At 68.0% G+C, this 56439-nt stretch carries 48 protein-coding genes and 11 pseudogenes (2 of these 59 only partly in view); 33 read left to right on the top strand and 26 right to left on the bottom strand.

The genetic code is table 11. The features are described from left to right. The 4 genes from OG507_RS39495 to OG507_RS39480 form a co-directional block, all read left to right on the top strand. A protein-coding gene (locus OG507_RS39495) for a sensor histidine kinase (RefSeq protein WP_327365030.1) crosses the window boundary here: on the top strand, nucleotides 1-863 show its 3' portion. Its footprint begins 292 nt before the window's first position; the window shows 863 of its 1155 coding nt (coding positions 293-1155); its start codon lies beyond the left edge, outside the window; it ends in the stop codon at nucleotides 861-863. After that, a complete protein-coding gene (locus OG507_RS39490; RefSeq protein ID WP_327365031.1) occupies nucleotides 860-1504 on the top strand; it encodes a response regulator transcription factor in 645 nt (214 codons plus the stop codon). Before OG507_RS39495 ends, OG507_RS39490 begins: the two co-directional genes overlap by 4 nt. Nucleotides 1505-2538: 1034 nt before the next feature. Continuing rightward, nucleotides 2539-3477, top strand: coding sequence for an ABC transporter ATP-binding protein (locus OG507_RS39485; RefSeq protein ID WP_327371819.1), 939 nt, complete (start codon nucleotides 2539-2541; stop codon nucleotides 3475-3477). Next, a complete protein-coding gene (locus OG507_RS39480; RefSeq protein ID WP_327365032.1) occupies nucleotides 3474-4511 on the top strand; it encodes an ABC transporter in 1038 nt (345 codons plus the stop codon). The genes OG507_RS39485 and OG507_RS39480 overlap by 4 nt, the downstream gene beginning before the upstream one ends. 392 nt (nucleotides 4512-4903) lie before the next feature. Here the strand turns inward: OG507_RS39480 and OG507_RS39475 are convergent, their stop codons facing one another. The 8 genes and pseudogenes from OG507_RS39475 to OG507_RS39440 form a co-directional block, all read right to left on the bottom strand. After that, nucleotides 4904-6166 carry an IS701 family transposase gene (locus OG507_RS39475; RefSeq protein ID WP_442810906.1) on the bottom strand — a complete coding sequence of 421 codons (1263 nt, stop codon included), beginning with the start codon at nucleotides 6164-6166 and terminating at the stop codon, nucleotides 4904-4906. Nucleotides 6167-6292: 126 nt separating this feature from the next. After that, nucleotides 6293-7213: pseudogene (locus OG507_RS39470) on the bottom strand (transposase); the annotation flags it as partial. A 34-nt stretch (nucleotides 7214-7247) separates the two neighbouring features. Continuing rightward, the gene (locus OG507_RS39465; RefSeq protein ID WP_327365033.1) at nucleotides 7248-7568 is read right to left on the bottom strand and encodes an integrase core domain-containing protein; all 321 of its coding nucleotides are present in this window, start codon (nucleotides 7566-7568) and stop codon (nucleotides 7248-7250) included. Continuing rightward, nucleotides 7549-8707 (bottom strand): annotated as a pseudogene (locus tag OG507_RS39460) (IS30 family transposase). Before OG507_RS39460 ends, OG507_RS39465 begins: the two are co-directional and overlap by 20 nt. Beyond that, on the bottom strand, nucleotides 8632-9456 hold the full coding sequence (locus OG507_RS39455; RefSeq protein WP_327365034.1) for an IS3 family transposase: 825 nt from the start codon (nucleotides 9454-9456) through the stop codon (nucleotides 8632-8634). Before OG507_RS39455 ends, OG507_RS39460 begins: the two are co-directional and overlap by 76 nt. After that, a complete protein-coding gene (locus OG507_RS39450; RefSeq protein ID WP_327365035.1) occupies nucleotides 9453-9782 on the bottom strand; it encodes a transposase in 330 nt (109 codons plus the stop codon). The genes OG507_RS39455 and OG507_RS39450 overlap by 4 nt, the downstream gene beginning before the upstream one ends. Before the next feature lie 21 nt (nucleotides 9783-9803). Continuing rightward, nucleotides 9804-9998, bottom strand: a complete 195-nt coding sequence (locus OG507_RS39445) for a hypothetical protein (RefSeq protein ID WP_327365036.1) — start codon at nucleotides 9996-9998, stop codon at nucleotides 9804-9806. An 830-nt stretch (nucleotides 9999-10828) separates the two neighbouring features. After that, complete coding sequence (locus OG507_RS39440) at nucleotides 10829-11062, bottom strand: hypothetical protein (RefSeq protein ID WP_327365037.1); 234 nt, start codon at nucleotides 11060-11062, stop codon at nucleotides 10829-10831. A 114-nt stretch (nucleotides 11063-11176) separates the two neighbouring features. Between OG507_RS39440 and OG507_RS39435 the strand changes: the two are divergent. Beyond that, nucleotides 11177-11410, top strand: a pseudogene (locus OG507_RS39435) (helix-turn-helix domain-containing protein); the annotation flags it as partial. Between the two features lie 66 nt (nucleotides 11411-11476). Here OG507_RS39435 and OG507_RS39430 read toward each other — a convergent pair. After that, nucleotides 11477-12148, bottom strand: a complete 672-nt coding sequence (locus tag OG507_RS39430) for a hemerythrin domain-containing protein (protein ID WP_327365038.1) — start codon at nucleotides 12146-12148, stop codon at nucleotides 11477-11479. 101 nt (nucleotides 12149-12249) lie between these two features. Beyond that, complete coding sequence (wrbA, locus tag OG507_RS39425) at nucleotides 12250-12861, bottom strand: NAD(P)H:quinone oxidoreductase (protein WP_327365040.1); 612 nt, start codon at nucleotides 12859-12861, stop codon at nucleotides 12250-12252. Nucleotides 12862-13650: 789 nt separating this feature from the next. Here wrbA (OG507_RS39425) and OG507_RS40605 point away from each other — a divergent pair. The 3 genes and pseudogenes from OG507_RS40605 to OG507_RS39405 form a co-directional block, all read left to right on the top strand. Then, nucleotides 13651-14400: pseudogene (locus tag OG507_RS40605) on the top strand (winged helix-turn-helix domain-containing protein); the annotation flags it as partial. A 51-nt stretch (nucleotides 14401-14451) separates the two neighbouring features. After that, on the top strand, nucleotides 14452-14775 hold the full coding sequence (locus OG507_RS39410; RefSeq protein ID WP_327365042.1) for a transposase: 324 nt from the start codon (nucleotides 14452-14454) through the stop codon (nucleotides 14773-14775). Nucleotides 14776-14883: 108 nt separating this feature from the next. Beyond that, nucleotides 14884-16032, top strand: a complete 1149-nt coding sequence (locus OG507_RS39405) for an IS110 family transposase (protein WP_327365043.1) — start codon at nucleotides 14884-14886, stop codon at nucleotides 16030-16032. Nucleotides 16033-16078: 46 nt separating this feature from the next. Here OG507_RS39405 and OG507_RS39400 read toward each other — a convergent pair whose 3' ends face one another. Further along, nucleotides 16079-16684 (bottom strand): hypothetical protein, encoded by a 606-nt coding sequence (locus OG507_RS39400; RefSeq protein ID WP_327365044.1) that lies wholly within the window; start codon nucleotides 16682-16684, stop codon nucleotides 16079-16081. 247 nt (nucleotides 16685-16931) lie between these two features. Between OG507_RS39400 and OG507_RS39395 the strand changes: the two genes are divergently transcribed. Continuing rightward, on the top strand, nucleotides 16932-17384 hold the full coding sequence (locus OG507_RS39395) for a MarR family winged helix-turn-helix transcriptional regulator (RefSeq protein ID WP_327365045.1): 453 nt from the start codon (nucleotides 16932-16934) through the stop codon (nucleotides 17382-17384). Between the two features lie 22 nt (nucleotides 17385-17406). Here the strand turns inward: OG507_RS39395 and OG507_RS39390 are convergent, their stop codons facing one another. From OG507_RS39390 to OG507_RS39375, 5 genes and pseudogenes are all read right to left on the bottom strand, one after another. Continuing rightward, nucleotides 17407-18216, bottom strand: a complete 810-nt coding sequence (locus tag OG507_RS39390; RefSeq protein ID WP_327365046.1) for an IS701 family transposase — start codon at nucleotides 18214-18216, stop codon at nucleotides 17407-17409. A 289-nt stretch (nucleotides 18217-18505) separates the two neighbouring features. After that, a complete protein-coding gene (locus OG507_RS39385; protein ID WP_327365047.1) occupies nucleotides 18506-18772 on the bottom strand; it encodes a DDE-type integrase/transposase/recombinase in 267 nt (88 codons plus the stop codon). Between the two features lie 41 nt (nucleotides 18773-18813). Further along, nucleotides 18814-18891, bottom strand: a pseudogene (locus OG507_RS40600) (IS3 family transposase); the annotation flags it as partial. Nucleotides 18892-19040: 149 nt separating this feature from the next. Beyond that, complete coding sequence (locus OG507_RS39380) at nucleotides 19041-19358, bottom strand: transposase (RefSeq protein ID WP_327365048.1); 318 nt, start codon at nucleotides 19356-19358, stop codon at nucleotides 19041-19043. 144 nt (nucleotides 19359-19502) lie between these two features. Continuing rightward, nucleotides 19503-20366 (bottom strand): methionyl-tRNA formyltransferase, encoded by an 864-nt coding sequence (locus OG507_RS39375; RefSeq protein WP_327365049.1) that lies wholly within the window; start codon nucleotides 20364-20366, stop codon nucleotides 19503-19505. Between the two features lie 650 nt (nucleotides 20367-21016). Here OG507_RS39375 and OG507_RS39370 point away from each other — a divergent pair. The 4 genes and pseudogenes from OG507_RS39370 (at nucleotide 21017) to OG507_RS39355 (ending at nucleotide 23389) form a co-directional block, all read left to right on the top strand. Beyond that, nucleotides 21017-21322 (top strand): transposase, encoded by a 306-nt coding sequence (locus tag OG507_RS39370; RefSeq protein ID WP_327365050.1) that lies wholly within the window; start codon nucleotides 21017-21019, stop codon nucleotides 21320-21322. Between the two features lie 9 nt (nucleotides 21323-21331). After that, nucleotides 21332-22171: an IS3 family transposase gene (locus tag OG507_RS39365; protein ID WP_327365051.1), complete on the top strand. Its 840-nt coding sequence runs from the start codon at nucleotides 21332-21334 to the stop codon at nucleotides 22169-22171. A 38-nt stretch (nucleotides 22172-22209) separates the two neighbouring features. Further along, nucleotides 22210-22671 (top strand): annotated as a pseudogene (locus OG507_RS39360) (IS3 family transposase); the annotation flags it as partial. A gap of 151 nt (nucleotides 22672-22822) precedes the next feature. Further along, complete coding sequence (locus OG507_RS39355; RefSeq protein WP_327365053.1) at nucleotides 22823-23389, top strand: hypothetical protein; 567 nt, start codon at nucleotides 22823-22825, stop codon at nucleotides 23387-23389. On the opposite strand, the gene OG507_RS39350 is transcribed toward OG507_RS39355, so the two are convergent. The 5 genes and pseudogenes from OG507_RS39350 to OG507_RS39330 all read right to left on the bottom strand — a co-directional run bounded on the left by OG507_RS39350 (nucleotide 23307) and on the right by OG507_RS39330 (nucleotide 28335). Continuing rightward, nucleotides 23307-24137, bottom strand: a complete 831-nt coding sequence (locus OG507_RS39350; RefSeq protein ID WP_327365054.1) for an IS5 family transposase — start codon at nucleotides 24135-24137, stop codon at nucleotides 23307-23309. The genes OG507_RS39355 and OG507_RS39350 overlap by 83 nt on opposite strands. Nucleotides 24138-24601: 464 nt before the next feature. Beyond that, nucleotides 24602-25036 carry a hypothetical protein gene (locus tag OG507_RS39345; RefSeq protein WP_327365055.1) on the bottom strand — a complete coding sequence of 145 codons (435 nt, stop codon included), beginning with the start codon at nucleotides 25034-25036 and terminating at the stop codon, nucleotides 24602-24604. Nucleotides 25037-25149: 113 nt separating this feature from the next. Next, nucleotides 25150-26107: pseudogene (locus OG507_RS39340) on the bottom strand (ISAzo13 family transposase); the annotation flags it as partial. Between the two features lie 288 nt (nucleotides 26108-26395). Continuing rightward, nucleotides 26396-27145: a CE1759 family FMN reductase gene (locus OG507_RS39335; RefSeq protein WP_327365056.1), complete on the bottom strand. Its 750-nt coding sequence runs from the start codon at nucleotides 27143-27145 to the stop codon at nucleotides 26396-26398. A gap of 2 nt (nucleotides 27146-27147) precedes the next feature. After that, nucleotides 27148-28335, bottom strand: a complete 1188-nt coding sequence (locus tag OG507_RS39330; protein ID WP_327365057.1) for a CE1758 family FMN-dependent luciferase-like monooxygenase — start codon at nucleotides 28333-28335, stop codon at nucleotides 27148-27150. Nucleotides 28336-28710: 375 nt separating this feature from the next. Between OG507_RS39330 and OG507_RS39325 the strand changes: the two genes are divergently transcribed. Together OG507_RS39325 and OG507_RS39320 are read left to right on the top strand one after the other, a co-directional pair. Next, entirely contained in the window at nucleotides 28711-29721 is a 1011-nt protein-coding gene (locus OG507_RS39325) for a hypothetical protein (RefSeq protein WP_327365058.1), read from the top strand. A gap of 297 nt (nucleotides 29722-30018) precedes the next feature. Further along, a complete protein-coding gene (locus OG507_RS39320) occupies nucleotides 30019-30927 on the top strand; it encodes a TIGR03619 family F420-dependent LLM class oxidoreductase (protein ID WP_327365059.1) in 909 nt (302 codons plus the stop codon). Between the two features lie 462 nt (nucleotides 30928-31389). Here OG507_RS39320 and OG507_RS39315 read toward each other — a convergent pair whose 3' ends face one another. Next, on the bottom strand, nucleotides 31390-33804 hold the full coding sequence (locus OG507_RS39315; RefSeq protein WP_327365060.1) for a SpoIIE family protein phosphatase: 2415 nt from the start codon (nucleotides 33802-33804) through the stop codon (nucleotides 31390-31392). Nucleotides 33805-34601: 797 nt separating this feature from the next. Between OG507_RS39315 and wrbA (OG507_RS39310) the strand changes: the two genes are divergently transcribed. The 5 genes and pseudogenes from wrbA (OG507_RS39310) to OG507_RS39290 all read left to right on the top strand — a co-directional run. Next, a complete protein-coding gene (gene wrbA / locus OG507_RS39310) occupies nucleotides 34602-35222 on the top strand; it encodes an NAD(P)H:quinone oxidoreductase (protein ID WP_327365061.1) in 621 nt (206 codons plus the stop codon). Between the two features lie 96 nt (nucleotides 35223-35318). Next, a complete protein-coding gene (locus tag OG507_RS39305; protein WP_327365062.1) occupies nucleotides 35319-36068 on the top strand; it encodes an SDR family NAD(P)-dependent oxidoreductase in 750 nt (249 codons plus the stop codon). A gap of 141 nt (nucleotides 36069-36209) precedes the next feature. Next, a complete protein-coding gene (locus tag OG507_RS39300; protein WP_327365063.1) occupies nucleotides 36210-37301 on the top strand; it encodes a zinc-binding dehydrogenase in 1092 nt (363 codons plus the stop codon). Nucleotides 37302-37576: 275 nt separating this feature from the next. Beyond that, nucleotides 37577-37695: pseudogene (locus OG507_RS39295) on the top strand (transposase); the annotation flags it as partial. Nucleotides 37696-37926: 231 nt separating this feature from the next. Then, nucleotides 37927-38131: pseudogene (locus OG507_RS39290) on the top strand (hypothetical protein); the annotation flags it as partial. A 335-nt stretch (nucleotides 38132-38466) separates the two neighbouring features. On the opposite strand, the gene OG507_RS39285 reads toward OG507_RS39290, so the two are convergent. Continuing rightward, a complete protein-coding gene (locus OG507_RS39285; protein ID WP_327372240.1) occupies nucleotides 38467-39063 on the bottom strand; it encodes a TetR/AcrR family transcriptional regulator in 597 nt (198 codons plus the stop codon). A 686-nt stretch (nucleotides 39064-39749) separates the two neighbouring features. Here OG507_RS39285 and OG507_RS39280 point away from each other — a divergent pair. From OG507_RS39280 to OG507_RS40595, 5 genes and pseudogenes are all read left to right on the top strand, one after another. Then, on the top strand, nucleotides 39750-40250 hold the full coding sequence (locus OG507_RS39280) for a (2Fe-2S)-binding protein (RefSeq protein ID WP_327365065.1): 501 nt from the start codon (nucleotides 39750-39752) through the stop codon (nucleotides 40248-40250). Beyond that, complete coding sequence (locus OG507_RS39275) at nucleotides 40247-42391, top strand: xanthine dehydrogenase family protein molybdopterin-binding subunit (protein WP_327365066.1); 2145 nt, start codon at nucleotides 40247-40249, stop codon at nucleotides 42389-42391. The genes OG507_RS39280 and OG507_RS39275 overlap by 4 nt, the downstream gene beginning before the upstream one ends. 37 nt (nucleotides 42392-42428) lie before the next feature. Next, nucleotides 42429-43397 (top strand): amidohydrolase family protein, encoded by a 969-nt coding sequence (locus OG507_RS39270; protein WP_327365067.1) that lies wholly within the window; start codon nucleotides 42429-42431, stop codon nucleotides 43395-43397. 974 nt (nucleotides 43398-44371) lie between these two features. After that, nucleotides 44372-46828 carry an MFS transporter gene (locus tag OG507_RS39265; protein ID WP_442811080.1) on the top strand — a complete coding sequence of 819 codons (2457 nt, stop codon included), beginning with the start codon at nucleotides 44372-44374 and terminating at the stop codon, nucleotides 46826-46828. Between the two features lie 216 nt (nucleotides 46829-47044). Continuing rightward, nucleotides 47045-47143, top strand: a pseudogene (locus OG507_RS40595) (YceI family protein); the annotation flags it as partial. Here OG507_RS40595 and OG507_RS39260 read toward each other — a convergent pair. From OG507_RS39260 to OG507_RS39250, 3 genes are all read right to left on the bottom strand, one after another. Beyond that, on the bottom strand, nucleotides 47131-47883 hold the full coding sequence (locus OG507_RS39260) for a hypothetical protein (RefSeq protein ID WP_327365069.1): 753 nt from the start codon (nucleotides 47881-47883) through the stop codon (nucleotides 47131-47133). The pseudogene OG507_RS40595 and the gene OG507_RS39260 sit on opposite strands and share 13 nt — an antisense overlap. Continuing rightward, a complete protein-coding gene (locus tag OG507_RS39255) occupies nucleotides 47880-48305 on the bottom strand; it encodes an MFS transporter (protein ID WP_327365070.1) in 426 nt (141 codons plus the stop codon). Before OG507_RS39255 ends, OG507_RS39260 begins: the two co-directional genes overlap by 4 nt. Before the next feature lie 187 nt (nucleotides 48306-48492). After that, nucleotides 48493-49152 (bottom strand): hemerythrin domain-containing protein, encoded by a 660-nt coding sequence (locus OG507_RS39250; protein ID WP_327365071.1) that lies wholly within the window; start codon nucleotides 49150-49152, stop codon nucleotides 48493-48495. 1256 nt (nucleotides 49153-50408) lie between these two features. Between OG507_RS39250 and OG507_RS39245 the strand changes: the two genes are divergently transcribed. The 8 genes and pseudogenes from OG507_RS39245 to OG507_RS39210 all read left to right on the top strand — a co-directional run. Beyond that, complete coding sequence (locus OG507_RS39245) at nucleotides 50409-51122, top strand: GNAT family N-acetyltransferase (protein WP_327365072.1); 714 nt, start codon at nucleotides 50409-50411, stop codon at nucleotides 51120-51122. Between the two features lie 115 nt (nucleotides 51123-51237). After that, nucleotides 51238-51567 carry a transposase gene (locus OG507_RS39240; protein ID WP_327365073.1) on the top strand — a complete coding sequence of 110 codons (330 nt, stop codon included), beginning with the start codon at nucleotides 51238-51240 and terminating at the stop codon, nucleotides 51565-51567. Beyond that, nucleotides 51564-51911 (top strand): transposase, encoded by a 348-nt coding sequence (locus OG507_RS39235; RefSeq protein WP_442810911.1) that lies wholly within the window; start codon nucleotides 51564-51566, stop codon nucleotides 51909-51911. Before OG507_RS39240 ends, OG507_RS39235 begins: the two co-directional genes overlap by 4 nt. A gap of 106 nt (nucleotides 51912-52017) precedes the next feature. Next, nucleotides 52018-52482, top strand: a pseudogene (locus OG507_RS39230) (transposase); the annotation flags it as partial. A 335-nt stretch (nucleotides 52483-52817) separates the two neighbouring features. Next, nucleotides 52818-53180, top strand: a complete 363-nt coding sequence (locus OG507_RS39225) for a WXG100 family type VII secretion target (protein WP_327365074.1) — start codon at nucleotides 52818-52820, stop codon at nucleotides 53178-53180. An 85-nt stretch (nucleotides 53181-53265) separates the two neighbouring features. Beyond that, nucleotides 53266-53574, top strand: coding sequence for a WXG100 family type VII secretion target (locus OG507_RS39220; RefSeq protein ID WP_327365075.1), 309 nt, complete (start codon nucleotides 53266-53268; stop codon nucleotides 53572-53574). A gap of 48 nt (nucleotides 53575-53622) precedes the next feature. After that, nucleotides 53623-54981, top strand: coding sequence for a type VII secretion integral membrane protein EccD (gene eccD, locus OG507_RS39215; protein WP_327365076.1), 1359 nt, complete (start codon nucleotides 53623-53625; stop codon nucleotides 54979-54981). 28 nt (nucleotides 54982-55009) lie between these two features. After that, nucleotides 55010-56439, top strand: the 5' portion of a protein-coding gene (locus tag OG507_RS39210; RefSeq protein WP_327365077.1) for a right-handed parallel beta-helix repeat-containing protein. The gene runs 1273 nt beyond the window's last position; the window shows 1430 of its 2703 coding nt (coding positions 1-1430); it begins with the start codon at nucleotides 55010-55012; the stop codon falls past the right edge of the window.

Below are 56439 nucleotides of genomic sequence, written 5' to 3'. Positions count from 1 at the left end.
CCCTTCTGGTCATCGGGCTGACTGCGTGGCGGGCGGCGCCCAAGCCGACCGCGTTCGCGCTACCGCTCCTGCTGGCGGGGCTGGTGCTGCAGCCTTTGCGCCTGTCCTCCGACAAGATCTCACTGGTGGTATTCGCACTCGTCCTTGCGCTGGCCGGCGTCATCACCGCCAGCACCGGGCTCTGGGTGCGGACGATTCAGATCAGTCGTCGTCGTGGAGAGATGGCCAGGCAGTTGGCGCAGCGCACGAGCATCGCCTCCGATCTGCACGATTACGTCGCCCACCACGTCACCGGCATCGTGGTGCTTGCTCAGGCCGCCCAAAGTGTCGCGGCCCAGCAGCCTCAGGCGGTGCTCCCCGCGCTGCAGCGCATCGAGCAGGCCGGGGACGAAGCGATGACGGCCATCCGCCGCATGGTGACCCTGCTGCGCGAGGCTGGGGCCGAGGCCCGTCTCTCACCACTGGGCACGATCAGCGACATCGCCTCTCTCACCGATCACTTCAGCTCCGCCGACGACATGCGGGTACGGCTGCGCGTCGACGGGGATTTCGACGACGTACCGATCGATGTCCAGTCGGCCGTGCACCGGGTGGTGACCGAGGCCCTGACGAACGTCCGCAAGCACGCCGAGGGCGTACGGGAACTCGAGATCCTGGTCGGCCGCGACACCCGTCTCGACATGGTGACGGTGGAGGTGGCCAACGACGGCCGCAGCCGCGACGGCCACTCCTCAGAAGGGGGTTATGGACTGGCTGGTCTGCGGGAACGAGCTGAGACGCTCGGTGGCTCATTCGTCGCCGGTCCAAGGAGCGAGGGGGGCTGGCATGTGCAGGCCCGCATGCCGGCAGGAGGGGCACGATGACTATCCGCGTGCTGCTGGCGGACGATCAGGCCATGGTCCGGACCGGCTTCTCGCTGATCCTGGGCGTCGAGGAAGACATCGAGGTCGTGGGTGAAGCGAAGGACGGTGTCCAGGCGGTGGAGATGAGTCGCCGCCTCGACCCGGACGTCGTCCTCATGGACATCCGGATGCCGCGGATGGACGGGCTGCAAGCCCTGCGCGAACTCAACCGCCTCGGCCGCGGCTCCCCCAAGGTCGTGATCGTCACGACCTTCGACGACGACGCCTACGTTTACGAGGCACTGAACAACGGTGCCTGCGGCTTCCTCCTCAAGGACTCCGGGCCGAGACTGCTGACCGAAGCGGTGCGCGCGGCCCACTCCGGCGAGGCCCTGGTGAGTCCGGCGATCACGGTCCGGCTGCTGAGAGGCATTCATCCGTCGAAGACCTCCCCCACGGTCGTGTCGGTCTTGTCCTCACGCGAGACCGACGTCGTCCGCCTGGTGGCCGACGGCAAGACCAACGCCGAGATCGCGGCAGCCCTCTTCGTGTCCCTCGGCACGGTCAAGACGCATCTGGGCAACATCCAGTCCAAACTCGCCGTCCGCAACCGCGTCGAGATCGCACTCTGGGCGTGGCGTTCGGGCCTTGTGAGCGATTAGGGAGGGCCGTGCGGGCCAACGCGGCGTTGCCGTCCGTGTGCCATGGTCCTGTGCCTGACGGGCGGACGGCCTTGCCCCGGGGACTTCGGTACGTCCCTGGCATCGCAGGCCCGACGCGTGGACTGGGGCCGACTGGGCACTGGCCTCAACGCCGCTTCCTTCGTCGCAGGCGCGATTCCGGCCGCCTGCCTGCGCGTCCCCGGACGGGCGGCTTACGTGGCCTCGGGCGGGAGGATCTGACGGAGGGGATGGCGGGAGTTCACCTCCCAGCAGCGTCTGTGGGCAGTCCCCCCTGCCGATCGCCTTCCATTCAGCATGAGATCCCCCGAGGAAGCCCTCTCCCGCGTCAGCCCTCTGGTGACCGCGTCGACACCCAGGAGGCACGGCGGTCCGTGCTGTCGTGACGGCCGTGCGCGGCCTTGCTGTCGCCTGACCACCCAGTGCCCGGTCTGGTCAGACCCAGGGTGGCGTCGCCTGTTCGCAGGCCCCTCTCATGCGATGCCTGGTTCAGCCGGTCGGTGCTTGCGGGGCCGGCCATGGGATGGCAGATGTCGCCGACGCCGTGCTCGTCCGCCAGCCAGTCGTGACTCCGGGCGTCGCTGTTGCCTGCGTGACTCCGGACACTGGCCGTCCAGGGCCCTGCGGACCATCCACCGGGTGACGTGGTCCTGCGCCGGCGACTCACCGCGTACAAAGCAACGCGCGCCGATCTGGGCATCGGCATCGGAGGACGTGGATCAGAGCGCTCGGCCAAAAGTCGTAGAGGGGTGCCACAGATCCAACTTCTGCTCGAAGCGCAGCGACGGGTCGCCTCCGTAACTTACTCGTCACGAGCGCGCCTGGGAACGGATCACTTCCTGAATGCGGGGAACTGTCAGCCGCGCCCGCCAGGGAGGACGTGGCCACGCTGGTCGCGGCGTCCTGGAGAAAAGGCGCGCCGTCACCATGATGGCCGCCGAAGTGACCCAAAACCCGTGCATCAAGGAGTACCAGTGAGTGACGCCAGTCAGGGCGCCGCGTATGCAAGAAGCCTGATGAACACAGCCGGCCCCGTGGCGGAGTCGGCGGTGGAGGCCCACACGGTGGGGCGGAAGTACCGCCGGGGCTGGGCCCTGAGGGACTGCTCCTTCCGACTCCCGGCCGGCCGGATCTGCGGGCTGGTGGGCCCCAATGGGGCGGGCAAGACGACTCTGATGTCGATCGCCGCCAACCTGCTGGAACCGACGGAGGGCACCCTCACGGTGTTCGGCGCGCTCCCCCAGTCCGTGGAGGCCGGACGCCGCACGGCCTTCCTCGCCCAGGAGAAGCCGCTGTTTCGCCGCTTCACAGTGGCCGAGACACTGCGTCTGGGCCGCGAACTGAACCACGGCTGGGACCAGCTCGTCGCCGAGCACATCGTCCGCTCGGGCAACGTGCCCATGAACGCCAAGGTCGGCACCCTCTCCGGCGGACAGCGCACCCGCGTCGCCTTCGCCCTCGCCTTCGGCAAACGACCCGACCTGCTGCTGCTCGACGAGCCCTTCTCGGACCTCGACCCGCTGGTGCGCCACGAACTCATGAGCCTGTTGCTGGCCGAGGCCAGCGAACACGGCACCACAGTGCTGCTGTCCTCCCACATGCTCAGCGAACTGGAGAGCGTCTGCGACTTCCTCCTCGTCGTCTCCGCTGGAGGTCTGCGCCTGGCCGGTGACGTGGACGAACTCCGCAGCGCCCATCTGCTCCTGCAGGGCGTCGACAGCGGCGACGGGCCGGGCGTTCCCAGTGAACTCGCCCGCCACACCGTAGTCGAGTGCCGTACCAGCGGAGGACGAACCAGCGCCCTCATCCGCCCGGACGGCCCAGTCAGCGACCAGTGGCAGTCCCGCACCCCGGATCTGGAGGAACTCCTGCTTCCCTACCTGCGCTCCCTCGAAGCGCCGCCACTGATCACTCCCGCGGCCCGGCCGCACAGCCCGGGGGGAGCTGCAGCATGAGCAACCTGACCACGACCCCGGCCGCTGGACCCGGCAGGTCCGCCTCTTCTCCCGCGCCCTCCGCCGCCCCCGGCCGCACCCGAGCCCCCCGGCTCAGCGGCATGACCTGGCTCACCTGGCGCCAGCACCGCGCCGCCTACTGGACCTACCTAGCCGTCACGGCCCTGATCACGGCGTGGATCGCCCACCAGCGCGCCGGCCTGATGGACCACCTGGCCGCCCTCGGCTGGCCGGACTCTTCGCCCGACAAGTGGATGGCGGGCATAGAGCCGTACGTGCAGCAGACTCTCAAGGTCGGCCTGGGCCTTCTTCCCCTGCCCGTCATCCTCGGCGTATTCCTGGGCGCCCCCCTGTTCGCCGGCGATTTGGAGAGCGGCAGCGCCAAGCTCGTCATGTCTCAGTCCGCACGCCCCAGCCGCTGGCTGACCGCCAAACTCGGGATCACCGTCCTGGTGGTCGTCGTGTGCACGGTGGCCCTCTCTCTCGCCTGCGGCTGGTGGTGGAGGCCGCTGATGGAACAGGACGGGAGCATGGGCTGGGACGTGACCGTGTTCAGCAACACCGGACCCGTGCCAGTCGCACTCACCGTCTTCAGCGTCGTTGGCGGCGTCGCCATCGGCATGGTGCTGCGTCGGACCCTGTTCTCCATGGTCGCCACCTTCTTCTTCACCGTCGCCGTCGAGTTGTTCTGGTCCATGAACCGCCTGAACTTCGCGAACCCCGTGAGGATCGCCAATCATTCGGGAGTCAACGGCTCCCCTCCGCTCGTTCCCCCGGGCGGCCTGATGGTGGACAGCGGGTCGTACATCACCAGCTCCGGGAAGACCCTCCCCATGCACACCTGTCTGCACGAGCCGTCGGCGAAAGCCGTCGACATCTGTCTCCAGAAGAAGGATGTCGTCGGCCAGTCGGTGGACTACCTGCCCCTCTCGCAGCTCAGCAGCACGCAGTGGCTCGACGCCCTGGTCCTCTTCGCTCTTGCCATCACTGTGACAGTCTTCATCTTCCTCTGGGGCCGCAAGCGCATCGTCTGACATACGCACCCTCGTCGCCGCCCCTGCCGGGCTTTAGAGCAAGGCCGTGAAGTTACGGTTCCGGGGGCGTTGGCAAGTGCGCTCTGATCTGCGGTGGCCTCGGACGTGAGAAGCGGAGCCCCGGCAGAACTGGCGGTCGACCAAGACAGCCGTTCACAGCACCGGAGGCTCCGCTGTCCGATCAGTGTGTCATCACGCGTGAAATCACGGTAGCCAAGGGCCTGTTCGCCCCCGGGAACCTGGGGGAACTCACCCAGATCGTCCCGTTCTAGTAGGGCTTTGTTAGGTCCTGTGGTGGGGGTCGGGTGTCGGTGCGGGTTGGCCGCATATCGAGCAGGCGCCGGTCCAGGTGGCCAGGAGGGCCTGGAGTTCGCGGAGGACCGCGTAGAGCGTTAGGCCGGCGCAGGGGCTTTTGGGTCGAGCCGCAGGAGGGTGCAGAAGGCCTGGGCGAGGGAGGCGAGGGTGACGTGGCGGTGCCAGCCGAGGTAGTTGCGGCCCTCGAAGTGGTCCAGGCCGAGACCGTCCTTGAGCTCGCGGTAGTCGTGCTCAACTCGCCATCGGATCTTGGCGATTCGGACCAGCTCGCGCAGTGGGGTGTCGGCGGGCAGCGTTGAGAGCCAGTAGTCGGTTGGTTCGGCGCAGCCGGGTGGCCACTCGACGAGCAGCCAGCATTCGGGCAGGGAGCCGTCGGCGGCGCGGCGGATGTGTCGGTTGGCCGGGCGGACCCGCAGGGGCAGGAATTTCGAGCGCATGTCGGCGTTCGGGTTGTGCTTGGTGGCCTTGCTGCCCTGGCGCCAGGTGACGGTGCGGGTGGCTGCTTGTCCGGCTGCCAGGGCCAGCTCGCGCAGGGTGGTGTGCGGCTGGGGGTAGGCGGACACGGGAGGGCGGCCCTGTCCGGAGTATGGCGGGCGCTCGGGCGTGGCGTCGCCCGGGTGTGCGGTCGTGATGGCCTTGACCGCGACGGCGTAGGTCAGGCCGCGCTCGGTCAGGCCCTCGCGAAAGCCGGTGGCGTCGCCGTATCCGGCGTCGGCGACGACCGGCAGGTCGGGCAACTCCCAGTCTTCGCGGACCTCGTCGAGCATGTCCAGGGCCAGGCGCCACTTCTCCCGGTGCCGTGCCGCGTCGGGGATGCCGGCCTTGGCCCGGCGGTGCCGGATCGCGTCAGCCAGCAGCGCATCGTCGCCGTGCTTGGTGTCGTCCCAGCTCTCGGGAAGGAACAGGCGCCAGTCGACGGCCGAGGACGCGCGGTCGGACACCAGATTCACACTGACCCCGATCTGGCAGTTGCCGCGCTTGCCCAGCGCACCGCAGTACATCCGCGCTACCCCCGGCGAGTCGTAGCCGTCCTTGGGAAAGCCCACATCGTCGATCGCGTACGCCTCGGGAGAGATGTGCGCCGCAGCCCAACGGGCCAGGCGCTCCCGAACCTTGGAGTAGTCCCAGGTTGAGGAGGAGACGAACTGCTGAAGCTGCTGGTGGTCAACCCCGAGCCGCTCGGCCATCGGCTGCATCGACTTGCGCTTACCGTCCAGCATCAGCCCGCGCAGATACATCTCGCCCTTGGCACGCTGGTCCCGACGTGCCAGCGAACCGAGCATCTCGGCCGCGAACGCCTCCAGCCGTGGACGGACCTCTTCCATCTCCTCAGGTGTCACACCTGAAAGAAGATCACAATCTATCTGACGAGGATCACTTGGGGTACCTAACAAAGCCCTACTAGAAGACTGCTGAAAATCTTGTTGAGGGGCTGTTCGGCCGTAGGCCGGGCGGCCTCTTCTTCGTCATGGGGTGGCCGGGGCGAGATGCCAGGTGGTGTTGGTGCGGGTGAGTCCGAGTTTGATCAGTCGGCGGAGGTTGAGGGCGGCGGCGCGGTGGTGGAGTGCGATGTTGTTGGCGATGACGCCTCGGTAGCGGACTCTGCGGTTGCCGTGGGCAACAAGCCAGGCGATGGCGCGTTCGACCGGGGGCCGCCATCGGCGGTATTCGTCCTGCCAGGCGGTATCGGTGGCGGCCTGGACGCGGGCCGCGGTCAGCAGTTTGTGCTGAGGGTGGATGTTGATAACCCGTCCGGTCTTGGAGGTTGTGCAGCGTTCCCGCAGTGGGCAGCCGGTGCACAGCCGTTTGAACTGGGCGGTGCGGCCCCCGTCGGCCTTGGTGCGGCCCAGGTTCACGGTCTGTCCGGCCGGGCAGGTCACGGTGGCGGCGTCGGTGTCGACGTGGAAGTCGTCAATGGTGAAGCCTCCGGGGACGGCCTGCCGCAACGGCGGCGGCTTGACCACCAGGACGTGGCCCTGGCCGGTCAGTTGTTCACGCAGGTCGCCGGTGCCGTAGGCGGAATCGCCGAGCACGGTCAGCGTCTCGCCCTCGCTGTGGTCTTCGTCGGCCAGCAGGTCCAGCGCGACGGCGGCCTCATGGTTGTCCGGCCCGTAGCCGCTGGTTAACGCGACGGCAGTGAACAGTCCGGCCTCAGGCTCGAAGGACACGTGCCCTTTGAAGCCCTCCTGGTGGCGGGTTCGGTTCTTGTGGATGTGCCGGGCATCGGCATCGACGGTGGACACCACCCGGTCGGGCACGGTGCGCCTGGCGATGCGCCAGCGTCCGTCGCGGCCGTCGGAGTCCTCGGCCGGTTCCACGTCCTGGCCTGCGACGAGGGCGAGAAGGCCCACCGCGTTCGCGGCCCGCTCGCCCAGCTCACGCTCGGGCTGAAGTTCCCCCCGCGAACTGGACAGCGGGTGTTTACGCTGCCGGGACGAGGCTCTGCCTGAGCAAGGATCTCGTTTCGAGCGGGGTCACGTACCCGTAGTCGGGGTGCCGACGGAGCCGGCTGCGGTTGTACTCGACCTCGACGTAGCGGAAAACGTCGGCCCGGGCGGCTTCGCGGGTTGCCCAGACGGTGGTTCCGATCTCCGCTTTCAGGATGGCGAACCAGCTTTCCGCGGCGGCATTATCGTAACAAGAGCCGACACGCCCCATCGACTGCCTCATGCGCAACTTGCGTATTTCGCTGCGGAATTCGTCACTCGTGTACTCGGCGAGTTCAACCGGTCGTTGCAACACCGGGCTGTTGTAGTGAGCGTAGTTGCTCCTCGAAGACCTCGGCTGGTGTCCGCCAACCGAGGGTCTTGCGGGGCCGGTTGTTGATCGCCAGGGCGACGGCTTCGAGGTCTGCGGACGACCACCGGGACAGATTGGTGCCCTTCGGGAAGTACTGACGTAGCAGCCCGTTCGTATTCTCGTTCGTCGGTCGTTGCCAGGGCGAGTGCGGATCGGCGAAGAACACCTTCGTCCCGGTTTCGACGGCGAACTGGGCGTGGCCCGAGAGTTCCTTTCCGCGGTCCCAGGTGAGGGTTTTGCGCAGCTGCTCGGGCAACTGCGCCATCGATGCCGTAAGCGCCGTGTTCATCGCGATGGCGCCATAGCCCCCGAGCGAGGGACCGTTTTTCACGGGCGGATTCTCGCCCCAGCCCTCGAGCCGAGGCAGGTGCACGAGGAGCGTGGAGCGGCTGCTGCGCACGACAAGCGTGCCGATCGCGGATCGTCCCGTCCCGATGATCAAATCTCCTTCCCAGTGTCCGGGGACCGCACGGTCCGCAGCCTCGGCGGGGCGTTCACTGAGGACGACCTCTGCGGTGACATGCCCCTGCGGCTTGTTCTGCGACCGGGAACGGGGAGTCCGCAGCGCACGGCCCCTTCCAGGCGCGCGTCTCAGGCCCGGTGACGATCGTGCCGTCGGGGCGACGGACGCTGCCGGCGAGCCGCTCCTGCACGTACTCACGCAGCCTGTCGTTGCCTACGAGTTTCGCGGTCTTCGGACGCTTCGCGGCCTGCTGCGCCTTCCACTGCGCCACCAGGGCCCGGTAAACCGACTTGCCACTCCGGGTCGCCGCGTTGCGGCGCAGCTCGCGTGAGATCGTGCCCGGGTCGCGTCCGATCCTGCGGGCGATCTCGCGCACGCCGATCTCCTGGGCGCGCAGCAGCGCGATCTCCTCACGCTCGGCGAACGACAGGTAGCGGCCCGTGGGCTCATCCAGGCTGATCGGCGGCATGCCGCCAGCGTGACGGAACCACCGGGATCCGACCGGCCATGAAACGCCAACAGCCACCGCGGCCTCCGCCGTCGTCACTCCCGACGCGATCCGCCGCCAGAAGTCCCGCTGCACCGCACGAGACGGCTCCGGTCGGCCTGGCGAACGCATCGACGGTCCCAACGCCCGATCCGCCGTCCACTGCCGTCGCGCACCCGCAGGCAACTTCGGCATCTTCTTCTCGTCTCGCCCCATCGCGCACCTCCGTGATCAAGGCGTTGCGACGACCAGTTGAATCCGCCTTCGCTGCCGCGGTCGCTGTGAAGGATCACACCCTTCACGTCACCGCCGCGGGTGGCCGCGGCCATGTTCAAGGACGCCACGACCAGTTCGGCGTCATGGCGTGCATCCATCGCGTAGCCGAGCAGCCGACGTGAGAACAGGTCGATGACGGTGGCCAGGTAGAGCTTGCCCTCATGGGTGGTGATCTCGGTCATGTCTCCGCACCACACCTGGTCGGGCGCGTCGGCGGTGAGGTCCCGCCGCACGAAGTCCGGGGCCGCCGGCCGTTTGCCGGGCCGGGTCAGCCCGGGCCGGCGGCGGATCTTGCGTCCGGCCAGGCCGGGTTCGGCCATCAGGCGGGCGACGGTGTTCACCGAGTCGCGCCAGCTTGAGCGGACCAGGAGGAGCCATACTTTCGGGGAACCGCAGGTGCCGCCGGAGCTCTCGAAGATCTGCCGGATCGTGTCGGCCAGCTGTCCGCGCCGGAGCTCACGCGCGGTGGTGGGCCTGTCGCGCCACTTGTAGAACCAGGACTCCGACACCCCCAGGACCTGGCAGGCCAGACGGTGCGGGACGCGGTGCCCAATCCTCTGGTCACCGATGAACGCGGCCAGGGCGGCCGGGTCCGTCCCGGTCACTTCACCCAGAGGACCATGCACCGCTTGAGGACATCACGCTCCATCTCCAGCTCGCGTATCCGCTTGTTCTTCTCGCTCATCTCCCGCCGCAGCCGCTCCAGCTCGGCCCGCTCGGCCTCGCGGATCCGGCCACCCGGCGCGGGCTCGGCCGGCCGGCCGGATGACGCCGACCCGTTGCGCCGCCACCGCGACACCCAGCTGTGCAGCGTGCCGGAGTGGACGCCGGGTTCCTCGGCGACCTCCGGGATCGGCCTGCCCGTCTCGATCACAATGCGTACAGCACCCTCACGAAACTCGGGCGTATACGTCCGTTGCTTGGACCCCATGAACCCCGACTTCCCCTGCAATCACGGACTCCACGCTACGAGGGGAGGGACACCGGTGCCGTCCTTCGAGGCCGGCAGACATATGTGCTCCCCGACCAGCGCGGGCAGGCCGCACCGCTCGGCCAGCCGCACCACCGGCTCGAGGCCGCCGTACGCGATCAGGTTCGGGTCGTCGAACGCGGACGAGACCGCCGCTGCGGCGTGGGAAGATTGCATCTCGGAAGTGCCTTGCTGATCGTGCCTGATGTGGCCCTAGAGAAACCCCATCATCGCAGGTCACAAGGCACTTCTTCGTTCCCCGAGAAACTGTCCACAGACAACAAGCCGGTGGATCCGGGCTGATTCGTCCGGGTGTTGGAGCGAAGGCCAGCGGTATCGGCTTGGCCGGGCACCTGCCGCCGGGAGGCATTCCCGCGGGCTTGGCGGAGAACTGCTTCCTCATCGTGCGAAGTGTGTACGAAGCGACCGCCGGCGTACCAGTACACGGTTGCCACGATGCGCAGCGGCAGTAGCAGTGCCTGCACAAGAGCCCTTTTCGTATGTTCGGAGGGCAAAGGGGTCCTTCCCGTCGTGTGGCAGGGCTCATCTCGAGCATGAGTTGGTCATTGGTTGTTTATGGCGCGGCATGCTTCGAGCAAAGGAATCGACTATGAAGATGGGATGGCATCGCGCCCGAAGTCGTGGGCCGCCAGGGGCCAAACTTCGATGGTCGGCAGGCGCCGTGCGCGACCGCGTCCGGCAACGGTCGCTGACCTGCACCGCGTCCGGCCGGTCCCGGCGCCGCGGCTTGAGAGCACGTCTCCGCAGTTCCTAGTGCTGTGACCGCATAGGTTGGCCGGGTCGGGGTTGGGGCGGTTGGATGGGCGACGTTCGTTTCGATCGTGCTTGGAGGTGTGGCGGCCGAGCCTGTGCGTGCCCCCGCACGGCCGTCCCACGGCACCGATCGCGGAATCAAATGGAAAGGCCCATGCCAGTGCCCAAAGTCAGCGGTCACTCGATGCCTCCGCAGTCAGTGACCACCCGCCTTCGGCTTGCAGCCTCAGGGCCTATATGGTGATCCATTCGGCCATCCCGGCATCGTTCTGTACTGAGATGATCAGTTCGCATCGCACAACAAGGACATCCTGGCTCTGCTCAGCGGGGCCGTCCAGATCTTCCTGCAGTACCAGCAGGGTCTCGAGTTCGCTTGCCGTGCGTACGTACTCCAGTTCTTGGTAGGCGTACTTCGCTGCGGCAGCATGGGCGGTAACTGCAGTTGTCACGGTGACGACCGCCGCCACCCATGCACCGGCCTAAAGCGTGTTGCAGAAGACCGTGAGCAGGGTATTTCCCTTTGTATGCGTGGGATGTTGAGGGCTGATCTGTTGTGAGTGGAGACGTTCACGGGGCTGTGGATGAAGCAGTTCGAGCGGTTGCTGAAGGTGGTGCGTGAGCGGGGTGGCGACGGGCCGCACATCGGGCGGCCGTGGAGTCTGCCGCTTGCTGACCGGGGGCTGCTGGTGGCTGTCTACTACCGGACGAACCTCACCATGCGGCAGATGGCGCCGCTCTTCGGGGTCTCGCCGGCCATGGTGTGCAGGGTCACCCAGCGGTCACGGCCCCTCCTCGCGATGGAGCCGACCGCGCGTCCCGTCAATGCCGCGGACCGGCCGATTCCAGGGTTGAAGTGCCGCTTTCGGCACCGGGGCTCGGGCTCAGTCGCCGATGCGGGGCGGGGTTCCGGTGCCGTACACGCGCTCGGCGTGGGCGGCGTACGCGCGCTGTGCGGCGCCCGTCAGCGCCGAGCGCTGCGGCTCGGGCAATTCGGCGAGCAGCGCCTCGACGACCTCCGGGTCCGCCTCATACATCGCCATCCCGAGGGACAGCGGCAACCGCTCCTGCGGGGTCCGGGCCATCCCGTGCTCTCCGAGTTGCCTCCATTCGGCCGCGGTGACGTACCGCTCGGCGAGCGGGAGTATCTCCTTCTCCTCCAACGCCAGGTGCTCCAGGAGCGCGGGCAGCAACCGGGCGAGGGCGTCCGCGAGCCGCCCGCCGTCCAGCGCGGTGGCGCGCCACTCCGGCAGCAGCCCGGTCACCTCCCTGTAGGTCTCCTCGATGGCGGCGTGCTGCTCCTCCATCGTGGGCACGATCGCCGTCGCCCGGTCGCCGGCGCGCTCGAGCAGGCGCGGCCAGAGCAGCAGGTCCTCGCCCTCGTGGTGCAGGTGCAGGACGGAGCACACCTGCTCGGCGTGGGCACCGACCGTCTCCGCGCGCTCCACGTCACCCGGCGCGACGTCGCGCACCAACCGGGGCAGGAGGCGGAACTCCCGGCGCAGCATGGTGTGTGCCATGTACATGTCCCGGATGTCCGCCATGGGCTCGTTCACCGGAGTCACTTGTAACCTCACTTGCCGTGGATCCCTTCGGGAACCACTGTCGGTGGGCCGCCGCCCCGGTCGGGACGGCGGCCCGGGATCGACCGGTCCGGTCAGAGAGAGCCGCCAGGCTTGAGGGCGGCGGCGATGCGCGTCACGCGGCCGCCCAGGTAACGCGCGGCCTCCAGACGGTTGGAGTCCGGCAGGTCGGCGCCGTTGTTGGAGGGGTGCGAGGGGCCGTAGGGGTTGCCACCGGCCGCGAAGAGCAGCGGGTCGGTGTAGCCGGGCGATGCGATGAGTCCACCCCAGTGGTAGAAGGTGTTGTTGATCGCGAGGATGGTGCTCTCCTGGCCGCCGTGGGCGTTGGCCGCGGAGGTGAAGGAGGCGTAGACCTTGTTGGCCAGCTTGCCCTGGGCCCACAGCGGGCCGGTCTGGTCGAGGAACTGCTTGAGCTGCGCGGCCGGCAGGCCGAAGCGGGTCGGCGAGCCGACGAGCACGGCGTCAGCCCACTCGAGGTCGTCGTTGGTGGCCTCGGGGATCTCCTGCGAGACGCGGTGGTTCTCGGCCCACACGGGGTTGCTGTTGATCGCGGCCTCGGGCGCGAGCTCGGCCACGCGGCGCAGCCGGACCTCGGCCCCTTCCTTCTGTGCGCCTTCGGCGATCGCCTGCGCCAGGCTGCGCACGGATCCGGTGGCCGAGTAATAGATGATGGCGACGCGTGTCACGTCTTCACTCCTTGCTGCGGGAAGTGCCGCTAATCCCCGGGTATGAATCGGCGCCGGCACCCGGGGGAGGCCGGCGCAAAGTTCTATCTTGCATTCAGCATCCTAACTACATTTGCGTACGCACGCAATTACGTGGGCGCCGGACCGGTGCCGGCCGGACAGGCCTGTCGGCGTCGGCACCACGCCAATCCTCGCCGCGCTGCACGTGGACTCCACGAGAACCTCAGTCATGGCTCCCGCATGGGGACCTTCGGCGTTCCCTGGATCCCAAACGGAGCACTTCTGGCGCGCGCTGATGCGGCACTTCCAGTACGCCCGGAGGTGGAAGACGGGCCTGACGAATGAGCGCCTGCGTCGCCTCGAATCGCCGTACCCGGTGCTGCGGAGTGCGCGCCGCCATGCCGTCTGGATTTCGACACGGCCGCCGTCACGACGGATCAGGTCCGGCAGATCCCGTGCGTGCCGGAGTGAGCCGGTGGCCCAGCGGCCCGTCACTCCGTGCGCGGCGGCCAGCGAAGCAGAAACACACCCACGGCGGCAGACACGAGGATGACGTATATGCGTAGGCCACTCCCGCGTCCCGCAGCTCAAGCGCCAGGTCCCCCCGGCGACCACCGGAATGGAGATGCCGAGGTACGCGACACGAAAAAGAAGGTCGAGATCGTCGCACGGCAATGCTCGTCGGAAGCCACCGCGCCGACGCCGGTGAGCCCGCCACCGAAGGACATGCCCTGGCCGAGCCCGCCGGCCAGGGCGCCCACGACGAGCACCGCCAGGGACTCCACCACACGGCGCCTGCAGGTGAGCGGGAAGTCGGCCTACCAGTGGCACCAGTTGTGGCGCGATGGCGGTGCGCGGGCTCTGGTTACGCGTGGTCCGAGCGGTTCGCGGTGCCGTCTGTCCCCGCGCTGTCTGGAGAAGCTGGCCGCGTATCTGGAGGAAGGCCCGGCGGCGCACGGTTGGGTGGAGGACCAGGTGTGGACCGCGGCAAGAGTGGCCACACTGATCGGCCGGAAGTTCCACGTCTCCTACAGCGTCTCGGGTGCGACGCGGCTGATGCACCGGCTTGGCTTCAGTCCCCAGGTCCCGGGACGGCGGGTCGCCGAGCGCGACGAGCAGGCCGTCACCGTCTGGAAGGAGGCGACCTGGAACGAGGTAAAGGAGCCCGGGCGGCCTGCGGGGGCTACGTCTGCTTCGAGGACGAGGCAGGCTTCACCCGACGGCCGCCCCAAGGACGCACCTGGGGCCGACGCGGACACACCCCGGTCGTGACCGTCAGCGGGCGCTCGGGACGCCGGTTGGTGGCCGGGCTGATCGCGCTGCGGCCCGGCTCCCGCACCAGGCGGTGCCACCGCCTTCGCACCCACCCCGGCGGCCGCGGCAAGCACCGCAGCATGGGCGAACGCGCTGATCGACGGCGTCCACCACCTCGTCAAGGCGCCCATCGTGCTGATCTGGGACCGCCTGAACACCCACGTCTCCCACGCCATACGCCAACTGATCGCCGAACGTGCGTGGCTCACGGTGTTCCTGCTGCCTGAATCGCCCCGGGTTTGATGGAGACATCGAAGACCCGGAAGGATCCCGAGCATGGCTGCACCCCGTAAGTACCCCGAGGAACTGCGCGAGCGGGCGACCCGGCTCGCCGTCGAGGCCCGCAAGGACCCCGCCGGCCGCGCCGGGGCGATCAGGCGCGTCGCCGAGCAGCTCGACATTCACCCCGAGGCCCTGCGCGGCTGGGTGCGGCAGGCCGAGACCGACGACGGCGCCCGGGCGGGCACCACTTCCCAGGACGCGGCCCGGATCGCGGAGCTGGAGCGAGAGGTGAAGGAACTGCGGCGGGCCAACGCGATACTGAAGTCCGCCTCGGCTTTCTTCGCGTCAATGCCATCGTTGGAGACGTCGACCCGGTGACGGTGCGACAGTGACAGATGCCGATGGGGCTGGCTCTTTTCTTTGCTGCCCCGCCAGTTGAGGGCTTTTCGGCGATGTGCCGCCCCGTCGGCGTCTCCGTTCTTCGCGATGTGGCCTGATAGAAGCGTGCTGCTCGCCCGATTGAGGCGTGCCCCCGCGGAGAACGACGACACCTCGTCCGACTCCCGTTGGAGGCATCCCGTGATCGTGGTCGGTATCGACTCCCACAAGAAGACTCACACCCTGGTCGCGGTGGACCAGGTCGGAAGGCGCCTGACGCAGCTGACCGTGGACGCCACCGCCAGGGGCCACCGGCAGGTCTGCGTCTGGCTGGGACAGTTTGAGCAGGTCCTACTCGCTATCGAGGACTGCCGGCATCTGACCCGACGTTTCGAGGCGGACCTACTGGCGTCGGGGTACGCGGTGGCGCGCGTGCACACGCGACTGATGGCCGGCGCGCGGCGCTCGGCCCGCGAGCGTGGCAAGTCTGATCCGATCGACGCTGAAGCGGTGGCTCGAGTCGCTCTGCGAGAGCCCGATCTGCCCAAGGCCGAGTTGGACGGCCCGACCCGCGAGGTCAAGTTGCGCTCCGATCACCGACGCACTCTGGTCCGACAGCGCACCGCCATCGCCAACAAGCTGCGTTGGTTCCTGCACGAGATCGACCCCGAGCTGGTCGTTCCTTCGCGCGGTCTGAAGCGCCTGTGCGTCCTGGACAGCTTGGAAGCGGGCCTCGTCGCCCGACGCGGAGTCGTGGCGGAGATCGCGTTGGATCTGGTCCAGGATTGTCGGCGCCTGACCCTGCGCATCAACGCGATGGAGGCCCAGCTACGGCATCTGGTTCGCGAACTGGCTCCGAATCTGCTGGCGGTGCCCGGATGCGGGGCCCCGTCGGCGGCGATGATCCTCGGAGAGACGGCCGGGGCCACTCGCTTCAAGTCCAAGGACGCTTTCGCCCGGTTCAACGGCACCGCCCCGATACCCGTCTGGTCCTCCAACACGGTTCGCGTCCGCCTCAATCGGGGAGGCAACCGCACCATCAACAACGCCCTGCACATGGCTGCCGTCACCCAAGTCCGTCAAGACGGGCCCGGCGCTGCGTACTACGCCAAGCAGCTCGCCGCGGGAAAGACCGTGAAAGAGGCTCTGCGACTGCTGCGGCGCCGCATCTCCGACCGGGTCTTCCGGGCTCTGCTGGCAGACGAGGCTGCCCATGACGACCAGCAGATCATCCAGGAACTGCCGCAGGTGGCTTGACATAGAAGCATCGCCGAGCTCGACCGTCCACTGCGCTGAAGGTCGCCTACATCGACCAGCACAAACAGGAGTTCGGCGTCCAGCCGATCTGGCCGGATGGCCGGGGACGCTCCGCGCTGGCCGGAGAAACGCCCCTGCCGGCTGCTCCAAGCTCCGGCACGGGTATGAACCGTCCGTCCTTCGCCCGCACCAGCCAGCCCCGCTTCTCCAGCACGTTGGCACGGTGACGGATCTTCTCCACCTCGTTCTTGATCTCCGCCTCCCGGCCCACCGCCCGCGTCAGCTCCACCCCGTTCACCGGCCCCGAAGCGGCCACCACCGCGGCGAACACCTCCCGATACAGGCCGCTGAGCACCTCTTCACCCATGCCCGACCGCCACACCGGCGGCCGCCCGCCCTGCCCCGCGCCCAAGCCGCTCGATCCCACAGCGACGGCCGTCTTACCACCAGACGACACGGAAACCGGTGCGCTCACAGGGCTCTCCTCGGCCAGCACCGACACGAGTTCCTCACGCCCCACCCGGGCCCGCTCGACCCGCTCCCGCGCGGCATCCACCTCCGCCTGAGCCTGCTCCAGAACCTCCGTCCAGGACTCCAGCTCCTGCCTCGCCCGCGCCTCACGCCGCTCCATCAACCCCAGCACCGACGGCATCACGACCTCCTCGATCAACAACAAGCCGCCCGCTGCCTGCCCCTACCCCCTCGCGATCACACCCCGCACGCAAAGAAGCCCCTGCTCATCGAACAGGGACTCCCTTTGCCACAACGCACCGATGGACGGCTGGTTCCGTCAGCACCCCGACGGCCGCTGCAGGCACGACCCCGGCACCCGGTGGAGCGCGGCGTCGGCACCAGCGATCGGAGGACATGGCCGGGTGACGGGCGGTTAAGCTGTCGCAATGACGGCTGATGTCCCCCTGGATGCAGAAGAAGAGCGCTTCTGGCATGCCCTACAGCGAGTGATTACCGCGTTGCCAAACGCTCTGGACAAAGACCTTCTGAAGTCGACCGGGCTGACGCTGTCCGAGTACACGGTCCTGATGTTCCTGTCCGAGGCAGAGAACCGTGAACTGCGTGTGATCGATCTCGCCGAACTCACCCATCTCTCGGCCAGCCGCATCTCCAGGGTGGTCGACGCCCTGAAAGCCCGTGGTTGGGTGACGAAACGGCGGCACGAGGTGGACGCCCGGGGAAGCCTGGCAAGCCTGACACCCGAGGGAATCAAGCGCCTGGAAGGCGCCTATCCGTCGCTCCTGACCAGTTCGCGCAGGCGCGTCATGAACCACGTGGACCATGACTTTCTCTCGGGTATGGCCGTCCAATTCGAGCGGGTCGCCGACCATCTCGGCTAGTACTCCAGTGCGATTTCGTGATCTATCCAGCGGCTTCGTCGGCGGTCCGTCGTCGGTAGTGGCTGCGCCGGGCTGTCGCCTGGTGGCGTCTGCGCCAGGTGGACCAGTGCACCAGCCTGGCCACGGACATGGCCGGTGGGACGAGGCAGGCAGCGAATAGGCGGCGGATTTCCGGGACGGTCAATGGCATCGGCTCGCGGCTGCTGGCGGGATGGTGCGGATCGACGGCTCGGTCGGGAGCAGCGCCGACTGCAAGGGCAGCGAGGAAGGCCAGGGCGAGCATGGCGAGCGTGATATGCCGGTGCCATGAGGTCCAGTTGCGGACCTGGTAGTGATCGAGTCCGACCTGGCCCTTGGCGGCCTGGAAGCACTCCTCGACACTCCAACGGACACCGGCGACGCGGACCAGCTCGGACAGGGGCACGTCGGTGGGTGACCAGCACAGGTAGAAGGCGAGTTCACCGGTGGCCCGGTTGCGGCGGATGAGCAGGTGGCGGTGGCCGCCGGTGCCGATGCGGACCCAGGCCCAGTCGTAGTAGCGCGGGCCCTTTGCACCGTTGCCGGCGCTGTACCGCTGCCAGGCGGCTGTGGGGAGCCGGCCGACGAGGGTGTCCGCACGCACGAGGGTGCGTCCTTGGTTGATCCGTACCCTGGTGGAGCAGGCCACGGCCAGGACGTAGCCGATGCCGGTCTCCTCCAGACTGACGCGTAGGTGTGGGTCCTGAAGGCAGTCCCGCACCCGTATCGCCAGGCTTCCCTTCGGGAACGCCGCCCGCGCCACCGCCACGGTCTGTTCCGGGATCTCCGGCAGCCCCACCGGCCGCATCGACATCCGTACCGCCTCCACAGCCGCACGACAGAGAAGCGACCTCAGGAACGATCATCACGGACCCGACCTCGCCCCCGCAGCGAATTGCGCAGCAGAGTCGCTGTTGAATGCCTCGGCGAGGGCGTTATCGTACGAATCGCCCTTGGAGCCGACGGAGGCCACTGCGTCTGCCTCGGCCAGGCGTTCGGTGTTGCGACAACCGATTGAGTCCGGGTTGCACGCCGCGATCGGAGTGATGGACCAGTCCGGCCAGGTCGGCGCCAGCGTGGCGGCGTCTCCATATACCCATCTCCTAGGCGTCCAGGGCGAGTTCGGTGTAGAGGCTGGTGGCGACCTGCCAGCCGACGACCATGCGGGAGAAAACGTCGATGACGAACGCGGCGTACACCCAGCCCGAGTGCGTCTTGATGTAGGTGATGTCGGCGACCCGCAGCTGGTTGGGGGCATCCGCGGTGAACTGCCGGCTGACCAGGTCGCGGGGACGGTCGGTCTCAGGTGCGGGCCGAGTGGTGCGCGGGCTCTTGTCCCTGGTCGCGCCGCGCAGGCCGGCCGCGCGCATGAGGCGCTCGACGGTGCATCGGGCCACCGGCCGGCCCGCGCGCGGAGGGCCGCATGGATCTTGCGGGCACCGTAGACGCCGTAGTTGCCGGCGTGGATCACGCGGATCTCCTCGGTCAGTTCCCGGTCGCGGGCGGTGCGGGCGGACTCGGGCCGGGTGTGGGCGGCGTAGTAGGTGCTCGGCGCGATCTCGGCGTCCGTGTCCTTCAGGACGTCGCAGATCGGCTGGACGCCGAACTCCTGTTTGTGCTGGTCGATGTAGGCGACCTTCAGCGCAGTGGACGGTCCAGCTCCGCAGCGAAGAAAGCCGAGGCGGACTTCAGTATCGCGTTGGCCCGCCGCAGTTCCTTCACCTCTCGCTCCAGCTCCGCGATCCGGGCCGCGTCCTGGGAAGTGGTGCCCGCCCGGGCGCCGTCGTCGGTCTCGGCCTGCCGCACCCAGCCGCGCAGGGCCTCGGGGTGAATGTCGATCTGCTCGGCGACGCGCCTGATCGCCCCGGCGCGGCCGGCGGGGTCCTTGCGGGCCTCGACGGCGAGCCGGGTCGCCCGCTCGCGCAGTTCCTCGGGGTACTTACGGGGTGCAGCCATGCTCGGGATCCTTCCGGGTCTTCGATGTCTCCATCAAACCCGGGGCGATTCACCACCGAGGCCTGTTCACCAAGACCGGACCCGCGACCTGCACCCTCGCCAGCTGACCACGAACTTCGCGGCCTTGCCTCATGACCCGACGCATCACCCGCACTGTGGTCTGTCGTCGGTGATCACACGAACGGCCTTGTCGGCAGCTTGCACAGTCCATCCGTCATCATGGACAGCCAGGACCGTTCCGGGCATTCCACCACTGGATGCCACCGGCTCCACGTGGCGGATGGAGCCTTCCAAGCCCCGTAGACGTATCGTCGCCCGGGTAGTCAGAACGTTGAGAGCCGCCACCTTGCGGCAGATCACTGCTGCTGCCTCGGTGAAGTCGATGATCTGCTCCTCCGCGCTGAACGCCGGCACGTAGGAGGCGTGGGCAGAATCCTGAGGGATGCCGTGTTCTCCCGTGAGCGCTTTGTCGGTGCCCTCTTCGATGACTTCGGTGAACATGTCCAACCAACTGGCCATCAGTGCTGGTCCGCTGAGATCCTTCGGCAGCGGCCGCTCACGCTGACTGAGGACGGCACCCGTATCGAACTCGGCTTCGGTCCGGTGAAGGGTCGCGCCGATAGTCTCGGCTCCTTCGTACACCAGCCGCATCGGATTGGGCCCCCGGCCAACGGGAAGCACTGATGGGTGCACATTCAAGGCACCGTAGGCCGGGATATCCAAGATCTCCTGCGGTATCAGACGCGAGAACCCTGCGGAGATCACCAGATCGGGAGCCAATCCAGAGATCAGCGGCGCGGCGATCGTCCGCAGCTTTCCCGTAGCCAGCAAACTTATCCCCTTGCCCATGCCACTCGTCAGCTCACCCTCGCCGTAGCGGCCTGTACCGCCCGGAAGCGTCACGACCAGTGCGATCTGGTGATCATGTCGTTCCGCCCAGCTCGCCAGTAGCTGATAATTGGGCAAAAAAGATGTGAAAACAACCACTCGTGCGCTTTTACTCGACATGCAACCACTGTGCCATGTCGCTGCATGGTGCTACGCAGCGGCCTGCACCCTTCGAAGACAGTCTTACAGGACTGTAAATTCGCTCGACCTTGTCGCACTTTCACGGCAGCTGTAGTTCGTGAGGCGTGAGGCATCGCCGCTGGTGAGCGTGGTGGGTGGGGTGCCTGCGGGCAGAGGTACAGCCACCGGCATCGTGATCTGGGTCTGTACGGTGAACGGCTCTGTCACACATCCGGTGGTGACAGATCGTGAGCATCGACAGCAGCCAGTTGCAGAGAGTGCGGTTGACGCTCTGACCTCGATGTTTCACGAGCGAAGAGCGCTGCGCTGGGAGACGCGGCGTCGGCACGCCAGGCTCGCATCGGAGGTCTCTGTGCAGGCTGGCTATTCCAACCAACGGTCGCTCCAACATACTGGACCTGCGAGCTTTTTGATTCGTGGGTCTACCCGTCGCCATCATCACCGTCCGTCACCACCGGATGTGAGACAGAGCCGTTAGTTTTACAGGTGGGCGAGATTGGCTGCGCTGATCACCTCGGGTACGGGAAAATGGGGCCTGAGGGGCCACGAAGTTTCCGGACAGTGAAGCTTCCCCTTGATGTTGGACACCTGGAGACTGGGACGTGAAGTTCCAGAGGAAGTAGTGCCAGGTGGGAAGCAAGAGCAACCGCAGCAAGCGGTACTCGGAGGAGTTCAAGCGGGACGCGGTCGCCCTCGTTCGCTCCTCCGGCAGGACGGTCACCGAGGTGGCCAGGGACCTCGGGGTCAGCGCCGAGGGGCTGCGGAACTGGGTCAGGCAGGATCAGGCCGACCGGGGTCAGGGGGCGCCGGGCGAGCTGACGACGGCCGAGCGGGAGGAGTTGCGCCGGCTGCGCAGGCTGGCCCGCGAGCAGGCCGAGACCATTGAGGTGCTGCGAAAAGCGGCGGTCTTCTTCGCGAAAGAGAGCGATCGGTGAGCGCGGTGTATGCGTTGCCGGCTGCTGAAAGTGGCCCGCTCCTCCTTCTATGCCTGGCGGGCCGGGCAGCAGGCCCGCACCGCCCGGAAGGCTGCCGACGACGCCCTCGCGCACGAGATCACGGTGTTGCACATCGCCTCGCGGCGCGCGTACGGAGTGCCGCGCATCCACGCTGAGCTGCGTCGGCTCGGTCACCGGGTCAACCGCAAGCGCATCGAGCGAGTCATGCGCGAACGCGGCATCACCGGAGTCACCCGCCGCAGGCGGCGGAGTCTGACCCGTCCGGCGAAGAAGGCCGTGCCCGCGACGGACCTGCTCGGCCGTGACTTCACCGCCCGTGAGCCCGGCACTCGGCTGGTCGGCGATATCACCTTCATCGCCACCGACGAGGGCTGGCTCTACCTCGCGACCTGGCTGGACCTGGCGACCCGCGAGGTGGTCGGCTACTCGATGGCCGACCATCACCGGGCGAGCCTGGTCGTCGACGCACTGACCATGGCCACCGGCCGCGGCCGTCTGCAGCCCGGCTGCATCGCGCACTCGGACCGCGGCAGCGAGTACACGTCCAAGGAACTCCGCCGTGAGATAGGCCGGTTGGGGCTTCGGCAGAGCATGGGCCGGACCGGCTCGTGCTTCGACAATGCCGCCGCCGAGTCGTTCTTCGCGGTACTGAAGGAAGAGATCGGCACCCGCCAGTGGCGCGACCGGGCCACCGCCCGCGCCGAGATCTTCGCGTTCATCGAGACCTTCTACAACCGCAGGCGGCTGCGGAAGCATCCAGTGTGGGGCTATCTGACCCCGTTGGAGATCCGGCAGCGGCACGAGCACGGACATGCCCTCGCGGCGTAAGTGCTGAGTGTCCAACATCACGGGGGAACTTCAGCGGGGCGTGGCTGTATCTCGCCTGCGTCCTGGACATCTGCTCACGCCGGGTGCTCGGCTACTCGATGGCCACCCATATGCGGGCCGAGCTGGTCATCGACGCCCTCAAGATGGCGGTGGCGGCCCGCGGCGGGCACGTGGACGGCGTGATCTTTCATGCGGACAGGGGCTCGCAGTACACCGCTGCCGCGTTCGCACAGGTCTGCGACGGTTTCGGGATCCGCAGGAGCATGGGCCGGGTCGGCTCGAGTTACGACAACGCCCTCGCCGAGTCATTCTGGCAGGGGCTCAAGAGGGAGACGATGCACCAGAGGCTGTTCTCGACGATGCGTCAGGCGAGGCAGGAAATCTTCCAGTGGCTGACCTACTACAACGCCCGCAGACGCCACAGTGCCCTCAACTACCTCTCACCGGTGGAGTTCGAACAGCAGCATCTGCGAGCAGCTAAACTCTCAATCGCGGCATGAGCCCCTGTGTCCACACCCCGGGGGACGCCTCAGTGCGTTGTGGCAAAGGGAGTCCCTGTTCGATGAGCAGGGGCTTCTTCGTGTGCGGGGTGTGATCGTGGAGGGGTAGGGGCAGGCAGCGGACGGCTTGTTGTTGATCGAGGAGGTTGTGATGCCGTCGGTGCTGGGGTTGATGGAGCGGCGTGAGGCGCGGGCGAGGCAGGAGCTGGAGTCCTGGACGGAGGTCCTCGAGCAGGCTCAGGCGGAGGTGGATGCCGCGCGGGAGCGGGTCGAGCGGGCCCGGGTGGGGCGTGAGGAGCTGGTGTCGGTGCTGGCCGAGGAGAGCGCGGTGGATACGCCGGTTTCTGTGCTGTCTGGTGGTGAGGTGGCTGCCGCTGGGGGACCGAACGGTTCAGGCCCGGTGCATGGTGGGCGGCCGCCGGTGTGGCGGCCGGGCATCGGTGAGGAGGTGCTCAGCGGCGTGTATCGGGAGGTGTTCGCCGCGGTGGTGGCCGCTTCGGGGCCGGTGAACGGGGTGGAGCTGACCCGGGCGGTGGGCCGGGAGGCGGAGATCAAGAACGAGGTGGAGAAGATCCGTCACCGTGCCAACGTGCTGGAGAAGCGGGGCTGGCTGCTGCGGGCGGAGGACGGGCGGTTCACGCCGGCGCCGGGAGCAGTCGCTCGGGACGCTTCTCCGGCCAGCGCGGAGCGTCTGCGGCCAGGCGCCTCGACAGCCTGATCACGGCGGCCCACCACACCATCTGCTGGTGGTGATCGGGGCGGCGTTCGTGGTCGCGGTTGAGGCGGCGTGAGCGGGAGAGCCAGCTCAGCGTTCGCTCCACCACCCACCTGCGGGCCAGTACGACAAATCCGCGTTGTCCGTCGGACCGGCGCACGACCTCGATCCGCACCCCGTGGCGGGCGAACGCCTTCGCCAGCGCCGGACCCTGGTAGGCGCTGTCGACCCACACCAGTTTTAGCAGTCGGCCCGGCTGTTCCATGAATGCCTCCAGCAGCGCCGGGGCGGCCTTGGAGTCATGCACATCCGCTGTGGTCACGGTGACCTCCAGGAGCAGGCCCTCTGTGTCGGTCAGGATGTGGCGCTTGCGGCCGTCACATGACTTGCCGCCGTCGTATCCGCGACTGTCCTCACCGACGGTTTCGGAGGCGTCCACCGACTGACTGTCGATGATCCCCCCACTGGGCTCGGCGTTGCGGCCCGTGCGTTCCCTCGCCGAGCGTCGCAGGCGTTCGTACAGCTCACGCACGTAGTCGTAGGACCGCCAGCGGCGGAAGAAATCGTAGACCGCCCGCCAGTACGGGAAGTCGACCGGCAGAGCCGTCCACTTCACACCGTTGTCGACGAGGTAGCGCACCGCGTCGAGCATCTCGCGATGGCAAAACGCCTCCGGGCGCCCGCCCCGCTTCAGGAGCCAGGCCGGCACCGGCATCACGGAGCGGACCTCGGCCCACTCCGCGTCCGTCATGTCACTCGGATAGCAGCCTGCCCGCCGCCCCGCAGCGATCGAACCGAACCGGTGCACGTAGCAGTCACACCCAAGGGTGACCGCAGTGGACGCAGGCACAGCAGAGATGGTCAACTCGTCCGACAACGGGCCTCCTTGCTCGTGACCGGCCTCAACAACCACGTCACTACCAAGGGGCCCGTTTCTCTATGCCCACGACCGCACCGGCATCTCTGTCCGAATGATCACCCGCACCGCGGGCTTCGAACGAGATCCGGTTTGCCACAACGCACTCAGAGCCGCAAAGCCCCCAGGAATGGGAGCAGTGGCTACGGGCGACCCGGACGGCGGTGCGCGGCAACGCGCTCACCCTCATCCCGGACGCAGGTCAGCCGGACGATCGTGTCGCCTTCCGACTGATTCACGTCCACTGCCACCGCTGGCGCGGTAGCCGTGGACCGGCAAATCTGGCTGCCCGTGGGCCTTCAGGGCCTGCTTGAGCCGGATACGGTCAACGCCGCCCGTCCGGTTCTGAGGGGGGTACGGCGCAGCAATGCGCCGCACCTACCCGACAGGTGGAATCGGCCTATCGGCAGATCAAGACCTTCCAGCGGGGCCGGCAGGAAGTTCTGCGATCCACCGACCCGCAGCTGGTAAGCCAGGAAGTGTGGGCGCACCTGGTCGTGCACCACTGCCTGACCGGCATCATCATGCAACTCGCTGACAGCAACGGCATCGACCCGGACCGCATCTCGTTCGTCAAGGTCCTCAAGCACACCCGACGCAGCGTGGTCCGCCAGCTCGCCGACACCCCGTCGAAGATCCGCCGGTTCCTGACCGCGCTGGCGGCCAAGGTCCGCCGGAAACTCGACAGTGGCACCTGCCGACTGCGAGAGGCAGACCGCTTCCTGAAACGGCAACTCGCTGTACTCCTACCGGCCGAAGGACAAACCGAAAGCCCCACCACGCCACGCACCCGCCAGGACCATCACACTGCAGGCGACGATAGTTCAGTAGTCAAACAACGGCATTGTGTGCCAGGTGGGAAGTGGCAGACCGTGATCTCGAGCCCACTCTCCTGCGCGAAGGCGTGCAGATGCTACTTCCATGTCCAGCGGCGGGGATCGTTGGAGCCGCCGGAGTCGGCGGTGATCAGCAGCCGGGTGGCGTCCGGGTGGTCAGCTTGTCCGCCGTGCTGCCACCAGCGGCGGATGGACTCCACCGCGAACTCGGAGGTGTCATGATCGGTTCCGATGTTGCCCCAGCCGCTGTTGTGGGCAATGTCGTAGATCCCGAAGGGGATGACTACCGGCTGGTCGCTGGTGATGAAGGTATGGCAGTCCGCTTTGATCGGGTTTCCGCCCGGTCGTCAGGTGCGGCCGGACCGGTCGCGGTCGCCGAGCCTCTTTGGTCTTGGTGTCGATACTGATCACCGGCTGGTTGTCGTTGAGGAAGGCGGCGGCGGTGCGGTTCAGGTGGGCGAACTGGGCATCGCGGTCCGGATGGCCGACGCCCTCGTGGGTCTTCGCGGTGCCCTGCAGGCTGTAGCCCAGGGTGTGCAGCAGGTGCCCGACGGTCGTGGCGCTGACCGGGTGGCCCTGGTCGGTCAACGACGATGCCAAGGCGCGCAGCGACAGCGTGGTCCAGCGCAGCGGGTAGACGGGGTCGCCGCGAGTGTGCGGCTCGATCAACGCCTCGAGTGCCGGCAGTAGACCGGAATCGGTGGTCGTCAAAGGCTTGCGGCCGCCTCCCGGAACCCGGATCCGACGGGTCGGTGCAGGCTGCCCGGCCAGCTCGGCGATGCCGCGTGCGATGGTGGCGGTGCTGGTACCGGAGGCCGCCGCCACCAGAGTGATGCCGCCGTGGCCGATCGCGGTGGCCTCGCTGGCCAGATAGAGCCGACGACGGCGCTCATCAAGGTGCGGCAGGATCTGGTCGAACTTTGTCTGCAGGGCTTCGGCCGCTGTACGGGGGTGGGGATGCGTAGCCATGCCGCAGCCTCCCACCGGCACCCTGACGATGACGATGCTTCAGATCAAAACTGACAGTTATTCAATTGCAAGCCCCCAGGCGGCAGCAGGGCGGCCACTTCGCCGGCGAGCTGCTCGGCGCCGGTCAGCGCGGCCACGCCGCAGTGGAGCGGGGAACTATGCGTTCCCCGCTCCTGGACCTCCGGCCCCGATTGATGCCGCCTCGCGGGCTGGAACAGTGGCACCCCCGCTCCGTTGGGAGCGAGGTTGCCGTTGCCGTTCACCGCGTAGGTCAGCGGTGCCCTGAGGTCAGGTAGCCGACTGGTCACTTTGAGGGGGCGGGGCGCCGCCGGCGGCGAGTCTCATCAGCGGGGAGTCGAAGTCGACGTCCGCCGCAGTCTGCTCCGTGCGTGTCGCGTTCCCGCCGAAGTGATGCTGGTAGCTGGACCAGGCGTTGTCGGCGATCGCGGCGCCGACGCCCGAGCTCATCAACACCGCGAGTTCGGTGGCCGCGCGGCCGATGCGCGCGCCGAGGGCCGAGTCGCCCCAGTCCTCCGGTGCGGCGAAGACCGAGGTGGGTACTGTCAGTGTGCGCATGAATGCGAGCATAGGGCGCATGTGGTCGTCGACGACCAGTGCGTGGCGGGCACTTCCGGCCGTCGCGGCCAGCAGCAGGGGTTTGGCGACGATCAGGTCGTTGTCGAGCACGTCGAAGAACGACTTGAACAGTCCGCTGATGCCGGCGGTGTAGACCGGCGAGGATGCGATCACGCCGTCCGCGGCGGCGAGCTGCCGGATCGTCGCCAGGAGCCGTTCGCCGGGGAAGCCGGAGACGATGGCCTGCGCGATGTCCACGGCGATGGGGGCAAGTTCGATGACCTGGATCGTAAGGGCGCGGCCTTGTATGCGGAGCAGGTCAGCGGTCTTCTGCGCTATGCGGTCGGCCAGCAACCGGGACGACGAGGGATTGCCGGTCCCGCCGCTGACGACCACGAGAGAGAGCGATGGATGGGCCGGCTGCTCCCGATCGGCCTGAGGGTGTGCCGTGTCGTCGGTCATGGTCAGCCGATCTCGGGGTAGCGGGCGGCGAACGCCGGGGTGCTGTCCTCGTACGGCGAGGTGCCGGTCACGTTGTCGCCGCGGTTGGGGTTCGGGCGCGGCTGGCGGGGCTCGGCGTCGCCGTACTTCGCCTTGACCAGGCTCGCGTGGGTCGGCGTCTCGGGGACACCGGGCGCCCGAGTGGCCGCCATCTCCTTGCGGAGCACGGGGACGACCTCGGTGCCGAGGAGTTCGACCTGCTCAAGGGCGGCTTCGACGGGCAGTCCCAGGAGGTCGATGTTCCACAGCTGGCGCTGGTAGTCGCCGTAGCGCTGCCGGAAGTCCATGGTCTTGTCGATGACCAACTGGGGGCTGCCCACCGACAGCGGCGTAGCCTCCATGTAGTCGTCGAGGGAGTTGCCGCTGAACAGCGGGAAGGCCTCGAAGTAGGGGCGGAACCGGTTGACCGCGTCCTGTGACTTCCTGGCGATGAAGGCATGACCGCCGAGGCCGACGATCGCCTGTTCGGGCGTGCCGTGCCCATAGTGGGCGAAGCGGTCGCGGTAGAAGGAGATGAGCTGGTCGAAGTGCCCGTAGGGCGCCAGGACGTTGTTGGCGAAGAAGCCGTTGCCGTAGAAGGCGGCCTGCTCGGCGATCTCGGGGGTGCGGATGGATCCGTGCCACACGAACGGCGGAACGTCGTCGAGCGGACGCGGGGTGGACGTGAAACCCTGCAGCGCGGAGCGGGACTCGCCCTCCCAGTCGACCACGTCCTCCCGCCAGAGCCGGTGCAGCAGGTTGTAGTTCTCCAAGGCGAGGTGGACCCCCTTGCGGATGTCCTGACCGAACCACGGGTAGACCTGGACGGTGTTACCCCGGCCGACCATCAGGTCGACCCGCCCCTTGGCCAGGTGCTGGAGCATCGCGTACTCCTCGGCGATCCGCACCGGGTCATTGGTCGTGATCAAGGTCACGGAGGTGCTCAGCGTGATCCGCTCCGTGATGGCCGCGATGTGGCCGAGGAGCGTGGTCGGGGTGGACGAGAAGAACGGCGGGTTGTGGTGCTCGCCGATGGCGAAGACATCCAGACCCACCTCGTCCGCGCGCTTGGCGATACGCACGATCGCGTCGATGCGCTCCGCCTCGCTCGGGGTGTAGCCCGTGACGGGGTCACGGGTCACGTCGCTGACCGAGAATATTCCGAATTCCATCGTTGTGCTGCCTTTCTGAGCGCGTGAGGTCGCCGTACGACGATTACGCGGACCTGGACGGGGCGGCGATGCGACGGCCCCGTTCTCGCCCATCTCGCGGTATGGCCGCCAGAGAACTTGTCCTGCCGGCACAGCCGGGCCGTATCGGGCGAACCGGTAATCCTGCCATCCAGGGAGACGCCGGCTGGGCGTTCAGCGGGACCGCCGAGTCATGCAAGGTGCGGCGCGAGCAAATATACCCCGCAAATGTTGCTTGCGTACGCATCTTCTATTACTGTCGCGATCAAGACCCCCGCGGCGGCGGGTGCTTCACCGCGCGCCCCGGCCTCAGGAGCCGACGGCACTTTGCCGCAGGGACGATCACTGGAGTAATCGATGAAGTTCTCCTCCCTTGAAGGCTCCGCCAGTCCGGGCCGTCGAACGCTGCTCGGCGGGATGCTGGCCGCCACGGCCATGACGGGCATCGGCGTCGGCTCTGCCGCCGCGACCCCCAAGACCGCCTACCGGCCTCCCCGCACGATCAAGGTGATGGGACACGACGTCGACGTCAGCCGGGCCACACCCTGGCTGGCGGACTTCTTCACCTCCTACTTCGAGGCCAAGTCCGGAACCGACGTCGACCGCCTGATGGCGCACTTCTCACGCACATCGATCGTCTACACCGACGCCACCGTCGGCTGGGCCTTCCCCGACTGGCAGCACCTGTACGACCTCTTCGCCCAGCTCATGCCGACCTGGCCCGACTCCGCCATGGCCTACCCGACCCGCATCGTCGGCGACGACAACAGCGCCGTGGTCTTCTTCACCGACTCACCGGAACTGTTCGGCCGCGAACTGCGAGCCATCGGCACCATCAACTTCCACCACGGCAAGGTCGTCCGCTGGGTCGACCACTGGGACGGACGCTCCCTCACCGTCAAGGGCGTCGACGACATGCGCGTCCCCGTCGACCAGTTCCCCACCGACTTCGGAGAGAAGACGGTCGGCCAGACCGCCGCTCCGGCCCTCCGGGCGGTCGTCAGCAAACTGGTAGCCGCGCTGGCAGCCGGGGACGCGGCCAAGACCGCCATGCTCCTGGACCCGGACGTCGTCCTCGAGGACATGGCCCTGCACACCCAGGTGATCGGCCGGGGCCGGGCCGAGGAGTTCCTCAGCCACACCCTGGCGACCCTCCCCTACGGTCGGAACGTCACCCTGCGACACACTGTCGGCAGCGCCCAGGGCGGCGCCTTCGAGTGGATCAGCCGCACCCCACTGCCGCTGGGAGCCACCGCGCTCGAACTTGGCACGAACGGCCTGATCACCCGCATGACGTCCACCTGGGACAGCGCCCTGTGGCAGGAAACGGCCATCGGCCAGGTCCAGGCCGCCACGATCCTCGGCTGACCCCCACCCCGCGCCGGGCCGGCTCCCCACGGGAGCCGGCCCCATCCGCCCAGCTGCAAGCCGAAGCGAGTGGCCTCTTCGCTCCCACGTGCAGCTGGGCGCGCCAGGCTGGGGCGCAAGCATCACACGTGCGGACGCAAGCAGTTTGAGTTCTCACGGCACCCTTGTTGGCAGTCCGCACCTCACGGCGGCCCGAACGCTTGCCGGGCACGCCCCTCACGGGGTCTACGGGATCCGCAGATCAGGGCATATGTATCCGTTGAAGCAGTCATCTCTCTGCAGTGAACGAAGGTCGTCATGAAGATTGGTTTTGCACTTCCGTACCTGAACCATGTGGCCCATCAGGTCTCCCAGACAGCCGATTTCGCCCGAGAAGCGGAGAAGGCGGGCGCGGCAAGCCTGTGGGTAGGGGATCGGAACTTCGCGGCAGTCAATCCCACAATCGGAATCGGCGGTGCGGGTGACACCACGATTCCAGTGGAGTACCGGACTGCCGCGGACCCATTTGTGCTGCTCGGCGTTGCAGCTGCGACGACCGAGCGGGTACAGCTGGGCACCAACGTTTTGATCGCTCCCATCTACGCACCCGTGCAGTTGGCACGCAGCCTTACCACGATCGATCTCATCAGTGGAGGACGCCTCATTCCGGGCTTCGGTGTCGGCTGGTCACCCGAGGAGTTCACGGCAGCGAACCTGGACTTCAGCAAGCGCGGCGCCCGGACCAACGAGATGCTCGATGCGCTGGAGCTGCTCTGGACCGAGGACCCAGTGGAATACCACGGCCGGCACCTGGACCTTCCGCTGCAGCACTCTCCGCTGAAACCCGTGCAGAGGCCCCGTCCTCCCTTCTACATTGGCGCACCGACCGGGGCCAGTGCCGCGCTCAAGCGCATCGGAGAGCGCGCCGACGGCTGGCTGCCGGCGTCCATAGTTCCTGTCTTCGTGGACGCTGACGTCGTACTCGCACAGCGTGCGGTCATCGACGGGTTCGCCACAGCGGCAGGACGCGACCCATCGCAGATCGACACGATCATGCGCGTCAACATCGTCGAAGGGACCCCGCTCACCCAGGTCGCCGACGCGATCAAGTCCCTTGCCGAACGCACCGGCATCCAGCATTTCATGGTGGAATCCATGTCCCTGCCCCACATCGACGCCTCACTGGAACTGGTCACGCGGATGATGACACTCATCGGACGCGGCTGATCCTGAGTCGTGCCCATGCCCCGCAAGGAAACAGCCACAGCGCGCCCCTCCGGGTTTCCCGAGGGACCGGGACCGCACGGACAGACCCTCTCGCCGAAGACGGGGTTGTAAAAAGAACGGCTCTGTCTCATATCCGATGGTAACGAAATGTCATGTCGCTGAAGACCGTCCCGAAGTACTCTGCTGCGGATCGACGGGACCCTCCCGGCCCTTGCCGGCTTCCAGCCTGAAGCTGCTCCGCGAGGCTTTGGCAGCGTCACGTTGCGGGCCGACCTGCAGTTGTTACTCTGCGCATTCGGCCTCACTGGCTGTTACCACCGGATGTGAGACAGGGCTCAAAGAACGGGTCTGGCCCGTAGTCGGCGGTGACACGGGGTAGCCGTCCTTGATCATGAACTTGTGGTGGATAGCAACGCCCTCACCAGCGCCACGAACTTGGCCCGACCGCCGCGAGCGCTCAGCTCACAGGATCTGTTCGGCCCAAATGGTCTTGCCCAGTGGGGCGTAGCGGGTTCCCCAGCGATGGCAGCATTGGGCGACGAGGAAGAGCCCGCGTCCTCCTTCGTCGGTGGTGGCTGCTCGGCGGATGTGCGGCGAGCTGTTTGCCGCGTCGCTGACCTCGCAGATCAGTGTCCGGTCGAGGACCAACCGGAGTTGTATCGGATCACGGCCGTGGCGGATGGCATTGGTGACGAGCTCACTGACGATGAGCTCGGAGGCGAAGGCCAGGTGCTCCAGCCCCCACTGCTGAAGTTTCTGCAGTACGAGTGGGCGCATGTCGCCAACGGCCTCGGGTACCGGCGGCACCGTCCATACGGCCACCTTCTCGGGGTCGAGTGTGCGAGTCCGGGCGAGGAGCACTGCCAAGCCGTCTTCCTTTGTGAGGCCGGAAGCGACCAGGTCGGTGATGGCTCTGCACGTGTCGTCGAGTGGCCGGCTACGGCTGGCGATGACCGTGCCGAGCCGGGACGCGAGCCCGTCGGCCGTGTCGGCGGGGTACGGGAGGCGCTGACTGCAGAGCACCAGGGTGCTGCCCTCGTCGAGTTCCACCTCCAATGGCTCGAACACCGGGTCTCCCAGACCGAGCGGAGCGTTGATCGGCAGCTCGGGAAACACCGCCTCCCCATCCCGGCCGACGATGGCGGGCGGAGGATGACCGGCGCTCGCCATCACGCAGTGTCGTGAGATGGGGTCGTAGACGGCGTACAGGCAGGTCGAGCCCTTCAACGCCTCCACCACGGCTGCGGATCCGGTGGCGTGTTCGCGCTCGAGGAGCCGCGGCACCATGTCGTCGATCTGGCCCAGCAACTCGTCCGGAGTGAGTTCCACCTGCGCCAGCGTGCGGATCGCGGAGCAGATGTGCCCCATGCACGCGGCCGCCTGGAACCCCTTGCCCGGCACCGAGCCCACGACCAGGGCCACCCGCGCACCCGAGAGGGGAATCACATCGAACCAGTCGCCACCGGCTCCCGCGTGCACGCGCGACGGGCGGTAGTGGTGCGCCACCTCGACCGCGCTCTGATCGGCGACGCTGCGCGGCAACATGCTCGCATGGAGGGTGAGGGCCGCTCGGTGCTCGTTCGTGTATCGGCGCGCATTGTCCACGCACACAGCGGCGCGCGCGACGATCTCCTGAGCAAGAACAAGATCATCCGCCTCGAAGGGCTTCGCATGCCCCCGATACATATGGACGAAACCCAAGGTCGCCTCCCTGGCACGCAGAGGTACGAGAATCAAGGAGCCGATCTCGTGTCTGTGGACGGCCCGGATCCGCTGGTCAGCAGAATGCTGCATCCAGTCGGCATCAGGGTCGACGACCGGAATCAGCCTCGGTTGCCCGTCCATGAGGCTTTGCACATGAGGCGAGTCAGGGGGAAAATCGTGCAGCTCCCCCCGCTGCGCGAACCCCTCGAAGACGACGGGGTTGGTGGCCCTGCGCGCAGCGAGACGCACCCCGACCGGGCCAATGCGCATCGGCTCCGGCTCTGCCCCCGCCATGACGCTGTCCAAGAGGTCTATCACCGCAATGTCGGCAAAGCGCGGAACGAGCATGTCCACGAGTTCGTCCGCCGTGCGCGGCACGTCAAGCGTCGTGCCGATACGAACGGCGGCCTCGCCGATGAGCGACAGACGCTCACGAGCCTGGTACCGGTCGGTGATGTCAATGATCAAGTCGGTCACACCGAGAACGCTGTCGTCCGGTCCCGTCAGGACCACGGAGGACACATTCCACACATGGTCCCGCTCCGGATCTGCGGGGGTGCGCCCGCGATGAACGGCATTGACGACCGGCCGGCCCGTCTCCAGGACCTTCTTGAGCCGGGACTCGACCGCCGCGGCATCGAGCCCCGGAAGAACATCGCGGATGGAACGACCGAGCGCCCGCTCCTCGGGAAAACCGTGGATGTGCTCCAGGGCGGCATTGACCCGCACAAAGCGCAGGTCCCGGTCGTAGACGGCGATACCGACCGGCGCTTGAGTGAAGAGCGCCTCCAAGATCGCCTGGCCCTCCGCAACGGGCGAGGGGGGCGCGGGCACCGCGATGACAACGGTGCCCTCGATCCCGGGCCCTCCGGGCTCGAGCAACCGCGACGTGTGCAGAACAACATCGGCGGGGCGTCCGTCCCGGCCGGTGAGCACAGCACGGAGGGCCGGAGCAGACCCCAGCGTCGGCCCAGAGGCGTTCCCCGAAGTCGGTTCCGCGAATACCTCCGGCCACAGCACGGCTGCCGGCTGTCCGACGACGTCGAACGAGCTGTAACCGAAGAGCGCCTCAGCTCCGGCGCTCCATGCCGAGACAAGACCATGGTCGTCGAGAACGAAGCCGGCGATCTTCTCATCGCCAGGCGCGAGACGGCTCGCCGGAGACTTGCCCATTTCCTCAGTCCTGTCACACATAGTGATACTTGAGGGCTCAATGTCACTGCAGGTCGCCGCCGGTTGGTTCGCGTTGAAGGCCGCCCACCGGCGCGTCTCATGTTCAGCCTAGTCAGATCTCTTGCGGTGCGCCCGGTACCGTCCCCCGGCAAGCCCGGGGTTGCCACGACTGGCGGTCCAGACAGCAGCTGCGCAGTTCCGCCCAGCGTCCCCGGTGGGCCGAGTGCCACGCCCTCCGGGTGGTGCGCGTCGGCCGCCGGCCCCGCTTCGCTCATCGCAGGCCCTCCCTTCGCCCGCGCGTCGCAGCCGCGCCGCCTCCGGATGCGAGAGGCGGTGCTCACGTCCTGCGGCCGGCCGGCCCGGGGGTGCCGGTGCGCCGCCGCGGTGTGGGGGTCGCCCTTGCGTGGCCAGCGGGATGGTGAAGCCTGGAGAGACGTTGTCCGGGTCGTAGGCCATTGATTTTGCGCAGCCGCTCGAGAGTGGCCCGCGGGAACGCCGCGGTCAGGGCAAGAGTCCTGGTTGCCGCGCTCGTCCCAGCGCCCGAGGCCGCGGCACCGCCGGCGCGGCCACGGCGATAAGCGCCTACAGCTCGAGTAGTAGGTCGTTCGTCCCATGGCGCAAACGCCCCACCTGATATTTAATTGCTTGCGCACGCACTTCTACGGCATTTCAGTCCGGCCGGTCGCCGTGTCGTGTACGCGCGACATGCCGGGAGGACCGTCGGCCGACTTGGCTTCTCCCTCCCCCACGCGCCGGAGCCCCCGGGCTCAGGCGTTCAGCACCGAAATGGAACCACCATGCCCCACACACCCAACGTCGCAGTCATCTACTACTCCTCCACCGGCACCATTCACCAGCTGGCGGAGACCATCGCCACCGGTGCGTCCGAGGCAGGAGCCAACGTACGTCTGCTGCGCGTCGCCGAGCTCGCGCCCAAGGAAGTGATCGCGGGCGTCCAGCCGTGGGCCGACCACGCCGCCGCGACCGAGCACATCCCGGTCGCCACGCCGGACGACATCACCTGGGCCGACGCCGTCATATTCGGCACACCCACCCGCTTCGGCAACGTCGCCAGCCAGCTCAAGCAGTTCCTGGACACCCTCGGCGGCCTGTGGGCCCAGGGCCTGCTCGCCGACAAGGTGTACAGCGCCTTCACCTCCACAGCGCAGCTGCGCGGCGGCCAGGAGTCCACCCTGCTGGCGCTCTACAACTCCATCTACCACTTCGGCGGGTTCATCGTGCCCCCCGGCTTCACCGACCCCGTGAAGTTCGTCGACGGCAACCCCTACGGCACCTCGCACGTGACCGGTGCCGACGCGCAGTTCCCCGTCGACAGCACGGCCCGCGCCGCCGCCACCTTCCAGGGCCGGCGCATCGCCGACGTCACCCGGATCATGAAGGCCGGCCGCGCGGCGTGAAGGTCCCCCGGGCGTGGATGCCCGGACAACACGAGCCCCGGGCACCTCTGAACGAGGCACGAAACCAAATCAGTTCACAACACATGGAGTTTTGACATGTCAGTTCCGCAGACACACACGGGCCGCGTTGCCGTCGTCACCGGCGCCGCACGCGGTATCGGCCAGGCCATCGCCGTCGACCTCGGGGCGCGCGGCGCGACCGTTGTCGCCGTCGACCTCACCAGCCCTGACGAAACCGTCGCCCTGCTCGCCGACAAGGGCCACACCGCACTCGGTCTCACAGCGGACGTGTCCAGCCCGGAGCAGACCGCGGCCGTGGGACAGGAAGTCGCCGACCGCTTCGGCCGGGCCGACATCCTGGTCAACAACGCCGGCATCTTCCCCTTCCGCGACATCGAGGACCTGGACTACGACACCTGGAAGCGCGTGCTCGCGGTCAACCTCGACTCGCAGTTCCTCATGGTCAAGGCCGTACTGGCGACCATGAAGAAGGGCGGCTGGGGCCGCATCGTCAACCTGACCTCCAACTCCATCGTCACCAACATCCCCGGCCTCTCGCACTACATGGCGAGCAAGATGGGCAACATCGGCTTCAGCCGCGGCCTGGCCAACGACCTCGCGCCCTTCGGCATCACCGTCAACGCCGTCGGCCCGACCCTGACCATCACCCCCGGCAGCCAGCAGGTCCACCCCCAGGAAGCTCGCGACGCCGCCGCCCAGGCCCAGGCCATCAAGCGCAACGGCCTTCCCGAAGACCTCACCGGCACCATCGCCTTCCTCACCAGCGACGACGCCGCCTTCGTGACCGGCCAGACGATCATGGCCGACGGCGGCTACGCCCGCTGACCCATCCACCGGCCCTCCGTCAGCCCCTCTGGGGCCGACGGAGGCTGCGCGAAAACGTCTCACCCCGGGCCAGGCCGTCCGGCGGCGTCGCCGGACGACCTGGCCCCGGCACCCATCAGAAGAGAAAAGGAGTCGCAGATCATGCGCAACGTCAAGCGCGCCGTACTGGTAAAGCCCGGTTCTCCCCTGGAGATCTGGGAGCGCCCCACCCCGTCCGCATCCAGCCGTGACGTCATCGTCTCGGTCGAGATGTCCGGCGTCTGCGGCACGGACCACCACCTCCAGTCCGGCGACATCACGCTGCCCAACCCGATGGTCCTCGGGCACGAGGCCATCGGCCGTATCGAGGAACTCGGCTCCGAGGTCACCACCGACTACGCCGGAGAGCCCGTCGCGGTGGGAGACCTCGTCTACTGGCAGCCGGCGCTGCCGTGCTACCGCTGCTACTACTGCACCGTCCTGGAAGACGTGTCCATGTGCCCCAACCTGGTCACGTACCAGCTGCACCAGCACGGGGACAAGCCGCCGGTGGGGACCTACACGGAGTACGCCTGGCTGCCGGACGGCATGACATTCTTCAAGATCCCGCAGGACGTCCCGGCCGAGGCCCTCATCGCCTTCGGTTGCGCCATGCCCACCGCGCTGCACGCCCTCGACCGGCTGGGCGGCATCCAGTACGGGCAGAACGTCATCGTGCAGGGCTCCGGCCCCGTCGGCCTCGCAGCCACACTCCTGGCGCACCTCGCCGGCGCGGGGAGCGTCACGGTCCTCGGCGCACCCGCCAACCGGCTCGAGATGGCCGAGAAGCTCGGGGCCACCACCGTCATCGACGTGACGAAGACCACCGAGCAGGAACGGGCCGCCGCGGTCATGGAGATCACGGACGGCCGCGGCGCGGACGTCATCATCGAGGCCGCCGGCAGGGTCCCCGCGTTCACCGAAGGTCTCCCGCTCGTCGCCACCAACGGTACATACGTCATCCTCGGCCTCTGGTCCGCGCCGGGCACCTCGCCGGTCGAGCCGCGCTACCTCAACAACCGCAACATCAGCGTCATCGGCTCGGCCTACACGACGCCGCGGCACATGTACAACACGATCCAGATCACCCGGATGTGCCACCAGCGGTTCCCGCTCGCCGAAATGGTCACCCACCGCTTCTCCCTCGAGCAGGCGCAGGACGCGTTGGACTCCGTCGGACGCGGCGAGCCGCTCAAGGCCGTGATCGTGCCGTAATGGCCCGGTTCTTGTAGCGCTCCTCGCCGAAGCCGGGTGGCCGTCCGCCGCGTGAGCCCTTTGCGCAGGCGGGCGGCCTGGCTGTCGGCCTTCTCCGGGACGGCGTACCGGATGACTCTGTCCTGTAATCGGTAGTAGCGGTGCGTGGTAGTCACTGGAGGAGGAAGTGTTGGCGGAGAGCGCCAACTCGGCCGTGCATCTGCCGCATGATCCTCTTGGTTCGCGTGTTGACCCCCTCGGTGCGCCCGTTGTGATGGGGCTGGATGAGGCCGACGCCCATCGTGCTGGTCTGGGACCGTCTGAACACCCACGTCTCCCACGCCATACGCGAGTTCATCGCCAAGCGCGTGCATGGCTGGCGGTGTTCCTGCTGCCCGCCTACTCGCCCGACCTTTAGCCTCGCCATTTCCTCCGGATCTCGGCGCTGTCGAACAAGGCAGTGCCCTGCAGCCAGACTCCGGCCGACACGACGTGTCCGCCGTGCAGCGATTGGCGCGGTATCCGCAATGCGGTGGTCCAGGCCGTAGGGAAGAAGCCCGGCAGTGAGCGGGCTGTGCACGGCGTCCTCTGTCGGACACCGCCCCGATGGTCTCCCGCGCCCTGATCGGCGACCCGGCAGCTACGGGACTACCTACCCGACGCGCAGGGAGAGGACGTCATGTCCGACGTCCTCAACGCCGTGCCGCCGGCGGAACTCGAGCACATGGACCCGCTGGGGCTCGCGCCCGGCTCCACGATCTCCTGCGGATCCTGGAGGGCCACTATAGAACAGGGACCTGTGCAACATGGTGTTCACCATCGAACGGGGAATGCTGCGGACGCGGCCCGGTGTCTGCTGCGTGGTCTCCGCCATCGTCCCGCCTGCGCGACCAGGCTCGGCAGAAGGCGGTCGGGGGAGCCGTGAACGGCGGGGCCGTGGCACATGTGGCCGTGACATCGTCCGGTTCGGCGGAGTGCATGACATGTCTGTAGATGCGGCAGTGGGGTATGGCGCTCGCCGTGCGCTGCCGTCCGCCGCCGGTCGGGCCCAGCGGCAGGTTGGCAACCACGTTCGGATCAGTAGTCGCTCGGACACGGGCCGCGTTCACTCATCCCGATACTGCGACATGACGGCGAGGTCCCCGCGCGCTGAGCTACTGCACGTCCGGCACCTTGAAGTGGCCCTTCACCTCGCGTTCGCCCCGGATGGCGATCCCAGAGCGTCTTCCGGGCCGTCCGCGTCTCGCCCCGCTCCCCGGATGCCGTCGAACGCCAGGCAGAGCACGCGCTCGCGTTGCGCGTCATCCGCGAACGATCCCGCCGCCACGCTGACAACAAGGCGAATGGCATCTTCCAACCGGGCATCCGGACGGATGGCCCCTGCCTCCTGCGCCCTGCGGAAAAGCGGTTCCCCAGCGGCTCGCAGAGCTTCTCGTCCAGCCCTGAAAATTTCCGAATTGCGATCCAGCGTCCCCTGTATGGCCTGTTTGGTTGCGTCGTATCCGATGAAACGGCGACTCCATGCCTCAAACGCCGGCCAGGCCGGGAGATCGGCCACCTGAGCCGCGAACTCGCAGAGCCGCTCGACTTCCTCTGCAAAGACGGCGTGGTAGAGGTGCTGACGCGTGGGGAAGTTCCGGTACAGCGTTCCGATCGCCACTCCTGCCCGCTGAGCGATATCCTCTAGAGGGACTGTCGGACCACCCTCCGCCAAAGATTCTCTCGCAGCAGCCAAAAGGGCATCGAAATTCCGCAGAGCATCCGCACGATGCGGCCGCGACACCCTGAATGCAGAGTCGCTGCGAGACACATCACTCACTTAAGTCTCCGTCTGTAGCCTGACCGGGCGGACGACGAGTGTAGCCTCTCGCTCAGGGGCTGCCCCCACCTCCCCGGCGGCCATGCCCACCGGGCCGCACCAGAAGCCGGCTGCGGGACACCAACGCCCAACTGCACAGTGCCGACGGGTCTGCCGCGTGCACCCCTCGTTCGCGGCTGCTGTCCGTGGGGCGCCGTAGTTGCTCCTCCGACGGTGCGAATTCCTGGAACCGCTGCACGTCGCACAGTGGAGCAGTGGTGTCATCCGCGGGTCCAGCCGGACCGCGTCCAGCGTGGCGGTCCACCACGCGGGCTCCCGAGATCCACGACGCCGCCTCGGTCGCGGAACCCGCCGGGAGACTCCAGGCTCGGTTGAACGCTCCGCGACCTCCACCGGCGACCGGCAAGCCTGCAGTCGAGCGGGCGGCTCTCGGCATCGCGGACAGAACTTGCAAGCGGAGGATTTCCTCGACTAAAGTCGAGGTGGTGCCTTAATTTTACTGGGTGTTCGGTCTCGACTTAACGGGCTGTCGCAGTACCTCGCGGTACGGCGGTAGCACTTACCGGGTCCGGTTGTACCGGGCCGGACGGGCCCCGCTGTACGTACAGAGCGGGATCTGCGCGCAAGGGAAAGAAAGTGAGGCGGCCGTGATGGATCAGAACGCTGGCGGCCCTGTCCCCATCGCCCTTCGGGTGAATGGGCAGGAGCGGGAGGTGCGTACCGAGGAGGAGACACCGCTGCTCTACGCGCTCCGCAATCATCTGGGCCTCAAGGGCACCCGCTTCGGGTGTGGGCTTGGTCTCTGCGGTGCCTGCTTCGTCCTCGTCGACGGTCATCCGACCTTCTCATGCGACACCCCGGTGTGGTCGCTCAACGGCAAAGAGGTGACCACGATCGAGGGCCTGGGTACCGCTGGCGAGTCCCACCCGGTCACCCGGGCGATCGCGGAGACACAGGCGGCGCAATGCGGGTATTGCGTCTCCGGCGTGGTGATGGCAGCGGCCGCTCTGTTGGAAGAGAACGACAATCCGTCGGAGGACGAGGTGCGCGAGGCCCTGGACCGCAACCTGTGCCGGTGCGGCGCTCACAACCGGTTGGTGGGAGCGGTCCTCATCGCCGCCGCCGAGATGCGAGCGGAGGCCGGCCGATGACCACAACGCCGGCGACACCCGCGATGCCCCCGTCCCTGGCAGCGAACCCCTGGTTGTCCAGCTGGCTGCGCATCCTTCCGGAGGGCCAGGTGGAGGTCCGATCCGGCAAGGTGGAGATCGGCCAGGGAGTGCTCACCGCCCTCGCGCAGATCGCCGCCGAAGAATTGGACGTGGACGTGTCCCGGGTGCGGATGACGGCGGCCGCCACCGGCGTCAGCCCCAACGAGGGGCTCACGGCGGGCAGCCTTTCCATTCAGCACTCCGGTGCCGCGCTGCAGTTCGCGTGCGCGGAGGCCCGGGCGGTCTACCTGGACCGCGCCGCGGCCCTCCTCCAGTGCGATGCCACGCAGCTGACCGTCGACGACGGGCGCATCACCGCGACTGACGGGCGGACCACGACCTACTGGCAGCTGGCTGACGACGCACTGCTCGACCGGCCCGCTACCGCGACGGTCGCACCGAAGTCCGAGTCGGCCTACCGGGTGGTGGGCACCAACGCGCCCCGCGTCGACCTGCCGGACAAACTGGCCGGCAGGCCCCGGTTCGCACACGACCTCGTGCTCCCGGGGCTCCTGTTCGGCCGGATCGTGCGGCCGCCGTCACGGGGCGCCACGCTGGATACCGTGGACACCGAGCCGACCCTGGCCGTGCCCGGGGTCGTGACGACCGTGCGCGACGGGAATTTCCTTGCGGTGATCGCGGATCGGGAGGAAGTGGCCCTGCGAGCTGTGGAGCTCCTGCGCAAGGACGCGGTGTGGCAGCAGTCGCCGACGCTCCCGGACGAGGACGACCTGCCGACGTTCCTCACCACCGCCCCCCGTGAGACCACTCTGCTCGCCGACCAGGGCGAGCGCCCCGCCGCGTCCGCGGTGACCCGGTCCCACGAAGCCACATACCACCGCCCGTACATCGCACACGCGTCAATGGGGCCTTCCAGCGCAACCGCGCTCCTCACCACTGAGGACGGCGAGGCCCGGCTCGCTGTCTGGACACACAGTCAGGGTGTCTACATCCTGCGTCAGGAGCTGGCCCGGGCACTCGACATGAGCGAGAAGCAGATCACCGTTTCCCACGTCGAGGGACCGGGCTGCTACGGCCACAACGGTGCGGACGACAGCGCCATGGACGCGGCCCTGCTCGCCCTTGCAGTTCCGGGCCGCCCCGTACAGGTCGTGTGGTCGCGCGCCGACGAACTGGGCTGGTCCCCCTTCGGGCCGGCAGCAGTGGTGAGGGTCGCCGCCGACGTCGGCACCGGCGGAGAGGTACTGGCCTGGGAGCAGGAGATCTGGGGCAACAGTCACATCACCCGGCCCGGGATGACGCCTTCGATCGGATTGCTGGCCGCGAGCCACCGCGAAGGTGGCAAGGAAATCGAGTCGGGGCCGGAGGCGCCCCTCACCCATGGCGGCGCAGCCGGGCGCAACTCAGTCCCCGGTTACGACTTCGGGTACCGCAAGGCGGTCAACCACCGGGTCCTGCCCAGCCCGCTGCGAACCTCCTCATTGCGGTCGCTCGGCGCCTTCGTCAACGTGTTCGCGGCTGAGTCGTTCATGGACGAACTCGCCTTGGAGGCAGGACGGGATCCGGTGGAGTTCCGTCTCGCGCACCTGACCGACCCCCGGGCGCGTGCCCTCATCGAGACCGTCGCACGGCGTGCGGCATGGGACAGCTGGCGGCCGTCGGAATCCCTGGGGCACGGCATCGCCTACGCCCGCTACAAGAACACCTCCGCATACTGCGCGGTGGTCGCCGAGGTGGAGGCGGTGAGCGAGGTCCGGGTACGGCGGCTGACCCTGGCCGTGGACGCGGGGCTGGTCATCAGCCCGGACGGCGCGCGGAACCAGATCGAGGGCGGCGCCATTCAGGCCACCAGCTGGACGCTGAAGGAACGCATGCGCTTCGACCGGATGACGGTCACCAGCGAGGACTGGGAGAGCTATCCGATCCTGCGCTTCTCCGAGGTCCCCTCGGTCGATGTCGAACTGATGCCTGGCGACGGAAATCCGCCCCTCGGTGTCGGCGAGACGGCGCAGGGTCCGACGGCCGCGGCCATCGCCAACGCCCTCTACGACGCCCTCGGCGTGCGCGTGCGTTCGCTGCCGCTCACCGAGGAGCAGATCGTCGCCGCGATGCCCGACTGAGCGGCCGCTTCCGGGGCAGCTCCGAGAAAGGACCAGCATGATCATCGACGTACATCAGCACTACTCCCCGCCCGCCCTTACCGAGGCTGTCGCCAAAGAATCCCCCGGCCTCAAGGTGTTGACCGAACCCTGCGTCGAGCTCGACAGCAGGCTGCCCGAGATGGACGCGAGCGGGATCGATGCCGCCCTGCCGTCCATCCCGCACCCGTGCCGACTCTCGCCGGGGGACGATCGGGCCGGCTACCTCGCCCTGGCCCGACGCTGCAACGACGAACTGCTGGCCGCAGCGGAACGGCACTCAGACCGGTTCGCTGCGCTTGTCGCACTTCCTTTCGGTGACACCGAGGGCAGCCTGGAGGAACTCGAGCGTGTAGCAGGACACCCTCTGGTCAAGGGCGTCATCGGCTTCACCGTGACGCGCCCTTGGAGTCTGTACGAGCCTCGCCTCGAGCCGGTCTACCAGGCGATGGCCCAGCACAACCTCCCCTTTATGCTGCACCCGGTCATGGACGACTTCACCGCACACCCCTCGTTCGAGGCGTTCACGCTGTTCGGCAGCATCGCCTCGCCTGTCCAGGAATCCGTGACGGCGGCGCAGCTGATGCTGTCCGGAATGCTCGACCGCGTACCCGAACTGACGCTGATCATCCCCCACTTGGGAGGGGTACTTCCCTACCTCGCTCAGCGCCTCATCGATCAGAGCGGCACCGGCGCCGCACAGTACGACTGCCTGGAATACCTGCGCAACCGCTGCCTTGTGGACAGTTGCTCCTACCACCAGCCCGCACTGAGCTGCGCGGAGGCGACGATGTCAGCGCAGCACATTCTGCTCGGCTCCGACTATCCCTACCGCGGCTCCCTGCAGCGCGCGGTGTCCGACATCGAGACCAGCGGTCTGAACGCACCGGATCGAGCCGCTGTCTACGGCGGCAACGCCGAGCGTGCAGGACTCCTGACCGACGCCATGCTCGCACGCACCCCTTCAGGGAACCGCCCCCAAGCGTGAGCTCGCTCACCAACTGGCGGATCCCTTCGTTGCGCAGGCCCCGTTAGCCGCACCACGTTCATCGGAACCATGGCAGTGCGCCTCAAGAGCAGGGGCGCCGGCGGCCAGCTGTCAAGCGATCGTCGTGTCTTCGGCCATCTCCAATGGACAAGTCCCATACCCAAAGTGACGCAGATGCGCTCGCGGGGTGCGACGCGCTGATCTCCTGATCGGCACCGTCACCGGCTCCTTCGGAGCCCAACCTCGGCTGCATCGCCACGGACGAGACTGGTGGGCGGTTGCTCCAGGCCCAACGGCGCACGACAGCAGTCGCGGTGGCTCAGCGACCGCCGAGGCCCCTCGACGATCCACAGGATCCGGCAGCTACTCAGGCAACGGATGACGTGCACTGTCCAGATGCCCAGTGACAATGAACCTTGGGCGGGGGCAGCGAAGTTGAGTGGCCTGGGTCACTCAACTTCGCTGCCCCCGCCCAAGACCCAAATGGAGTTTGGCTCTCCTTCGGGCTCACTGCGTGTGAACGAGAGCCAAATGCACCCGCTTTTCCAGAGACGGGCTACCACGTTTAGAACTCTTTACCCGCAATTGTTTGCTCACAGAAATCAATGAGACGTACGCTGTGGCAAGGGTGGGAGGAATCGGCGCTTCTTGGGCATCACAGGAGCTGCACCCGGAGTCAGACGGCCGGTTCCGGTCATGCTCCAGCCATGTGCTGGTTGAGCCCACCAACGTAGGCGCTTCGGTCTCCAACTGCGCGTCGGCCCTGTGCGGCCGACCGGCCGGTTGCAAGACATGCGGCGGCGGCCACGACGGCTGTCACTCGCTGGGAGGTTACCGCCGGGTCGGTCTCCTGAGCTGCAGCGCGATCCTCGCCCACGGGTCTTACGACATCGCGACGCCTGTTGCCAGTAGCCGCCCGACCCGGACCTGGGCAGATTGCCCTGACATCTGAGGAATCCACAAGAAGGAAGACGATGGCAACAACGACATCACCGGCGCGTCTGCACAGGTCGCATGCTCGCACCAGCACCCCCCCAGGTCGTTCAAGTTCGATGTCGCACAGTGAGATCATGAGAGCTCTCACCGGGTTGATCCTCGGCCTGTTCGTAGCGATCCTGTCGTCCACGATCGTTTCCAACGCGCTGCCCAGGATCATCTCCGATCTGCACGGTGGTCAGAGCGCCTACACGTGGGTCGTCACCGCATCCCTGCTCGCCACCACCGCCACCACTCCGCTGTGGGGCAAGCTGTCCGACCTGTTCAGCAAGAAGCTGCTGGTCCAGCTGGCGCTGGTGATCTATGTGGTCGGTTCGCTGGTCGCGGGCGTGTCACAGAACGCCGGGATGCTGATCGGCTGCCGTGTTGTCCAGGGTGTCGGTGTCGGCGGTCTGGTCGCGCTGACCCAGGTCATCATGGCCGCGATGATCTCGCCGCGGGAGCGCGGCCGGTACAGCGGCTACCTCGGTGCGGCCTTCGCGGTCGGCACCGTCGGCGGCCCGCTGCTCGGCGGTGTCATCGTCGACACCGGCTGGCTCGGCTGGCGCTGGTGCTTCTACGTCGGCGTGCCCATCGCGATCATCGCGCTGATCGTGCTGCAGAAGACCCTGCACCTGCCGGTCGTCAAGCGTCAGGCCAAGGTCGACTGGGCGGGCGCCGGCTTCATCACCGCAGCCGTCAGTCTGCTGCTGACCTGGGTCACCTTCGTCGGCGACAAGTACGAGTGGATTTCCTGGCAGACCTGGGTCATGACCGGCGGCGCGGTGCTGCTGGGCCTGATCTTCGTGCTGGTCGAGTCCCGCGCGCGCGAGCCGATCATGCCGCTGCGGTTGTTCCGCAACAAGACGATCAGCCTGACCTCGGGCGCTTCGCTGTTCGTGGGTGTGGCGATGTTCGGCGGCACGATCTTCCTGAGCCAGTACTTCCAGCTTGCGCGCGACAAGACGCCGACCATGGCCGGTATCTGCACCATTCCGCTGATCGCAGGTCTGTCGGCCTCCTCCACCGCCTCCGGTCTGATCATCACCCGCACCGGCCGCTGGAAGGCAATCCTGGTCTCCGGCGCTGTTCTGCTCACCGCCGGCAGCGCTCTCCTCGGCAGCCTGCGGTATGACACTCCGCTCTGGCAGACCGGGCTGTACATGGCTCTGTTTGGCCTGGGCGTCGGCATGATGATGCAGAACCTGGTCCTGGCCGTGCAGAACCAGGTACAGCCAGCCGACCTCGGCGCGGCAAGCTCCATGGTCACCTTCTTCCGCACCCTCGGCGGCGCGGTCGGCGTCTCCGCGCTGGGCGCCGTGCTCTCGAACCGGGTCACCCGCTACACCACGGACGGCCTGTCCGCGCTGGGCGTGGACTCCACCGGCTCGCCCGACGGCAGTATCCCGGACCTCGCGACATTGCCGGCGCCGATCCGGACGGTCGTGCAGAGCGCATTCGGCCACGGCGCCGGCGATGTGTTCCTGGTGGCGGCCCCCCTGTCTCTTCTGGCGCTGCTGCTGGTGCTGTTCATCAAGGAGGTGCCGCTGAGGACCGCGAGCGGCTTGCAGCAGACGACGGCTGGCTCCGAGTCCGAGGAGCGGACGGCCCCGCAGGCAGTACCGCACGGCGCCGCAGCCTTGGCGGACACGGCCGTGGTCTCTGCCGCGCCCGAACACGCGGCGGCGGAGGGGGGGATCATCCAGGGCCAGGTCCGCAACTCCGAGGGCGCCGGCGTCGCACACGCCACGCTCACCCTGCTCTCCCTCACCGGCAAGCAGCTCGGCCGGGCCGCCACCCGCCCCGACGGCGGCTACACGCTCACCGCGCCCGGCGCCGGCTCGTACGTCCTGATCGCGGCGGCCGACGGCCACCAGCCGCAGGCCTCCACAGTCGTGGTCGGCGAGGAACCGGTCCCCCACAACGTGATCCTGGCCGGCACCAGCGGCCTCACCGGCACCGTGACCTCCGAGGCCGACGGCATACCCGTCCACGGCGCCGTGGTCGCCGTCACCGACATCCGCGGCGAAGTGCTGGCCAGCGGAGGCACCGGGCAGGACGGCGGCTTCGGCTTCGCCGAGCTCCCGGCCGGCGACTTCACCCTCGCGGTCAACGCCACCGGCTTCCGGCCGGCCGCCCTGCCCGTCGAGGTCGCCGGCACCGGCCCGACCCGCGTCGACGTCGCACTGCGGCTCGGCGGCCGCGTCCAGGGCACCGTCCTCGGCGGCGCGACCCGGCTGCCGCTGCCCGAGGCGCGCGTCACCCTCGTGGACGGCGCCGGCAACGTCGTGGCCACCGCCACGACCGGCGGCGACGGCGTGTACGCCTTCGGCGACCTGGACGCGGGCGAGTACGCGCTCATAGCCAGCGGCTTCCCGCCGGTCGCGACCACGATCACGGTCGACGACGAGACCGCCAAGGACGTCGACGTGGAGCTCAGCCACCCCGAGGGGTGAGCGGGCCCTCTCGAGAACGGCCGGTTCGCGCGCTTGCGGAGACGCACGAACCGGCTGCCCCGGGGGACACCCCGGTCTGGTCCGGACAGCACAGGCAGGGGACGGCCGAGCCGTCAGGACCGGACCACACCGGGTGGCTCCCGCAGGGGCCCGGGGCATCCCCCCGGGCCCCGCTCCCCCGGGGAACACACGCGCGACGGAAGGCGAGCAACGAGCATGACCACGATCGGCAAGACGGGCCTGCGGGGGCGGGTGCGCACCAAGGACGGCTGGGCGGTGCCGCACGCCGTGCTGACGGTCACTTACATGACGGGCTGACCCTGTCGCGGTCGGCGGCGCAGACGGCGACATGACCGCTCGGGTCTCTGGGCGAGCCGTTCTCGTCCGTGGAGAGCTCCTTGCGCCACGTAGCCAGGGTAGCGGCGAGGCCGGCGAGCTCCCTTGTCGTCGCGGATCCGTGCGTCCTCACGCTTGTCCCGCGACGTCACGGTGGCTGGCTCCACGACCTGGAACAGGCAGGAACCGTCGTCCGCGATCTGGCTCGCCCTGCACCGGGGGCACGGCGAGCGATCGTCGGTGGCGTCCTCGGTGCGTACGTACCCGCAGCCTGGGCACACCCGCCAGGTGCGCCACTCCTGCCGGCCGCCCGTCGACAGCTCCAGGCCGGTGATCTCGTGCCGGTAGCCGTTGACGTAGAAGGTGTTGCCTGGCGCCAGCTCCTGGATCGCGAAGCGGCGGGGCCGCTCATAGGAGACGGTCTCGGACGTGTACACCACCTTGCCCGTCTTCGGGTCGATGCCGTCCTCGCCGTACAGGGTCGCCGACAGCGTCGTCGACGAGTCGATGAAGGCGTAGTTCGGCAGCAGACCCAGGTCACACAGGGCGCTTTGCGCAGTGGTGTGGAAACAGGCCCAAAGCGCGCAGGCGAGGAAACTGGTGCCGGCCGCGGCGGCGAACGCGGGGCGCAGGGCGAAGCGGTCGGGCCAGTCCTGGGCCTTGAGGCCGGTGTCGACGGTCTCAAGGGTGGCGAGCACCAGGAGAAGCAGCACCGTCATGGCGGCGGTGAAGACGACGTAGCTGGTGACCAGCGGAGCGGGAACCCATGCGGCGAGGGCTCCGGAGACGAGGGGCCAAATGCCAGGCCGCCGAGGTTGGCGACGGAGGCGACCTCGGCGGACACCGGCGATCCGCCCCGCTCGGGGTAGGCCTCGTGGTGCAAGTCGGAGAGGTAGGTCGTGACCATCGAGGCCATCAGTCCCACTGCCACGCCGGTGATCAGGCGCCCGACGATCAGACCCGGCAGGTCCGGCCGTGCGGCAAGGACGACGGCCGAGACGATGCCGACGCCGAGCGCCGGAACGATGATGCGGCGGCCGAGCCGGTCGGATAGGTGACCGAGCAGGCGGAAGCCGGCCGCCGCCCCGACGACCATGACCGCGAAGGCGGATGGTGGCCTCGGTCGGACCGAAGTGGTCACGCGCCTGGTACAGAGGCCACAGCGGGGTCGGCGCGGTACCGAAAGCCATCGGTTGACGCGGCCGGAGTTCTGCCGGTGACGAGGCCTCGTCGTTGGTTACGCGATCAGCCGATCAAGTCGCTCCCCCTCCCCCCGGTGATCGCCACCGGAACTCGGGACGGGTGGATCGCCCTCGGTGTGGTCCGGGTCAGTTACCGACGCGGGGTGGGGTGCTGGTGCCGTACAGGCGCTGCGCGTGGTCGGCGTAGGCGCGCTGTGCCGAGTCGGTCAGGACCAGGCGGGCGGGTTCGGGCACGTCGGCGAGCAGATCCTCGAACACTTCGGGGTCGGCCTCGTACATCGCCATGCCGAGGGCCAGCGGCATGGTCTCCGGGGGAGTCTTCGCCATTCCGTGCGCACCGAGTTGCTTCCACTCGGCCGCGGTGACGTACTGCCCGGCGAGGGGAAGGATCTCCTTCTCTTCCAGCATCAGGTGCTCCACCAGCGCCGACAGCAACCGCTCGATGGCACCGGCGAGTCGCTCGCCCTGCTGCGCCGTGGCACGCCACTGCGGCAGGAGTTCGGTCACCTCTGTGTAATGCCGCTCAATGGCGCCGTGCTGCTCCTCCATCGTGGGCACGATCGCCGCTGCCTTGTCGCCCGCACGCTCGAGCAGGAGCGGCCAGAGCAGCAGGTCCTCGCCCTCGTGGTGCAGGTGCAGCAGGAAACAGATGTGGTCGGCGTGAGCCCCGACGGCTTTCGCGCGCTCGACATCGCTCGGCTTCACGTCCCGCACCAACTGCGGAAGCAGGCGGAACTCCCGGCGCAACATGGCGTGTGCCATGTACATGTCTCTGACATCCGCCATGGGCTCATCGGGTCGGGTCACTTGCAACCTCACTCATCGTTGAAACCGCTATCAAGGCGGCTGTCGGCGTGGCCGTCTCAGATGGAACGACCAGGTCAGGGGTGCTGGGCTCGAGGGAGGTGGGGGTGCTCTGCGCGCCAGGCGCTGCAGTGGCCACCGTAAGGAAGCGCCACTTGCGTGCTTCGCCGGAGGTCTCACGGTGTGCCGGTGCTGCACTTCCCGCCGGCTCTGCCCTGCCGAAGGCGGCTTGCGCCTCATGTAAGGTACCGTACAGCGTGTGCGTACGCACGCAAATGTGTATGCTAGTGCAGCTCACCACGGTGTCCACAGTGACGCGCGAACCTGGACCAACGATGCAGCGCGTGAGCCTGACGGCCTGCCACCAGGAAATGGGCACACTGACTGGAAAATGACACCACCGCACCGCAAGTTCAAGAAGAACGTCCCGGGCCGGTAGGGGCCCACGGGTCCGAATCTTGTGGATCGGGACAGGAACGGCCTCCCGGCCGATCCTAGGACTTTCAGGGCCACCCGAAATGCTCGTCGCATGCTCCTGGCATCGATAGCCTGCATTGCGTGGGGGCCGACAACCCGCCTCGGGCTGCGATCCGGGCTCTTCTGTATGGCGGTAGCATTATGGCCGCCAAAGTAAAGACGAGGACTCTGAATGACGCACAAATTACGGACCTGACGGCGGGATTGCCACTTTATCCGCGATCGCCGCTGGTAGCGCTCGCCGGATTCGGTAGTCCTGCTCCGGACCCGGGTCTGCGCTTTCCTACCCGTCACCGTCCTTCGTAGCGTTGTCCTCCCCACCATTCCCGGGCCTCACATGCCCACGAGGAAGTCGCCGCCCGAACCGGGTCGTCCACCCCTACACACAGGGGCGGGGCGCGCTCGCCACTTCCACTCGGAGGACGGCCACACACATTACCGGCTGCCTTCCGCCCTGCCGCCCCCATCCGTCTCTGATCGAGGATGTGATGGCGGAGCAAGGCGAACTCGGCTGGGCCGTGCATCTGCCGCCCGACGCTACGGATCAATACTCCTGGACGCGTTCGCCGCGGGCTGACGGCGAACGGCCCACTGTCGGCTGGGCAGCTTGATCCTGCCTCCGGCCGAAGGAGGCCGAACGTGTTCCCCAGGGTGCTAGGTAGCCCCTGTTGTTGTTCATCCGTACGCGTGTACTGCGGTCGAGGAAGCGTCTCCCCAAGGCCCGGACCGGGCAAGCGTGCACTACATGTAGGAAAACAAGAATGAGCCTTTCCGTCCCGCTTGACGGGTCCGGCCGCCTTTTGCCAGCCCATACGCTTGACAACGTTGCCTGGGCGGCGCTCACCGGGCCTCACGCGGCCTTCGCGCAGAGACGGGGGAGCGCTGCCCGCTATGCGCGGGAGGTCTCTCCGTTCGCTGCTCTGGCCGATCCGGATGATCCTGGAGCCTGGGAGGACCTCGCGGGCCTGTTCGAGTCGGGGGAAGAAACGTTTCTTCCCGGCATCACGCACGCTCCCGCCGGGTGGACCGTTTCCAAGGCGATCCCAGGCGTCGAAATGGTAGGCGCCTCCGTCCGTGCGGAGACGGATCCGGAGGCCGTGCGACTCGGCCCGGCCGATGTGCCGGACATGCTCGACCTGGTGGCGCGGGCGCAACCGGGTCCTTTCCGCGAGAAGACGGTGACACTGGGGGCGTATTTCGGGTTCAGGTGGGAGGGCAGACTCGTCGCGATGGCCGGCGAGAGGCTGCATGCCCCGGGCTGGACCGAGATCAGCGCCGTGTGCACGGACCCGGACTTCCGTGGCCAGGGACTGGCAGGCCGGCTGGTGCGCACGGTCGCCGCCCACATACACGAGCGAGGTGACACGTCGTATCTGCAGGCCGCCGCAGCCAATTGCGCAGCGATCCGGCTTTACGAATCGCTGGGGTTCGCACTTCGTCGTCACACCCAGTTGACGGCGGTCAGGGCGCCGTGATGTGCGAAAAACCCGAGTGGAGCGGTTGCGGACCGTTTACCGCCTCCGCAGTCGGGCGGTTTGTGTCCCTCCCCTCGTAGCGTGGAGTCCGTGATTGCAGGGGAAGTCGGGGTTCATGGGGTCCAAGCAACGGACGTACACGCCCGAGTTTCGTGAGGGTGCTGTACGCATTGTGATCGAGACGGGCAGGCCGATCCCGGAGGTCGCCGAGGAACCCGGCGTCCACTCCGGCACGCTGCACAGCTGGGTGTCGCGGTGGCGGCGCAACGGGTCGGCGTCGTCCGACCGGCCGGCCGAGCCCGCGCCGGGTGGCCGGATCCGCGAGGCCGAGCGGGCCGAGCTGGAGCGGCTGCGGCGGGAGATGAGCGAGAAGAACAAGCGGATACGCGAGCTGGAGATGGAGCGTGATGTCCTCAAGCGATGCATGGTCCTCTGGGTGAAGTGACCGGGACGGACCCGGCCGCCCTGGCCGTCGGGCGCCTGCGCTCGGACCGGGTCATGCTCCGCGACCCAGGCCCGGTCCGCCCCGGGCCGAGGGGCGGGCGGCCCCGTCGGCACGGCGGCGTCCTCACCTTCGCCAAGCCCGACAGCTGGCACCAGCCCGACGTCACCACCAGCACGGACACCACCCACTACGGCAAGGCCGAGGCGATGGCCTGGGACCGGATGCACCCCAGACTCACCCACCGCGGCCCGTGGCTGGACCACGCCGAGGAGGAACTGCCCGTCCTGCACGGCACGCTGGTGCGGCTACAGGTCGAGCGCGGGTCTGTACGCCCACCGGTGTAATTGATGATCATGGAAGAGACATCAAGTGACTGACACCGTGACCGAGTTCGTGGCCGCCACTGACCAGGCGGATCCGTCGCCGGGGGCTGCGACGGTCGAGCAGAAACTGATCGACCAGCTCGTCGAGCAGGCCCGCAGCAAGGGGCTGCAGCTGACCGGCGAGGGCGGACTGCTGCAGCAGCTGACCAAGACGGTTCTGGAGTCCGCCCTGGAGGGCGAGATCACCGACCATCTCGGCTATGACAAGCACGACCCGGCGGGCAAGGACGGCGGCAACTCCCGTAACGGCACCCGGTCCAAGACGGTGCTGACAGACATCGGGCCGGTCGAGATCGACGTGCTTCGCGACCGGGAGGGCTCCTTCGAGCCGGCCATCGTCAAGAAGCGGCAGCGCCGGCTGACCGGCGTGGACGAGATGGTGCTCTCGCTGTCGGCGAAGGGCCTCGCGCACGGGGAGATCTCCGCGCACCTGGCCGAGGTCTACGGCGCGGACGTGTCCAAGACGACCATCAGCACGATCACCGACAAGGTGATGGACGGCATGGCGGAATGGCAGAACCGTCCGCTCGACCGCCCGGAGCTGATCGCCATCGCAACCGCCTGGACCGCCGGGCCGGGCATGGGGTCTTAGCCAGGGGGCTTGGGCCAGGTATGTTGTGTCTCACTCCGTAATGTGACCGGCGCGTAGCGAAGTTCGCAAGCCAACATCGGGTTAATTCTCATCACCGGATGAACGATCCGCCACGGCCGTCGCTTAACATCATTTTCCCGAGTCAAGTGTTCTGGCGCTCGGCGGGTGCATCACGCCTACCCGGTACGGGGCTTCCGCAGTGGCGGGCATTCAGCGCTTCTCGCGCAGGGCCGGTGCGCCGGTCTCCAGGCAACAGTCAAGGAAGGCGGGGCGCCATGGCGGCGACCGACGGCGGGGATATCGGTTTCAAGGGCTCGGACGGCGTCCTGTACCAGACGACGCCCGAGGACCTGAAGGTCAAGGCGGGGGACATCCGCACCACCGAACAGACCGTCCAGGCGGAACTCGACGCACTGAAGAGCTACGTCGTCGGCCTGGAGGCGAAGTGGAAGGGTGTCGCCTCCAGCACCTTCCAGGAGCTCATGAAGGAGTGGGACACGTACGCGGCGCAATTGCAGAACGCGCTTCTCGCCATCGCGAACGGCCTGGACTCCACCGCGGACAACTACTTGGGCTCCGAGCACTCGAACCTGAAGAACCTCAGCGCCGTGAACCTGCCGAAGGCGAACCTGGTTTGACGGCGATGCGCGCCGGCCTGCGCGCACGCACGCAGCACGGAACACATTTCTCGTCGGAGGAACCGAAATGCCCGATATTGAAAGCATGCCCATCTATGTCGGTCAGGACCTGGAGACTGCGGGGCATGACCTCAACGCCTCGGCCGAGCACATCATGGGCGAACTGCACGCCCTGCGGGCCCGGATCCGGTCGCTGATCGACACATGGAACGCCCAGTCCGCAGGCGAGTACCAGATGCGCATGCACGAGTGGGACATGGCCGCCGTCGGCCTCTTCGGCAGCGAGGAGGAGGACGGCGTGCTCGGCGAGATCGCCCATGTGATGCGCGTGAACTGGGGCAATTATGCCGGGGCCGAGGAAGCGAACATCAAGACGTGGAACGCCACGCACTGACCCCCGACAGAGCCGGCTCATGCCGACGTGTGACAAGGACGACGCCCAGTGGAGAATGAACGCTGCCATGTGACCGTGGTGGGAGCGCGGCGGCGGGTGGACCTCGCGGTGCCCGCGCACGCGGCCATCGCCGAGTACACCCCGACCTTGCTCGGACTCGTGGGTCAGGTGGAGTTTGACGAAACCTTTCCTCCGGTCTGGTCGCTGGCCCTGCCCGGCGCCCCGCCGTTCTCGCCGGAGGCCTCCCTGCGGGAGTCCGGCGTCGCGGACGGCGCCACGCTGTACCTGCGGGACGCTGCCGTGGGGGAGTTCGACGAGCCCGTGGTCACCGACCTCGAGGAGTCGGTCGGGAAGGTCGGCGACGACGTCGCCGTGTGGGGTTGGCGGCCGCGTGCCTACACCACCCTGGTCCTCGGCATCCTGACCCTCATCGCGGGGTTCGTGACGCTGACCTGGTCGGACGTCGGCGCCACCATCCGGCCGGCCACCGGCGTCGGCGCGATGGTCGTCGCGTTCTCGCTGACCCTGCTGACCTGGCACGCCACCCGCCAGCGCTGGTCGCTCCCGCTGGGCCTGCGGCTGATCATCGCGTACTCGGCCGTTCCGCTGCTCGCTGTGGCCGCCGCCTCCGTACCGGTGGCGACGGTGAACACCGGTTCCATGTTGCTGGCGTTGAGTGTCGGGGGCGTGATCGGCGCGCTCGCCGGCCTGCTGGCCGTCCGCCACGCGACGACGCTGATGGCAGTGGCGATCACCGTCCTTGCCCTCGTACTGACCGCGAGCCTGACCCTCGGCCAGGTCACGTTGCTGGAGGCCTCCGCCGTGGTGGCCATCACGATGATGGCCGTGCTCGGCGCCGCCCCCAAGGCCGCCGGGCACTTCGCGGTCCTGGCCGGGCCGGACTCCGGCGGCGCGGACGCCTACGCCGACGAGGCCGGCGTGCTGCACCTGGTGAAGCGGGGACAGCGGCTGCTTATCGGAACGAACACCCTGGGATCCCTCGTCGTCGCCGCGTGTCTGATGGTCCTGGGCTCCGCGCACCAGTCCTTCGCGGTGGCCCTGACCGGCTGCCTCGGCCTCACGCTCATCCTGCGGGCGGGGCGGCTGACCATAGCTGCGGCGGTCGTCCCCTTGGTGGCCGCGGGAACGATCGGCCTGGCGACCGCAGTGATCAAGGCCCCGGGCAACTTCGGCGCACCGATCTGGACCGGTCCCGTCGCGCTGCTCGGCGCGGCCGTGCTCGCCCTGGCCTTCGGCCTGAGCAGGGTGTTCCGCGCGGACGCCACCGAGGAACGCCCCTCCTGGATCGACCCGCTCGCCGGGTTCTTCCTGGTGATCTCCGTGCCGCTCGCGGTGGGTGTCTTCGGCGTCTACACGTCGCTGCTGCACTCGGGACAGACGCCGTGACGGGTTCGGGGAACGGAGTGCGGCACCGGTGAAGCGCAACGCGCTGCGGGTGGCGGACCGAGGCTGGGGCACCTACCGCACCGTCACGGCCGCCGTCCGGGCAGCCGGTGAGGGCACGGTGATCCACGTCCAGCCGGGGGTCTACCGCGAGTCCCTGGTCCTGGACCGCGACGTCACCGTCGTCGCGGAGAAGGGCCCCGGCACGGTGCGCATCGTGGCCGCGCACGGCCCCGCCGCCAGTGTGAGCGGCGGCGCGCCCGTGCTGCGAGAGCTGACGCTCGAGGGCGGTACGGACCGCGAAGGACCAGCGGTGCTCGTCGGCGGCGGCGCGCCGGTGCTCGACCACTGCGCGGTGTCCGGCGGCCGGGTCGAAGTCACCCGCGACGCCGCCGAACTGCGCTCGTGCACCATCGAGGACACCGAAGGCCCCGGTGTCCACATCACCGGAACCGCGGCCGCGGTCCTCGAGGACTGCGTGATCCGGTCGACGGCCGGGCACGGCATGACGCTGAGCGACGCCGCCCGGGTGGAGATGCGCCGCACCACCGTCGAACGGGTCGCCGGGTGCGGCATCGTGTTGACCGGGGAGTCCCGGGGCACCTTCGACGACTGCACGATCCGGCACGTCGGCGACGCGGCGCTGCTGGTGCAGACCCCGGCGCGCCCCCTGCTGCGCGGCTGTCGGCTGCATGACACGAAGGCCCAGGGGGTGCGGATCGCCGACGCCCCCCGCGCCGCGGCCGCCGCCTCGGAATCCGCCGCCGAGGGGGACGCCGCAGCGGCCGGCCGCGAGGACCTGCGGATCCGGCTGGAGAAGTGCGAGATCTTCCGGACCGGGCGAGAAGGCGTACTGGCGGGCGGCGCCGCCGAGCTCCGGATACACGACTGCCACATCCGGGAGACGGGCGGAGCGGGGGTGATCGTCATGGGCACCGGCCGGGTGGAGCTCGACCAGACACGCGTGGTCGATGTGCCCGGGACCGGCCTGGCCGCCGTGGAGGGCGCCGATTTGCAGGTGCACCGCGGCACCGTGGCCCGTACCGGGGCCAACGGCGTGCACGCGACGGACCGCTGCACTGTCCGGCTCACCGAGTGCGAGATCTCCACCACCGCGTACACGGCCCTGCACTTCGCCGGAAGCGCCCGCGTGGAACTGCGTTCCTGCACGGTGCGGGACAGCGCGCAGCACGCGGTGCGGGTGGAGGGTGCGGCGGACTTCACCGCCGAGGACACCCGGGTGGAGCGGGCGCGGATGACGGGCGTCGACATCAAGGACGCCGACGCGGTGCTGCGCCGGTGCGTGATCAGCGAGACGGAGACCGGCATCCGCCTGGACAGCCGGCACCGGCCACTGCTGGAGGGCTGCGAGGTGCTCCGGCCCTCGAAGACGGGCATCGAGATCGCCGCCGGTACCGGCGCGGTGGTGCTCGGCGGGCGGGTCGACGGCTCGGGGTCGGC

Source organism: Streptomyces sp. NBC_01217 (assembly GCF_035994185.1).
Taxonomy (GTDB): domain Bacteria; phylum Actinomycetota; class Actinomycetes; order Streptomycetales; family Streptomycetaceae; genus Streptomyces.
Note: the sequence above shows the minus strand (reverse complement) of the source record. Positions and strands in the feature narration are given on the sequence as shown.

What these genes read in the sequence shown, in the direction of transcription:
- OG507_RS39490 (WP_327365031.1), top strand. Translation starts at nt 860, where the DNA reads ATGACTATCCGCGTGCTGCTGGCGGACGATCAGGCCATGGTCCGGACC.
- OG507_RS39485 (WP_327371819.1), top strand. Translation starts at nt 2,539, where the DNA reads ATGAACACAGCCGGCCCCGTGGCGGAGTCGGCGGTGGAGGCCCACACG.
- OG507_RS39480 (WP_327365032.1), top strand. Translation starts at nt 3,474, where the DNA reads ATGAGCAACCTGACCACGACCCCGGCCGCTGGACCCGGCAGGTCCGCC.
- OG507_RS39450 (WP_327365035.1), bottom strand. Translation starts at nt 9,782, where the DNA reads ATGGGGTCCAAGCAACGGACGTATACGCCCGAGTTTCGTGAGGGTGCT.
- OG507_RS39445 (WP_327365036.1), bottom strand. Translation starts at nt 9,998, where the DNA reads ATGCAATCTTCCCACGCCGCAGCGGCGGTCTCGTCCGCGTTCGACGAC.
- OG507_RS39410 (WP_327365042.1), top strand. Translation starts at nt 14,452, where the DNA reads ATGGCTGCACCCCGTAAGTACCCCGAGGAACTGCGCGAGCGGGCGACC.
- OG507_RS39405 (WP_327365043.1), top strand. Translation starts at nt 14,884, where the DNA reads ATGTGGCCTGATAGAAGCGTGCTGCTCGCCCGATTGAGGCGTGCCCCC.
- OG507_RS39400 (WP_327365044.1), bottom strand. Translation starts at nt 16,684, where the DNA reads ATGCCGTCGGTGCTGGGGTTGATGGAGCGGCGTGAGGCGCGGGCGAGG.
- OG507_RS39395 (WP_327365045.1), top strand. Translation starts at nt 16,932, where the DNA reads ATGACGGCTGATGTCCCCCTGGATGCAGAAGAAGAGCGCTTCTGGCAT.
- OG507_RS39390 (WP_327365046.1), bottom strand. Translation starts at nt 18,216, where the DNA reads ATGTCGATGCGGCCGGTGGGGCTGCCGGAGATCCCGGAACAGACCGTG.
- OG507_RS39385 (WP_327365047.1), bottom strand. Translation starts at nt 18,772, where the DNA reads ATGCGCGCGGCCGGCCTGCGCGGCGCGACCAGGGACAAGAGCCCGCGC.
- OG507_RS39380 (WP_327365048.1), bottom strand. Translation starts at nt 19,358, where the DNA reads ATGGCTGCACCCCGTAAGTACCCCGAGGAACTGCGCGAGCGGGCGACC.
- OG507_RS39375 (WP_327365049.1), bottom strand. Translation starts at nt 20,366, where the DNA reads ATGTCGAGTAAAAGCGCACGAGTGGTTGTTTTCACATCTTTTTTGCCC.
- OG507_RS39365 (WP_327365051.1), top strand. Translation starts at nt 21,332, where the DNA reads ATGCGTTGCCGGCTGCTGAAAGTGGCCCGCTCCTCCTTCTATGCCTGG.
- OG507_RS39355 (WP_327365053.1), top strand. Translation starts at nt 22,823, where the DNA reads ATGCCGTCGGTGCTGGGGTTGATGGAGCGGCGTGAGGCGCGGGCGAGG.
- OG507_RS39350 (WP_327365054.1), bottom strand. Translation starts at nt 24,137, where the DNA reads ATGACGGACGCGGAGTGGGCCGAGGTCCGCTCCGTGATGCCGGTGCCG.
- OG507_RS39335 (WP_327365056.1), bottom strand. Translation starts at nt 27,145, where the DNA reads ATGACCGACGACACGGCACACCCTCAGGCCGATCGGGAGCAGCCGGCC.
- OG507_RS39330 (WP_327365057.1), bottom strand. Translation starts at nt 28,335, where the DNA reads ATGGAATTCGGAATATTCTCGGTCAGCGACGTGACCCGTGACCCCGTC.
- OG507_RS39325 (WP_327365058.1), top strand. Translation starts at nt 28,711, where the DNA reads ATGAAGTTCTCCTCCCTTGAAGGCTCCGCCAGTCCGGGCCGTCGAACG.
- OG507_RS39320 (WP_327365059.1), top strand. Translation starts at nt 30,019, where the DNA reads ATGAAGATTGGTTTTGCACTTCCGTACCTGAACCATGTGGCCCATCAG.
- OG507_RS39315 (WP_327365060.1), bottom strand. Translation starts at nt 33,804, where the DNA reads ATGGGCAAGTCTCCGGCGAGCCGTCTCGCGCCTGGCGATGAGAAGATC.
- wrbA (WP_327365061.1), top strand. Translation starts at nt 34,602, where the DNA reads ATGCCCCACACACCCAACGTCGCAGTCATCTACTACTCCTCCACCGGC.
- OG507_RS39305 (WP_327365062.1), top strand. Translation starts at nt 35,319, where the DNA reads ATGTCAGTTCCGCAGACACACACGGGCCGCGTTGCCGTCGTCACCGGC.
- OG507_RS39300 (WP_327365063.1), top strand. Translation starts at nt 36,210, where the DNA reads ATGCGCAACGTCAAGCGCGCCGTACTGGTAAAGCCCGGTTCTCCCCTG.
- OG507_RS39280 (WP_327365065.1), top strand. Translation starts at nt 39,750, where the DNA reads ATGGATCAGAACGCTGGCGGCCCTGTCCCCATCGCCCTTCGGGTGAAT.
- OG507_RS39275 (WP_327365066.1), top strand. Translation starts at nt 40,247, where the DNA reads ATGACCACAACGCCGGCGACACCCGCGATGCCCCCGTCCCTGGCAGCG.
- OG507_RS39270 (WP_327365067.1), top strand. Translation starts at nt 42,429, where the DNA reads ATGATCATCGACGTACATCAGCACTACTCCCCGCCCGCCCTTACCGAG.
- OG507_RS39265 (WP_442811080.1), top strand. Translation starts at nt 44,372, where the DNA reads ATGGCAACAACGACATCACCGGCGCGTCTGCACAGGTCGCATGCTCGC.
- OG507_RS39260 (WP_327365069.1), bottom strand. Translation starts at nt 47,883, where the DNA reads ATGACGGTGCTGCTTCTCCTGGTGCTCGCCACCCTTGAGACCGTCGAC.
- OG507_RS39250 (WP_327365071.1), bottom strand. Translation starts at nt 49,152, where the DNA reads ATGGCGGATGTCAGAGACATGTACATGGCACACGCCATGTTGCGCCGG.
- OG507_RS39245 (WP_327365072.1), top strand. Translation starts at nt 50,409, where the DNA reads ATGAGCCTTTCCGTCCCGCTTGACGGGTCCGGCCGCCTTTTGCCAGCC.
- OG507_RS39240 (WP_327365073.1), top strand. Translation starts at nt 51,238, where the DNA reads ATGGGGTCCAAGCAACGGACGTACACGCCCGAGTTTCGTGAGGGTGCT.
- OG507_RS39225 (WP_327365074.1), top strand. Translation starts at nt 52,818, where the DNA reads ATGGCGGCGACCGACGGCGGGGATATCGGTTTCAAGGGCTCGGACGGC.
- OG507_RS39220 (WP_327365075.1), top strand. Translation starts at nt 53,266, where the DNA reads ATGCCCATCTATGTCGGTCAGGACCTGGAGACTGCGGGGCATGACCTC.